At 48.1% G+C, this 57671-nt stretch carries 49 protein-coding genes (2 of these 49 only partly in view); 18 read left to right on the forward strand and 31 right to left on the reverse strand.

Features of this window, described 5'->3' with window-relative positions:
- The 15 genes from EYR25_RS00775 to EYR25_RS00845 form a co-directional block, all read right to left on the reverse strand.
- Positions 1-100, reverse strand: the 5' portion of a protein-coding gene (locus EYR25_RS00775) for a YnbE family lipoprotein (RefSeq protein ID WP_011622561.1). The gene continues 101 nt to the left of window position 1, outside the view; only the first 100 of its 201 coding nucleotides appear in the window; its start codon is at positions 98-100; the stop codon falls past the left edge of the window.
- 13 nt (positions 101-113) lie between these two features.
- Positions 114-3308 carry an intermembrane phospholipid transport YdbH family protein gene (locus EYR25_RS00780; RefSeq protein ID WP_133178191.1) on the reverse strand — a complete coding sequence of 1065 codons (3195 nt, stop codon included), beginning with the start codon at positions 3306-3308 and terminating at the stop codon, positions 114-116.
- A 256-nt stretch (positions 3309-3564) separates the two neighbouring features.
- A complete protein-coding gene (locus EYR25_RS00785) occupies positions 3565-4752 on the reverse strand; it encodes an aromatic amino acid transport family protein (RefSeq protein WP_133178192.1) in 1188 nt (395 codons plus the stop codon).
- A 716-nt stretch (positions 4753-5468) separates the two neighbouring features.
- A complete protein-coding gene (gene hisIE / locus EYR25_RS00790; protein WP_023267317.1) occupies positions 5469-6128 on the reverse strand; it encodes a bifunctional phosphoribosyl-AMP cyclohydrolase/phosphoribosyl-ATP diphosphatase HisIE in 660 nt (219 codons plus the stop codon).
- A 44-nt stretch (positions 6129-6172) separates the two neighbouring features.
- Positions 6173-6946, reverse strand: coding sequence for an imidazole glycerol phosphate synthase subunit HisF (hisF, locus tag EYR25_RS00795; RefSeq protein WP_133178193.1), 774 nt, complete (start codon positions 6944-6946; stop codon positions 6173-6175).
- The gene (gene hisA / locus EYR25_RS00800) at positions 6928-7665 is read right to left on the reverse strand and encodes a 1-(5-phosphoribosyl)-5-[(5-phosphoribosylamino)methylideneamino]imidazole-4-carboxamide isomerase (protein ID WP_133178194.1); all 738 of its coding nucleotides are present in this window, start codon (positions 7663-7665) and stop codon (positions 6928-6930) included. The genes hisF and hisA overlap by 19 nt, the downstream gene beginning before the upstream one ends.
- A 29-nt stretch (positions 7666-7694) precedes the next feature.
- Positions 7695-8345 (reverse strand): imidazole glycerol phosphate synthase subunit HisH, encoded by a 651-nt coding sequence (gene hisH, locus EYR25_RS00805; protein WP_133178195.1) that lies wholly within the window; start codon positions 8343-8345, stop codon positions 7695-7697.
- Between the two features lie 146 nt (positions 8346-8491).
- Positions 8492-9583 carry a bifunctional histidinol-phosphatase/imidazoleglycerol-phosphate dehydratase HisB gene (gene hisB, locus EYR25_RS00810; RefSeq protein WP_023267313.1) on the reverse strand — a complete coding sequence of 364 codons (1092 nt, stop codon included), beginning with the start codon at positions 9581-9583 and terminating at the stop codon, positions 8492-8494.
- 82 nt (positions 9584-9665) lie between these two features.
- Positions 9666-10871 carry a histidinol-phosphate transaminase gene (gene hisC / locus EYR25_RS00815; protein ID WP_133178196.1) on the reverse strand — a complete coding sequence of 402 codons (1206 nt, stop codon included), beginning with the start codon at positions 10869-10871 and terminating at the stop codon, positions 9666-9668.
- 66 nt (positions 10872-10937) lie between these two features.
- Positions 10938-12254: a histidinol dehydrogenase gene (gene hisD / locus EYR25_RS00820; protein WP_133178197.1), complete on the reverse strand. Its 1317-nt coding sequence runs from the start codon at positions 12252-12254 to the stop codon at positions 10938-10940.
- A 3-nt stretch (positions 12255-12257) separates the two neighbouring features.
- On the reverse strand, positions 12258-13157 hold the full coding sequence (gene hisG, locus EYR25_RS00825) for an ATP phosphoribosyltransferase (RefSeq protein WP_088211253.1): 900 nt from the start codon (positions 13155-13157) through the stop codon (positions 12258-12260).
- Positions 13158-13816: 659 nt separating this feature from the next.
- A complete protein-coding gene (locus EYR25_RS00830) occupies positions 13817-14644 on the reverse strand; it encodes a hypothetical protein (RefSeq protein WP_133178198.1) in 828 nt (275 codons plus the stop codon).
- 64 nt (positions 14645-14708) lie between these two features.
- Positions 14709-15035: a DUF7716 domain-containing protein gene (locus EYR25_RS00835; protein ID WP_023267308.1), complete on the reverse strand. Its 327-nt coding sequence runs from the start codon at positions 15033-15035 to the stop codon at positions 14709-14711.
- A gap of 68 nt (positions 15036-15103) precedes the next feature.
- Complete coding sequence (locus EYR25_RS00840; RefSeq protein ID WP_023267307.1) at positions 15104-15556, reverse strand: MBOAT family O-acyltransferase; 453 nt, start codon at positions 15554-15556, stop codon at positions 15104-15106.
- Positions 15557-15650: 94 nt separating this feature from the next.
- Entirely contained in the window at positions 15651-15992 is a 342-nt protein-coding gene (locus EYR25_RS00845) for a hypothetical protein (RefSeq protein WP_039978216.1), read from the reverse strand.
- A gap of 359 nt (positions 15993-16351) precedes the next feature.
- On the opposite strand from EYR25_RS00845, the gene yoaA reads away from it, so the two are divergent.
- Both yoaA and EYR25_RS00855 read left to right on the forward strand, forming a co-directional pair.
- Positions 16352-18274, forward strand: a complete 1923-nt coding sequence (gene yoaA, locus EYR25_RS00850; protein ID WP_165953535.1) for a DNA repair helicase YoaA — start codon at positions 16352-16354, stop codon at positions 18272-18274.
- A gap of 63 nt (positions 18275-18337) precedes the next feature.
- On the forward strand, positions 18338-18838 hold the full coding sequence (locus tag EYR25_RS00855; protein WP_133178199.1) for a rod shape-determining protein: 501 nt from the start codon (positions 18338-18340) through the stop codon (positions 18836-18838).
- A gap of 38 nt (positions 18839-18876) precedes the next feature.
- Here EYR25_RS00855 and EYR25_RS00860 read toward each other — a convergent pair whose 3' ends face one another.
- On the reverse strand, positions 18877-20394 hold the full coding sequence (locus EYR25_RS00860) for a methyl-accepting chemotaxis protein (RefSeq protein ID WP_133178200.1): 1518 nt from the start codon (positions 20392-20394) through the stop codon (positions 18877-18879).
- A gap of 470 nt (positions 20395-20864) precedes the next feature.
- Here EYR25_RS00860 and pheS point away from each other — a divergent pair, with 470 nt between their 5' ends.
- From pheS to lpxM, 4 genes are all read left to right on the forward strand, one after another.
- Complete coding sequence (gene pheS / locus EYR25_RS00865; protein WP_039978242.1) at positions 20865-21848, forward strand: phenylalanine--tRNA ligase subunit alpha; 984 nt, start codon at positions 20865-20867, stop codon at positions 21846-21848.
- A gap of 14 nt (positions 21849-21862) precedes the next feature.
- Positions 21863-24250, forward strand: coding sequence for a phenylalanine--tRNA ligase subunit beta (gene pheT / locus EYR25_RS00870; protein ID WP_133178201.1), 2388 nt, complete (start codon positions 21863-21865; stop codon positions 24248-24250).
- A gap of 3 nt (positions 24251-24253) precedes the next feature.
- Positions 24254-24550 carry an integration host factor subunit alpha gene (ihfA, locus tag EYR25_RS00875; protein ID WP_011716870.1) on the forward strand — a complete coding sequence of 99 codons (297 nt, stop codon included), beginning with the start codon at positions 24254-24256 and terminating at the stop codon, positions 24548-24550.
- Positions 24551-24646: 96 nt separating this feature from the next.
- Complete coding sequence (gene lpxM, locus EYR25_RS00880; RefSeq protein WP_133178202.1) at positions 24647-25585, forward strand: lauroyl-Kdo(2)-lipid IV(A) myristoyltransferase; 939 nt, start codon at positions 24647-24649, stop codon at positions 25583-25585.
- Between the two features lie 115 nt (positions 25586-25700).
- Here the strand turns inward: lpxM and hypA are convergent, their stop codons facing one another.
- The 7 genes from hypA to fdhD all read right to left on the reverse strand — a co-directional run bounded on the left by hypA (position 25701) and on the right by fdhD (position 32931).
- Complete coding sequence (gene hypA / locus EYR25_RS00885; protein ID WP_023267299.1) at positions 25701-26057, reverse strand: hydrogenase maturation nickel metallochaperone HypA; 357 nt, start codon at positions 26055-26057, stop codon at positions 25701-25703.
- Positions 26057-27076 (reverse strand): hydrogenase expression/formation protein HypE, encoded by a 1020-nt coding sequence (gene hypE / locus EYR25_RS00890; RefSeq protein WP_133178203.1) that lies wholly within the window; start codon positions 27074-27076, stop codon positions 26057-26059. The genes hypA and hypE overlap by 1 nt, the downstream gene beginning before the upstream one ends.
- Entirely contained in the window at positions 27069-28208 is a 1140-nt protein-coding gene (hypD, locus tag EYR25_RS00895) for a hydrogenase formation protein HypD (protein WP_133178204.1), read from the reverse strand. The genes hypE and hypD overlap by 8 nt, the downstream gene beginning before the upstream one ends.
- A 60-nt stretch (positions 28209-28268) precedes the next feature.
- Positions 28269-28514, reverse strand: a complete 246-nt coding sequence (locus EYR25_RS00900; RefSeq protein WP_023267296.1) for a HypC/HybG/HupF family hydrogenase formation chaperone — start codon at positions 28512-28514, stop codon at positions 28269-28271.
- Positions 28514-29275 (reverse strand): hydrogenase nickel incorporation protein HypB, encoded by a 762-nt coding sequence (gene hypB / locus EYR25_RS00905; protein WP_133178205.1) that lies wholly within the window; start codon positions 29273-29275, stop codon positions 28514-28516. The genes EYR25_RS00900 and hypB overlap by 1 nt, the downstream gene beginning before the upstream one ends.
- Positions 29276-29765: 490 nt before the next feature.
- The gene (locus tag EYR25_RS00915; protein WP_133178206.1) at positions 29766-32087 is read right to left on the reverse strand and encodes an FdhF/YdeP family oxidoreductase; all 2322 of its coding nucleotides are present in this window, start codon (positions 32085-32087) and stop codon (positions 29766-29768) included.
- Entirely contained in the window at positions 32071-32931 is an 861-nt protein-coding gene (fdhD, locus tag EYR25_RS00920) for a formate dehydrogenase accessory sulfurtransferase FdhD (RefSeq protein WP_133178207.1), read from the reverse strand. The genes EYR25_RS00915 and fdhD overlap by 17 nt, the downstream gene beginning before the upstream one ends.
- 161 nt (positions 32932-33092) lie before the next feature.
- Between fdhD and EYR25_RS00925 the strand changes: the two genes are divergently transcribed.
- The gene (locus EYR25_RS00925; protein WP_133178208.1) at positions 33093-33971 is read left to right on the forward strand and encodes a LysR family transcriptional regulator; all 879 of its coding nucleotides are present in this window, start codon (positions 33093-33095) and stop codon (positions 33969-33971) included.
- Positions 33972-33975: 4 nt separating this feature from the next.
- Here the strand turns inward: EYR25_RS00925 and hypF are convergent, their stop codons facing one another.
- From hypF to hyaA, 6 genes are all read right to left on the reverse strand, one after another.
- Positions 33976-36495 carry a carbamoyltransferase HypF gene (gene hypF / locus EYR25_RS00930; RefSeq protein ID WP_133178209.1) on the reverse strand — a complete coding sequence of 840 codons (2520 nt, stop codon included), beginning with the start codon at positions 36493-36495 and terminating at the stop codon, positions 33976-33978.
- A gap of 72 nt (positions 36496-36567) precedes the next feature.
- Entirely contained in the window at positions 36568-38415 is a 1848-nt protein-coding gene (locus EYR25_RS00935) for a NiFe hydrogenase (protein ID WP_133178210.1), read from the reverse strand.
- 3 nt (positions 38416-38418) lie between these two features.
- Entirely contained in the window at positions 38419-38976 is a 558-nt protein-coding gene (locus EYR25_RS00940) for a HyaD/HybD family hydrogenase maturation endopeptidase (RefSeq protein WP_023267289.1), read from the reverse strand.
- Between the two features lie 7 nt (positions 38977-38983).
- On the reverse strand, positions 38984-39658 hold the full coding sequence (cybH, locus tag EYR25_RS00945) for a Ni/Fe-hydrogenase, b-type cytochrome subunit (RefSeq protein WP_023267288.1): 675 nt from the start codon (positions 39656-39658) through the stop codon (positions 38984-38986).
- A 21-nt stretch (positions 39659-39679) separates the two neighbouring features.
- The gene (gene hyaB / locus EYR25_RS00950; RefSeq protein ID WP_023267287.1) at positions 39680-41383 is read right to left on the reverse strand and encodes a nickel-dependent hydrogenase large subunit; all 1704 of its coding nucleotides are present in this window, start codon (positions 41381-41383) and stop codon (positions 39680-39682) included.
- A gap of 3 nt (positions 41384-41386) precedes the next feature.
- Positions 41387-42523, reverse strand: coding sequence for a nickel-dependent hydrogenase small subunit (gene hyaA / locus EYR25_RS00955; RefSeq protein WP_023267286.1), 1137 nt, complete (start codon positions 42521-42523; stop codon positions 41387-41389).
- Positions 42524-42869: 346 nt separating this feature from the next.
- Between hyaA and EYR25_RS00960 the strand changes: the two genes are divergently transcribed.
- From EYR25_RS00960 to mepK, 10 genes are all read left to right on the forward strand, one after another.
- The gene (locus EYR25_RS00960; RefSeq protein WP_023267285.1) at positions 42870-43337 is read left to right on the forward strand and encodes a TlpA disulfide reductase family protein; all 468 of its coding nucleotides are present in this window, start codon (positions 42870-42872) and stop codon (positions 43335-43337) included.
- A gap of 3 nt (positions 43338-43340) precedes the next feature.
- On the forward strand, positions 43341-43562 hold the full coding sequence (locus EYR25_RS00965; RefSeq protein WP_023267284.1) for a DUF4266 domain-containing protein: 222 nt from the start codon (positions 43341-43343) through the stop codon (positions 43560-43562).
- 76 nt (positions 43563-43638) lie between these two features.
- The gene (locus tag EYR25_RS00970) at positions 43639-44985 is read left to right on the forward strand and encodes a DUF3570 domain-containing protein (protein ID WP_165953447.1); all 1347 of its coding nucleotides are present in this window, start codon (positions 43639-43641) and stop codon (positions 44983-44985) included.
- A 123-nt stretch (positions 44986-45108) separates the two neighbouring features.
- Entirely contained in the window at positions 45109-46011 is a 903-nt protein-coding gene (locus tag EYR25_RS00975; protein WP_133178211.1) for an FAD:protein FMN transferase, read from the forward strand.
- Positions 46012-46021: 10 nt separating this feature from the next.
- Positions 46022-46681: a response regulator transcription factor gene (locus EYR25_RS00980; RefSeq protein ID WP_039978206.1), complete on the forward strand. Its 660-nt coding sequence runs from the start codon at positions 46022-46024 to the stop codon at positions 46679-46681.
- A gap of 140 nt (positions 46682-46821) precedes the next feature.
- Complete coding sequence (locus tag EYR25_RS00985; RefSeq protein WP_425057194.1) at positions 46822-48252, forward strand: ATP-binding protein; 1431 nt, start codon at positions 46822-46824, stop codon at positions 48250-48252.
- Positions 48253-48650: 398 nt separating this feature from the next.
- Positions 48651-50288, forward strand: coding sequence for a glucan biosynthesis protein G (locus EYR25_RS00990; protein ID WP_133178213.1), 1638 nt, complete (start codon positions 48651-48653; stop codon positions 50286-50288).
- 23 nt (positions 50289-50311) lie between these two features.
- Positions 50312-52495, forward strand: coding sequence for a glucans biosynthesis glucosyltransferase MdoH (mdoH, locus tag EYR25_RS00995; RefSeq protein WP_133178214.1), 2184 nt, complete (start codon positions 50312-50314; stop codon positions 52493-52495).
- 187 nt (positions 52496-52682) lie between these two features.
- Positions 52683-54263: a L,D-transpeptidase family protein gene (locus EYR25_RS01000; protein WP_133178215.1), complete on the forward strand. Its 1581-nt coding sequence runs from the start codon at positions 52683-52685 to the stop codon at positions 54261-54263.
- 123 nt (positions 54264-54386) lie between these two features.
- Positions 54387-54935, forward strand: a complete 549-nt coding sequence (gene mepK / locus EYR25_RS01005; RefSeq protein WP_039978199.1) for a peptidoglycan L,D-endopeptidase MepK — start codon at positions 54387-54389, stop codon at positions 54933-54935.
- On the opposite strand, the gene EYR25_RS01010 is transcribed toward mepK, so the two are convergent.
- The gene (locus EYR25_RS01010; RefSeq protein WP_133178216.1) at positions 54886-55320 is read right to left on the reverse strand and encodes a hypothetical protein; all 435 of its coding nucleotides are present in this window, start codon (positions 55318-55320) and stop codon (positions 54886-54888) included. The two genes, mepK and EYR25_RS01010, sit on opposite strands and share 50 nt — an antisense overlap.
- 311 nt (positions 55321-55631) lie before the next feature.
- Between EYR25_RS01010 and rplY the strand changes: the two genes are divergently transcribed.
- Positions 55632-55919 carry a 50S ribosomal protein L25 gene (gene rplY, locus EYR25_RS01015; protein WP_039978195.1) on the forward strand — a complete coding sequence of 96 codons (288 nt, stop codon included), beginning with the start codon at positions 55632-55634 and terminating at the stop codon, positions 55917-55919.
- Between the two features lie 153 nt (positions 55920-56072).
- On the opposite strand, the gene EYR25_RS01020 is transcribed toward rplY, so the two are convergent.
- Positions 56073-57671 carry the end of a translocation/assembly module TamB domain-containing protein gene (locus EYR25_RS01020; RefSeq protein WP_133178217.1) on the reverse strand. 2670 nt of this gene lie beyond the right edge of the window, so only the last 1599 of its 4269 coding nucleotides appear in the window; its start codon lies beyond the right edge, outside the window — the gene reads right to left on this strand; its stop codon occupies positions 56073-56075.

Below are 57671 nucleotides of genomic sequence, written 5' to 3' on the forward strand. Positions count from 1 at the left end.
TGTCAGGCGGCTCAATCTTTACCGTTGGCGCACAGCCTTGCAATGCTGCCAGTAGCAGCAATGCACCTAAACTCACTTGCTGTAATTGAATGATCTTCACTGAGGTTTCCTTGTTACTTCACGGATTTTTCGATTCTGTCCTGCAGATCGTTACCAATCTGAAGACTCCTGAATAATTGCAGCATGTTCTCTTCATGAGAGTAATTCAAGTGGATGGGGCGTTCAATCCCTTGGCTGCGGCCTTTGACTTCCACTAAGAGCTTGGCATCACCGGTTTGATCCATATCGAAACTACTGGATAACTGGCTGTATTCTAAATGTTCTAGTGCCGAAAATACAAAGTCGAGATAAGGTTGTGATTGACGCATTTGATCGACCGCCGGATTGCCCGAAATCGCAATAAGGCCACCGGGCGCACGGGCCGCCAACTGGCCACCGCTGATCGAGACTTTGCCATCGACCAAATCCACGGGTAATACACCATCGAAAATACCATCGGCATAGATACCAATTTGCGGCTGAATGCGCAGCACTTCCTCAAGGCTCATGCCCTGCAATAATAGATAGGCGTGGGATTTGTCCTGTAATTTTAAATTAAAATCAGGCAGTAAGAACTGGCCGCTCAATACTTTGCCCTTAGCAGTCATCGACACGTCGGTATCACTCAAGCCCGTGAGTTGTTGTAGCCAATTGTCGGGAAGCTTTTCGGCATCCTTGGCGAGGACAATATCGGCCTCCACTTCGATATCGGTCAAGGGAAAGCCGGGATCGAACAAGTTAAAGGTCATCACGGTCTGCGGGCAGTTCAGTCGGCTTAAACTGCTGAAATAGCCTGGTGCTTGCGGCGCCTTATAGGATTGCCCCCAAGTGAACTCGCATTGGGCCTGTAATTTCCCGCCCTCAAAGGTCGTGTCTTGATAAAAACCTTCCAGCTCTGTCATCGACTGGGTAATTTGCATGGCAAATTGAGTCTGCTCTGGCTCATGTGTCAGCTTAAATTGTGCCTGTAATTGGTTATGGCCTGTCACATTTAACTCAGCGGGCAAGGGCTGGGTTTGATTCAGCAAAGATAGCGCTTCTGTCATGCTGGTATCGACAACCCACTGTCCCGTTAACAGCAGTGGCTTGTGAGGCGCGGCGAACTGTAATTGATGGTCGCTTTGCAGCTTAACCGTGCCGACTTGCCACTGTTCATGGCCGTGAAGACGCTGGTTTTGCCAGTTTAATGTCTGCGCAAGTGCCAAATTATCCAGTTTAAGCACAGTCTGCTTACGTGTTCGGCCTTTGGCGCTGAGCTGCTTTTCAATCAAGAGTTGCTGCGCTTGCCAGTTAACTTGATTAGTCAAATGACTCGATTGAATAGTATTTGCAATGGATTGCAATGACGAGTAATCGAGGAGCATCGGCTTTGATGTCTCAAGGGTGAACGCCTTGAGGCTAATATCGTTGCGACTGCTCTGTATTGCGGTCGCGGCGGTGCCCGCAAGATTCTCTACCGTTTGGCTCACGCGCAGCTGCGACAAGGCAAGTGAGAGCGGCGGCAGCTTGAAGGTAAACTCGGTCGATTGAGTCGTATCCTGAGTCGCCAACGGGGTTGCACTCGCGGCCATGGGAGCCTTAGCGTTGAGTTGAATACTGCCAAGGCTTAACTGTGTTTGTTTAGTTTGATGCTCGGCGGCTTGCGCCGTTTGCTGTAGCTGCACATCTTCCAGCGCAAATTGCAGAGTGTCGCTTGAGTCACTTGAGTCACTCGTCACTGGCGCAGTGCTGATTTGCCAATTCAGCCCTTGAGGTGACTGAGCCACGCTGACATGTCCCGCCGTTTGCAGCATTCCCGCGCCCCAACTGAAATCCTGCGGTGCTGCGTGCCAAAGCTCCCGCAGCGACAGCGGGGTCGTTTGCGTAAGCGCCAGTTGCCAGCGGCTCGCGACATTCCAAGCATCTGGCGTGGGCGTTAACTGGGTCTCTTGCAACTGAATGCGCGTTTCAAGCTTACTGCCTAGGGTGGTTACCTCTAATGCGGGCATCGGTATGGGTTTATGGGTGTTCGCTTGAGATGTCAGTGCATAGTGCAGCGGCGCCGTCATCGAAAAGCCAAGGCCCACGGGCGCCTCGGTGCTTTTCAGCCCCGAGAGCAGGGTAAGGAGCGCTTGATAGTCCACATTGCTCAATTGCAGAGACTGATTAAGTGCCGCTAATAGCTGGGTGTGCTGTGCCGCATTCGGCGTAAGCGCAAGGCTAAAGGGCTCAAGGGTGAGATTGAGTGAGGCAAGTGATCCACTAAGCTCAAACCCTAAAGCCGGCTGCGGCGCGAGCGTTAAGTCGGCAAAATGGCGTAAGCTGATGCTGGGTTGCTGAATGCGGTGGCGGCTTGTAATTTCGCCGCTGGCGAGTGTCATTGCACTCTCAGAACTGAGTTGTCCACTTAATCCTATCCCAAGTTGCTGCCACTGTTGATCCCACAGGGTTAATTGGTTGAGGATGCTCCCTTGGGTTTGGCGCAGGCCAATTTGATGCAGGTTTTCCAGTAGCTGCGCGATATTCAGTTTGCTCTTCAAGCGCCATTGTTCGTTGCCAAGCGTGGCGGCAAGCTCGGCTAACGGCTCACCCACGGGGCTTCTAAATGCCGTGGTTAATTCACCTTGATGATTCAGGCTGAGTTTATCCATCACCAGCTGATAGGCGGGAAGCTCTGACTGCGGCGCTAATCTGAGTGTGGTTTTACCTATATCAATTAAGGGCAACGATTTGATATTTAACGCCAACGCCGGTGTTTGTTCATCGGCGATGGTGGGGCTTCGCTCCAGCAGCGATGCACCTAGTTCAACGTCTATCTCGCCCGTGCTAATTCGCTTGATTTTTTGAGTCAAACTCTCGACTTGGACAAGTTGCTTCAGTTCTTCAAGGCTTTTGGGCCAGTTGAGTTCAAGCTGAATATCAAGATTATTGATCACTAAATGCGAGTCATGTACACGCAGGCTCGCAGAGCGAATTTGCCAATGTTCTAAACCCATGGGGCCTAAACGAATATCGCTAAGCTCACCGTCCATGCCGCTTAATGCATAATTTGCGACGCGAAGGATCAGGGCTTCGGTTTGGCTGTTGACTATCCAAATGGTTAGCGCCGCGCCAGCTAACAGGCCAGCCACAGTGGTGGCTATCAAGCTTTGTTTTAAGCGCTTTTTGAGTGTAGAACCGCGACGGTGCGTCGCCGAATATGGCGCTGCGGCCGCAGTCGCCTCTTGAGGCATCGCCTGATGCGCGTGCTCGGCAGTCTCCTGATTTGGCGATGTCGGCGTGTTAACCATGGGGTTCGAATATCATCCTTATCATCAGCGCCTGGGCACGGTTCCCCGTGGGAGCGCGAGGCGATTTGGGCTGCCGATGCTCAGCGGCAAGCGGGATTAGCGGCAGTTTAACACTCAAGCCGCTGGCTGACTAATAAAGAACTTGGCAAATTTGCGCGAAGCTAGATTGAGTGCCTGTCATTATTCATCTTGATTTTACAGGCACTTATACGGCTTAAAGTAAAATAGCGTTATCGCGATTGTGTATCCGCGCAGCTTATCCCAAAAGCTGAGCGCCAATCACGGCAACTCCACAGAGCATAGCTAACAGTAAACCGATCTTCCCCCCCGCGACGCGGTAACCCTGAGGCAGGTTTGCCTTATCGCGCGTTTGTCTTTGTACCCACACCATGGTTACGGGTAAAAAAATCGCGAGGATCACGAGGGCGATCGCCGCATATCCGAGGGCGGTAATAAATCCCTGCGGGTAAAAGAGGGCAAAACACAGAGGAGGCACGAAGGTAATAGCGGCGGTGATACTGCGACCCGCTGCATTATCCTGCTGCCTTAAGTTTGCCGCCATAAAGTCAAACAGACCTAGGCTCACCCCTAAAAAGGAGGTTGCCAGCGCCAGATCGGCAAACACACTGATGGCAGAACTTAAGTATTGGCTGTGCAGAACGCTGGCTAACTGATTGATAAAGCGTGAAAGACTCTGATTGGTCATCAGTTGGCTTTGGCTGAGCACGCCTTGGCTGCCCAATTGCCACAGCAGGTAAATCAGTAGCGGTAATGCCGAGCCGAGCAGCATGATTTTACGCAGGCTTTTTACCTCAACGCCTAAGTAGCGCACCACGGATGGAATCGAACCATGGAAACCAAAGGAGGTAAAAATCACTGGAATGGCGGACACGATAAGCCCTTGCTCTAGTGGCAACTCGAGTAAATGTGTGCCTTCGACCTGCGGCAGTAATAGGGCCAGCATTAGAATTAACGCAATGATTTTTAAACTAAAGAGCACGCGATTAATCAAATCGACACAATGGGTGCCTAAGCCGACAATGGTGCCGATTAACAGGGTAAATAACACGGCGCCCGCCTGCGGTGGCAGATCTAACCCTAACCAAGCATTGAGCTTTTGATTAACTTGCTCGCCGCCACCTGCGATATAGGCGGCGCACAGGGCGTAAAGTAAAAACATTAACGCAACACTGGCAATCACTTGGCCCTTGGCGCCCAAAAGCGTGCGGGCTAATTGGTTCAGGCTCGCATCGCTCGGGGCAAATTGATGGATTTCAACCATCAGCAGAGCGGTGTAGGCCATCAGCGCCCAGAGGAGCAACATAATCAGGCTCGATACACCAAAACCGAGTCCTGCAGAGGCGATAGGAAGTGCGAGCATACCCGCGCCAATGGTGGTGCCTGCAATTAGTAGCAAACTGCCGAAAAATTTATTCTGTGTCATAACTTTACGCTCAAACGTCTTTATTAATGGCTCAACTGTCTCAGATGAGTGCTTTATTGAGGAGCTGTGCAGAATGGCGCGTGATACTGGGATCTAAAGGGTACGAGGGCGTACCTGTATTGGGATCGTGGCGCAATCTGCGGATCGTTGGGGATATGGCCACAATGGAAGGTCAGGCGAGTATGCCTATCTATGCCATTGCGGCTACAGATAGGGATAATAAGCTGTGGTAATGCGCATAAAACTCGCCTTTGCTTGGGGTTAATTCGGCACTTAATGACATCGAGTGACTTGACCACATCTAATGGCTTGGTCACATCACATAACAAAGACAATTTGCTCTGTTTTTTAAATTTATCTTAAATGTTAATAAGTTGCGACAATGCCTCGGTGTTGGTTCGAGGACGCTGGCTACGATAGGCAGTTAAGGTGTACTTGTCAACCATTACAACAGTATTTTGCTGATTTTTTGTCAGGGGCCAGGTGTACAATTTGCGTGACGTCGTGTGGTTTTTAGGTCAGGTTAAGGGTTACAAGACGGACTGTGGAGGCGAGGCTTTGGTTAGCACTAGAAGGGGTTGGCAACAGCAGGGATTAAGTAAAACCGGGGTTAGCAACAGCAAGTTAATTGGCCGTCACTGAATGCAAAATGGAGAGTACTCTGCCGTAGACCAAAAGGAATGCGGCAGAGAGATACCGTGATGTTTGAAAGCGGACTACTTTTGCTGCGCCTTTTGATGGCGGGCGAGCAAATTGGCGTTGATATCACTTAAGCTTAGTGATTGATCTTCAAGTAAGACTAATAAGTGATACACCAGATCCGATGCCTCGTTAATCAGCTCTTCTTTATCGTGAGTCGCAGCGGCCAAGGCGGTTTCGAGCCCTTCTTCACCGACTTTTTGGGCGATGCGCTTAGTGCCACGGGCAAAAAGGGAAGCGGTGTAGCTCGACTCAGGGTTTTGCCCCTTACGCGAGGCGATAAGCTCGGCCAGATTATTTAAAAACGGGTGGGCATTGCCATCGAGCCAGCAGCTTTCGGTGCCTTTATGGCAGGTTGGGCCATTGGGTAACACCTGTACCAGCAGGCTGTCGTTATCACAGTCTTTATCGATGGCGACCAATTTTAGGGTATGGCCTGAGGTTTCGCCCTTGGTCCATAAACGTTGCTTAGAGCGGCTAAAAAACGTCACATCACCGGTCGCCAGCGTGTGCTGTAGCGCGGCTTTATCCATAAATCCGAGCATTAATACCTTACCCGATAGGTGATTTTGGATAACCGCAGGGATAAGCCCCTGCTGTTTTTCCCAGTCGAGGCTATTGACCAGTTCTGCGCTTGCTGGGCCTTGGCAACAGCTTGAAGTGGTTCCAGTTGTCATATCTGCATACCTTATTATTTGTATCAATCGCTACTGATGTTGAGTTACTGGCGAATGGCGATGCCTTCGGCCGCTAAATACTGTTTTAACTCGCCGATATTGATAATGGCCTTATGGAACACGCTGGCTGCCAGCGCCGCATCCACCTGAGCCTCGGTAAACACATCGCGAAAATGCGCCATAGTGCCAGCGCCGCCCGAGGCGATTAAGGGCACATCGCACAACTGGCGTACTAGGCTTAACTGTTTGATATCATAGCCACCGCGCACGCCATCTTGGTTCATCACGTTGAGCACGATTTCGCCGCAGCCGCGTTTTTGTACTTCTTCGACCCAATCCTGGGTATACCAAGCGGTTTCTTTGGTGGCGGCTTCATCGCCGGTAAATTGCTTCACTTTATAACTGTCGCTTGCCGCATCATAAAAAGAGTCTATGCCGATAACGATACATTGACGGCCAAATTCATCCTGCAGACGCGAGATTAAACTTGGATCGCTAAGGGCGGGTGAGTTGACCGAAATCTTATCCGCGCCAAAGGCCAGTAACTCGCGGGCTTGGCCGATGGTTTTAATGCCGCCGGCGACGCAGAAGGGGATATCGATTTGCTCCGCTACTCGGCTCACCCAAGACTTATCGACCACACGGTCGTGGGCACTGGCAGTGATATCGTAAAACACCAGCTCATCGGCGCCTTCTGCGGCGTAACGCGCTGCGAGTGGTACGATGTCGCCCACAATTTCATGGTTGCGAAACTGTACACCTTTGACCACGCAGCCATCTTTCACATCCAAACAGGGGACTATTCGTTTGGCCAGCATTGGATTGCCTCCGCCACATTAAACTGATTGATAAGTAAAGCTTTACCGATAATGATGCCCGCGGCGCCACTGTCTCTGACGGCGGCAACATCCTCAAGGGAAGCAATGCCGCCCGAGGCTTGCCACGCGATATTGGGATAGTGGCTGGATAGCTCGCGGTAGAGTGCGGTATTGGCGCCTGTGAGGGTGCCATCGCGGCTGATGTCAGTCACCAGCGCATGTTTAAGCCCAACTTGGCTAAAGTCTTCGACGATAGATTCTAGACTCTTACCGCCACCGCTTTGCCAGCCAGAAACCGCGACGATTTTCTCGCCGCTCTGATTGATATTCACATCCAGTGCGAGGCAAATTGCCTCGCTGCCAAACTTGTTAAACCAGCCTTTGACTAGCTCGGGCTCTTTGACGGCGAGCGAGCCTATCACTACGCGTTTAACCCCAAGGGATAATAACTCGGCAACTTGTTCTTCAGTGCGGATCCCGCCACCCACTTGAATATTGGCGTTAAGCCCAGCAGTCAGCTTAGCAATCAAAGCCGTTTGGCGTTTTGTAGGATCTTTCGCGCCAGTTAAATCTACAATATGCAGCCAGCTTGCCCCTTGGTCTTGGTAGGATTGCAACTGGGCCAGCGGACTTAAATCGAAGGTGGTCTGCTGCCCATAATCCCCTTGGTAGAGCCTAACTACCTGGCCATCAATTAAATCAATTGCTGGAATGATCATCTGTTGTCCTTAAATTCTTTTTGGTGCATTTACTGCATTTTTAAAAAGTTACCTAGGATTTGTGCACCCACGGCGGCGCTCTTCTCGGGGTGAAATTGCACGCCCATAAAGTTGTTTTTACCGATGGCGGCGCTAAAGTCCTCACCATAACGGCATTGTGCCAAGGTGTAGTCGCTTAATGGTGCGCGGTAGCTGTGCACAAAATACACGTAACTGCCAGCTGGAACACCAGCAAACAGCGGGTGAACCTGAGACGGATTGCTAAAGGTCAGTTGGTTCCAGCCCATGTGCGGCAGAGGTAAACCTTCGGCCTTAAGTGCTTGACGGTCTAGCTCGTCAATCTCGGTTGGAATAATGCCTAGGCATTGGCAATCTAGCGCTTGGCCGCCGCGTTCTTTAGAGAGCCGGGTGAGCATTTGCATCCCTAAACAGACGCCAAGCACGGGTTGAGTTAACGCTTGGATTAATTCGACTAAGGCTTTTTCCGTTAACGAAGCCATCGCGGCGCCAGCGCTGCCGACACCAGGCAGTACCACTCGTTTGGCGGCTTTAATGCTGGCTTTGTCATCGGTGACTAACACCTTAGCGCCGAGGCGCTCAAAGGCGAACCGGACCGAACTTAAGTTGGCGCAACCTGTGTCTATGATGACAACATCAAATTCATCTATGTTTGCTGACATTGGGTTTTCCTATTGATGGGTCAGCGGGGAAGTGGTTTATCGCCACATTCCTGAAACTGCCCCTCGTTAAAATCATCAGACTTTGTATTATTCGCTAATCAATCTGCATTAGGTCATTACACACCTAACTCAGGTTGAGTGCGGTGTTAGAGCACGCCTTTACTCGATGGCAACACATCACCTTCAACTTTGACTGCCTGACGCAGCGCACGGCCCAGCACTTTAAATAGTGCTTCGACCTTGTGGTGATCGTTGTCTCCCTCGGCGGCCACATGCAGGGTGCAACGTAGGCCATCGGCAAAGGAGCGAAAAAAGTGCGGTACCATTTCAGTCGCCATTTCACCGACTTTTTCCCGTTCAAATTGGGCGGAGAATTTAATAAAAGGCCTGCCGGAAAGATCCAGTAAGCATTCGCCCTTGGCTTCATCCATCGGCAAGCTAAAACCAAAACGGGCGATACCGCGTTTATCGCCCAGCGCTTGGCGCAGCGCATCTCCAATTGCCAATGCTGTGTCTTCAACGCTGTGGTGATCGTCTATCTCAAGATCGCCATCGACATTCACCTCCATTTTGAAATTCCCGTGGGTGGCGATTTGATCCAGCATATGGTCGAAGAAACCAATGCCAGTGTTGATGGCGCCTTTGCTGGGATTGTCGAGATCGACAGTCACGCGAATATCGGTTTCCTTGGTGGTGCGTACCACAGTTGCGGTGCGGCCCTTGTTGAGTAAGGCATCGGCAATCGCGTCCCAGCCTAGGCTGCCACGTTGATATTGGAAGCTTTTTATCCCCATGGCATTGCCCAGTTCCACATCTGTGTGTCTGTCACCAATCACGGCGGACTGGGTGAAATCGATGGTACCTTGGGTCAAAAAGTCTTTCACCAGCCCTAGTTTTGGTTTGCGGCAGCTGCAGTTTTCATCGTTAAAGTGTGGGCAGATGAGTACATCTTCAAACTTTACCCCTTGGCTGGAGAGGATTTGCATCATCATATTGTGCGGCGCATCGAAATCTTCCTGCGGGAAGGAAGGGGTACCGAGTCCGTCTTGATTGCTGACCATTACTAAACGAAAACCGGCTTTTTGGAGGCGCAGTAAGGCGGGGATCACTTGGGGCTCGAATACCAATTTGGCGAGGCTATCGACCTGTTTGTCGGTGATGGGCTCTTCAATCAAGGTGCCATCGCGGTCGATAAAGAGTATTTTCTGGGCGACATTTGGGGTAAATACTGGGTTCATACTGCTACCTTTCAATTCAGTTTGTTATCTTTATAAAATCAGTTTATTAGGCCAATGCTGCGACAAGACTTGCGCTAAACGCTCACAGCTTTTGCGATTCAAATAGCGACACTAAGCGGTCAGTGTCAGCCTGAGAGCTGAAGCTAAAACGAATGGCTTTAGCCAATCTAGGGTCCTTATAGGCCCGCGCGACAATGCCATTGTCGATAAGTAGCTTCGCCACTTTGGCTACATCGTCAAATTCGGCGAGCACATAGTTGCCATTGGGTGTTAGTACGGCACCGCCCCATTGCTCGCAGTACAAATTCAGCGCCGCCGCGAGTCGCTCGCCCTGCGCATTGAGCTCATTCACTTGGGTCTTCATCCGCGCAATCCCAGCAGGTGATAGCGCTTGCACGGCCACTTCACTCACGGGCAGTGGCACTGGATAGGGCGCAATGACCCGCATGATGATTTTGATAATTTCTTCATTGGCGAGCAAAAAGCCGCAGCGTGCGCCCGCTAAGGCAAAGGCCTTTGAAAGGGTGCGCAGCACCACAAGGTTTGGGTAAGACTCGAGTAAATCGGCGACGCTATATTCTGGGCAAAACTCGATATAAGCCTCATCGACGACAACAATGGCATCGGGCAGGGCTTGGATGGCTTGCTCTATGCGCGCCTTGTCAATCACAGTGCCGGTTGGGTTATTGGGATTGCAGATAAACACTAACTTAGCGCCGCGTGCGGCCGTTGCAAAGTCGGCAGGGAGACCGTACTCAGCCGTTAAGCCTAACGCATTAACGCCTACATTAAAGGTTTGTGCGCTAATGGCATACATGCCGTAAGTGGGCCCAAAGGTCGCAATTGAATCGATGCCTGGGATACAAAAGGCACGAATAAGCAGCTCGATGGCCTCATCTGCGCCGCGACTGGCGACAATTTTGTTCTTCGCTACAGCACTATATTGGCTGTAGGCACTGATTAATGCGGGTGGTTGGCACTCGGGGTAACGATTTAACTTAGTTAAATCGAGCTCGCCGACTGCCACATTATTGAAGGGCGATTCGTTAGCGTTGATCCAAATATCCCCACGACCACCCAGCCTGCGAGCACTTTGGTAAGGCGTTAACTCGAGCAGTTCGGGCCGCGCAAGACGTGCTGCAAGGTTTGTTGGCTCGATGTTTGTGGTATCCAGAGTATTGTTATCGAGAGTATTGCTGGCGCAATTGGCGCTCGGAATCTTTGTCACAGGCACATTGCTCGTTGTTGCTGTGCTCGTTGGTGCTTGGCTAGTTGGCACTTGGCTCATCCTATTCATCCTAAGTCTTGCTATGGCGTTAATTAAGCGTACTGTTGATTGCGTTACTAATTTCCATCAGTCCTTAAGACTGGCTAAGCGTATCGCGACCGCATTTTTATGGGCATCGAGTAACTCATTGCTGGCAAGGGTCATCACCGCTTGCCCGAGTCCGAGCAGGCCCTTAGCACTGCTCTCTTGCACCGTAAAGCGGCGGCTAAAGTCTGCCAAGGAGAGGCTCGATACCGCGCGGCTGTAACCGTAAGTCGGCAACACATGGTTAGTCCCGCTGGCATAATCACCAACCGATTCAGGTGTATAGGCGCCTAAAAACACTGAGCCTGCGGCGCGAATATGCTTTAGCACGTCCCGTGGGAAGCGGGTTTGAATAATTAAGTGTTCGGGCCCATAGCGATTCGACACGAGCGCCGCTTCTTGCATATCTTTGACCAAAATGGTGCGGCTGCCTTTTAGGGCGGTCGCGGCAATCTCTTGGCGCGGCAGGGCGGCCAGTTGCGATTCGAGTGCTTGATTGACAGCTTGTGCTAATGGCTCCGAGTCCGTGACTAAAATGACCTGCGAATCTGGACCGTGCTCCGCTTGCGAGAGTAAATCCGCGGCAATAAACTGCGCATTGGCATCGCTATCGGCAATCACCAATACCTCGGAGGGTCCCGCTGGCATATCGATAGACACAGTGCAGCGGCTATCTTGGGAGACTAAGCGTTTGGCTTCGGTGACATAACGATTACCTGGGCCAAAAATCTTATCGACGCTGGGAATGGATTCAGTGCCAAAGGCCAGAGCGGCAATAGCTTGCGCGCCGCCCACTTGGTAAATTTCGGTGATCCCACAGGCGTTTGCCGCATACACAATCGCATCGTTAATCGGTGGTGGACTCACCAATACGCGTTTTTCGCAACCGGCAATTTTGGCGGGCAGGGCCAGCATCATAACGGTCGAAATGAGGGGCGCGCTGCCGCCGGGAATATATAAACCAACTTTTTCAATCGGTTCGCTACGAAGCTCGCAGCGAACACCCGCTTGGGTTTCAATGTCTATGGGGCGAAATTGCTGCGCGCTGTGGAACACATCAATATTGGCCATCGCTTGGGCAATGGCGGCTTTAAGTTCTGCCGAGACTCGTGCGCTGGCGGCGCTAATCTCGCTTTCACTTAAGCGCAGGCTGTCGATATTGGCGCTACTGATATTTACAAGCTTGGCGCCATCAAACTTTTGATTAAACTCTTTTAGCGCCGCATCGCCACGGCTAGCCACGGCATCAACAATCGCCCGAACACTTTGTTCTAAGCCGCTGTCACCGATTAAAGGTGAGCGTTGGAGCGCGGCTTGTTGTTCATCGGCGGATAAGGCTGCCCAAGTCAAAATATCCATAGATCACCCCATCATTTTTTCAATTGGCATGACTAGGATAGAGCTGGCGCCGAGCGCGGTGAGCTCTTCCATGGTGTCCCAGAATAAATCTTCGGTACTGACGGCGTGGATGGCCACTCGATTAGTATCGTCGTTTAATGGCAGCACCGTGGGGTTTTCGGCGCCGGGCAGCAGGGCAACAATTTGATCTAAGGTTTCTGTGGGGGCGTGCAGCAAAATATATTTACTTTCACGGGCGCGGATCACGCCGTTTACGCGGGATAAAATTCTGTCAATTAGCGCTTGTTTGCTCGGCGTTTGGGTTTGGGTCGATTGAATAATACAGGCCATGGAGCGGTAGATGACTTCGGTCTCGTATAAACCGTTGGCCTCAAGGGTGGCGCCGGTGGAGACTAAGTCACAAATGCCATCGGCAAGCCCTGCACGCGGCGCGACTTCAACCGAGCCTTTTAACATACAGTCGCGATAACTTATGCCTTTTTGTTGCATAAAACGGCGCAGCAGATTGGGGTAGGAGGTGGCAATTCTCAAGCCTTCCAAAGATGAGGCATCGGCATAGCTAAATTCGCTTGGTACGGCTAACGACAGGCGGCAGGCCCCAAAATCCAGTTGGCGTAACTTCACAAACTCGGCGGGTTTATTTAAGGTTTGGCGCTCAATTTGCTCTTCTTCAAGCACATTCTCACCAATAATGCCTAAATCGACCACGCCATCCATCACCAGCCCTGGAATATCATCGTCACGCACTCTGAGTAAATCGATAGGCATGTTGTCTGCGTGTGCGATAAGACGTTGTTCATTAATGGAAAATTTAACGCCGCAGCTCTTGAGTAATTGCTGAGAATCGGTCGATAGGCGACCCGATTTTTGAATGGCGATACGTAAACGGTTTGATTCAGTCATAATTTTATCTCGCTCAAAGTTAACAAATTCAAAATGATATTCTTTCGTTTCACGCTTTAACTGGTTTATCGGCACCGCCAGTAAATGTGGCGGTTAACATATTGAAATTAATTACTAATTAGCTGTTAAATCGTTAGTTAAAAAGCCTAAAAGCAAAAACCCCCGGAATTCCTTCCAGGGGTTAGTGATCATCTTTGAATCAGTCCGCCAGAAGGATACAGTCCTCCGGCAGTGAGCGTCCGAAGGCTACCGCATATGGTGGTGATGATGGTGGATAGCGTTCAGTAACGGGCTCATATGACTCTCTATACTCTGTATTCTGTTAAATTCGGTGTTGATGGATACTTATCCATAGAACGTTTTTTTAAGCTAACCGCTTTCTGTGCCGTTTGCAACAGCTAATTTTAACTAAATAAGAATATTTATGCGCTTTGTGAAAATGTTTCATCTTGATGGTCACAGGACGATAATATGCTTATCGCAAGAAGGACGAATACTTGAGGTTTCCTAGGGGATGGGTCAAAGCCGACGCTGCGTTTAGACAAATTCGGCTGGCGGTAAGTATGGTAAATCTTGTCTAACAGCGTTCAATCTAGACTGTTGATTGAGACTAAGTGTCAGTCAAAGCGCTAATGCTGGATTAGCGCGTGACATCCTTTTTATTGTGCTAAATATTTTCCAAACAGGCGATCAACTGTTTGTTGGCAATATTTGTCTTCACCACGCCAATATTCGGCAAATACCCAGTCATTTTTGCCTTGGCGTTGTCTATCGAAACAACGAGGTTTTAATATTCCCAGACTGGCTAATATTTCGATTAAAATTTGTCGCTCAGCTTTACTCGATTTAATTACACTCGCTAATCTTTTCTCTAGTGTGCTGGGATAATCGCTCGGGTCAGACGTTTCGATAGTCGTTAATATCGCTCTAAAACAGGCAATATCATCCGACGTTGGCTCTGGAATATCGGCATTAATAAATTGGCTTAAATCAAAATAGGTATACAAAATATCCCCATGGCGCACGCCGCCCCATTTTATACGCTCGAAATTGAATACGTTAATATCCATCTCGATATAGGATTCGCTTCCTCGGATGCCATATTGACTATCTCGGCAAATGCCACAGGTATAGGAGTGTGCCGTTGGTTTGTCATTCGTGTAGGACGTGCCTGAAATAACAGGTGTATATTGATGTGATGGGATTTTTTTGGCGATCGCATAGGATGCAAGGGATGAGCGCCAATCCAATCGCCTAGAGGTTAGACTACTTAAAAATCCTTTTGTTACTTGTGCTGGCGATAAGCCTTTAACTAGCGATGCGATGGCAAGGATGCATTCATCATGGGAGATAGTTAAAGGATCAAACATTAATCCTTTCGATTTGGCGTAGCTAAAATCGGATTCGGAGAGACTTCTATTTTTTACGTCAATCCAACCATTCTTCCAATAGGTGGAGAATAAAATCCTTTTTGCTTTTTTATCCATAGCTGATTCTATTTTAACCTTTAACAATTGTTTTAATTTATCTTATAAAACTTAATTAAAGCGGTTAGCTCTCTAAATTCATATAAGCATCGTTTTGATAGTAATAACTGACTGCATGAATTATGTCATGTAAGCTGGCATTAGGCAGCTGTTGCACTAAATTAGCCTTGATGCTTTGCAAATCCGCAATACTTAAAAAGTATTGATAACCTTGAGTTTGCGGGTAGAGAGGCTCATCGTGTAGGTCGCGCTCCTCTTCAAGTTCATCGTCAATGATTAACATCGTCATTGTGGGGTTCAATGCTTGCTCTAAGGTTTTATACACATCCAAGTGCCACGAAAAAGAATCGAGTTGGGATAATAGGGTTTCCAAGGTTAATGTTAATCGCATGACATATCCTTTTGTGCGAGCATCATTTACATCATTATGGCGAGTTAATTAAACCGACAGAATTAGGCTTAAGGCCTCAACAGACTCAGCATTAATTCGGTTAACGCAAACGATGAGAAAATAAACAGTAAATTAATCAAGGCCCGCATAATCCAAGACAATGCACCGTAGGACAGATCATATTTATTTGAGGCAATTACGATAACTCCCATGATGCCAAACCAAGGTGTAAAAAAGAACATGGCTTGCCATTTAACCAGAGCAACGGCGAGATCATGCAGCGCACCACTGACTAAAAAGGTGAGCAAGACGGCGAGCCACATGGGTAGAAACTGACTGAGAGGGCGCATGACATTACGAGATAAATAATAACCCCAAATCGGATTCCAGTAATGCCAAAAAATAGCGAATGACTTAGCGCCAAGGGCGCGTGATAGCATATTCCTCATCGAGTGACTGGCACCCAGTGGTACACCATTTCGCTTTTTCGCATATTGTGACAGTGATAATGTCGTTTGCATGGTTAATCTCTGCTTCACGCTGACCTATATGAGAAGTGGCTCGCAATCATTCCTGCTGTCTGTTATTTCAGACGTCGCTGGTTATCAATATTCATTACAGCACTGCATCTGGCAAGCAGTAAGTTAGGTTTTTATCTGCCATAGCATAACAGGTTTGACCGGTTTTCTCGGGGGACGGCCTAATGAAGATACCTGGGTTGCCATTAACACGAATCAGCTGCGATTGGTTATCCTGTCTCATAAAAATCGTACCACCATTTTCTAGCGCAACATCCACTATATACTCGTTCATATTGGCGCAAATCGCGATTTCACAGGATTCAGAATGCTCTTTACCCCCATTTATGACGAGGCATTGCGACGTTACTTCATCGCAACCTGCCCAAGTAACGTGGCTAAAAGCCAACAATAGTAAAAAACCAGAAGGGTATTTCATCGAATCATCCTGTCGCGTTATAAACCGTGCTCTGTGGCTGATGAGCGCCAACCTTTTAAAGTGCATTAACGACTGGCCACCAACTCCGCAATATTCTCGCATAAAATTATGCTCATGTTGAATTCGGCGCAGGACTGAAACTATTGGTATTATTAGGCGGGCTTAATTACACTGCGGCCTGACGGAATCAGGCTCTTTAACGCTTGCTGACTAATTTACCCAGATTTAGCCATCTCTGAACCGTATTTTTTAACCCTATGAAAGGACCTTGCTCGCCCTTGAATCACACCCGACGCCCAGCTATGCGGCAAGCCAAACTTCAGCAATCCAATCAGCAGTCGAGCGACGCTCAACGTCCGATGAGCCGATTGGCGAGTGAAGTGCTGCGCGCTTTTGCCAGAGATGGGGTACTCGCCAAGCATATTCAAGGGTTTAGTGCGCGTCAGAGTCAGGTTGAAATGGCGCAAATCATCAGTGAAGCGATTGCCAGCAAGGGCAATGCACTGATCGAAGCGGGCACAGGGGTCGGTAAAACCTTCGCATATTTAATTCCTGCCATCTTAAGTGGCAAGCAAGTGATCGTGAGCACGGGCAGTAAAAACCTGCAAGAGCAATTGTTTCTAAAGGATTTACCCGCATTGACCTCTATGCTTGGGATAGCACCCAAGCTTGCGCTATTGAAAGGTCGCAATAATTATTTATGTCAGCATCGACTCGATAGGCAGATGCAGGTGGCCAGCCATATTGAGGCGCGCTTATTGGATGATTTACTGAAAATCAACCAATGGGCTGGCATGAGTAAGGATGGTGATATTGGTGGTTTAACCTCAGTTGCCGAAAACTCTCCCGCGCTTCCCTTAGTGGTCAGTACCAAAGAGACCTGTCTTGGGCAGCGCTGCGAATTTTATGATGCTTGTTTTACCCGTAAGGCCCGCGGCCGCGCCATGGACGCCAAAATCATCGTGGTGAATCATCACTTATTCTTTGCCGACAGCGTGTTAAAGGATACGGGCTTTGCCGAGCTATTACCCGATCCCGATGTCGTGATCTTTGATGAGGCGCATTTGCTGCCTGATATCTGCGTCAGTTACTTTGGCCAGCAATCCTCGAGTCGCACTATTGATGACTATTTGCAAAAGTTATTGCAGATTTATCAAACTGAGCTCAGCGATACAGGGCAGATTGCTCAATTCTGCCAGCGCTGTTTAAGCAAGTTAAGTGAGTGGCATAATGCATTATTTTCGAGCGGCGAGTCGGATTGGCGGCTGCAACTTGGCAATAAATTCATCGCCTTAGCCTCTTGGGATTTATTGGCAGAATTAACCGCATTGCAAAAGCTGTTACTTGTGCACGTGGGGCGCAGTGAATTATTGGATGATATTGCGGTAAAGCTGACTGAGCTTAACCATAAACTCAATCAATTTTTTAATTGTGATAACCCGCAGGCGGCGTACAGCGTTGAGTTTGGTAGCCGCTTTGTCATGCTACGTATGTCGCCCATCAATATTGCCCGCGAGTGTCAGCAGCTATTTGTGGCCAATACTAGCTGGATATTTACTTCGGCGACCCTGCAAGTGAACCGTAGCCTAGACCATTTTGCGCAGGAGCTTGGGATCAGTGATGCCAAAGCACATATTTTAGACAGTCCCTTCGATTATCCGCGTCAGGCGCTATTTTGTGTGCCGAGGCAACTGGGGAATGTGGCGAATCAGCAGCAGGCACTTAAACAGTTAGTCGATGTGTGTGTCAAAGCGATTGAGGCGGCGCAGGGGCGAACCTTTATTCTGTTTACCAGCCATAAAATGCTCGAGCAAACCGCGCTGGCTTTGCGAAGTCGCACTCAATATCCACTATTGGTGCAAGGGCAGGCGGGCAAGCAGAGTCTGCTGACCAAGTTTCGCCAACTGGGGAATGCGGTATTACTCGGCACCAGCAGTTTTTGGGAAGGTGTGGACGTACGCGGTAAGTTATTAAGCTGCGTGATTATCGATAAGTTGCCTTTCGTGTCACCCGATGAGCCACTTTACCGTGCCCGCGCCGACAATATCAGCCGTCAGGGGGGCGATCCTTTTACTCAAGTGTCATTACCTCAAGCGATTATTGCGCTCAAACAAGGGGTTGGACGTTTGATTCGTGACGAAAAGGACTGTGGTGTACTCATTCTCTGTGATAATCGAATTGTGAATCGCGCCTACGGACAGGCCTTTTTAAACTCCCTGCCGCCGATGTCCCGTACCCGAGATTTAGATCAAGCGTTAGCCTTTTTAAGGCAAATACCTTGATAGAAAAATAATCGTTGGGGCAGGCAAGCTTTATCTGGAAATATCCTTTTCGGGAGAATAGATGTGTTTACTTGGCTAAAAGGGTTAATTTCTAAAGACTTATTAATTGAGTTAAGTGAAGCTAAAATTACGATAAACGCTTTTGGCGATAAGGCCAGTATCGAGTATGAACCTATACTCGCACTTGTTACTGACCACAACAAGACAATGATCAAAGCTATCGGCCATGGGGCTAAAACATTGGACGGTGAGGGAATTCGCATTGTTAATCCGTTTTCACACCCTCGAATGTTTGTAGCAAGCTTTGAACTCGCTGAAAAACTGCTCCAATATGGCATTTCGCATCTTCATAAATCTGGATTTCGCGCGGCGCCGCGGGTGATTGTACACCAGTTAGAAAAGACCGAAGGTGGCCTCACCGATATTGAGGATAGGGTACTGCGTGAACTTGCTTTGGGCGCTGGGGCAAGAGAGGTCGTGATTTATCTTGGTCCAAGGATTAATACTCAATTTGAGCATTATGACGACATTAAACGCGCGCAATGTAAAGCTAAGAAGGAATAAAACTATCCCTTCCTAGCTAAACTCAGACTTTTTAAGAATTAGACTTTTAATCCAACCATCAGTTGATCAAGTTGGCCTGCGGTGGCTTGTAATTCATCACAACCCGACACAGATTGGTTCGCCGATTGCTCGACATCGTGGGATTGATTGCGAATTTCCATCAGATTGGTGGCGATTTCGTTAGCCACGGCCGATTGTTCTTCCGCAGATGTGGCAATCAACACACTCATTTCGAACACGCGGCTGCTGTGGTGAGCAATGGATTCGAGATCTTTACCCGTTTGCAGCACATGTTGTTTGCCCTCACTCGCTTGGTTAACGGTGCGCGACATGACTTGCGTCAGGTTGCGGCTACCTTGTTGCAATGACTCGATCATCGACTTGATTTCAACCGTTGCCGCCTGTGTGCGACCGGCAAGGGTTCTCACCTCATCGGCGACCACCGCAAAACCTCGGCCCTGTTCGCCAGCACGCGCCGCTTCAATCGCGGCGTTGAGGGCGAGTAGGTTAGTTTGTTGCGAAATGGCATTAATGGTCGACACCACTTCATCGATTTTACTGGCGTTTTCGTTGAGGATATTGACCGCATCTGAGGCGGCAGAAATCTCATCCGACAGTACATCAATTGCGCTTACTGTGGTTTCAATATCCTTAGAGCCCGCATTCACCTGCTGATTCGCCTCTTGGGTTTCGGCGGAGGATTGCTCGGCGTTGCGTGCCACTTCTTTAACCGCAGCGGTCATTTCTTCCATCGCCGTGGCTAAGGAATCGAGGTGCTGACGTTGATTGACCGCAAGGGCTTGTCCTTGCTGTGCCGTGCTTCTAAAAGATGAAACCACTTCGCGGATTTTACTGGTGGATTCAGCAATTTGCTTCACCAAGTTGTGTTGACGCTCGACTAGAGTGTCGATGCTAATGGCTAAGATGCTGAATTCATCTTTCACTTCGAAGAAGTTTAATCGGCCAGTCAAATCTCCCGAGGCTGCGCGTTTAAGTGCCATCACTGTGGTGTAGAGCGCACCGCCCACAAAGGTGGAGATGTAGTAGCTAAACAGGAAGAGCACGAATAACAGCACCGCCATTAGGCTGTAGACTAAGATATTGTCATCGGCTAAAAGGGCGTTCAGTTGACGATCGTCGACGGGAATGATGGTCAGCATATTTTGATCATTAACCGAGCTAACCGCCCGATTAGGTGAACTGCTGGTATCAATACCGCCCCCACTGCGTGCAAGGGTTTGTGCGCGGCTATCAGCCTCAGAAACTGTAACAATCTGAACATTCTGTAAGCCTTGGCTTAGCAGATGAGGTAAATTTTGTCTTTCTTGCTCGGGTAGCTTGCTAGAAACCTGGGCGGCGAGTTGATTGATTTTCTGGGAAGTGTCTAGCAGCCCATACAAATGGCTTTCGAGCAGGGTATCCCTAAACTGAGTATTTAAAAATACCGCTAATCCCACAATCATAAACATGGGAACTAGGGCGAGAATTGCAAATTTGGTTTTTAAGGTCATATGGATAAGATATTGATCTATCCAGCGAAATTTTACTTCTTTCATTAGCGCCTCGATAAATTGGGCTGTGACCAAATGGATATCGGTCGGTTTGCCATAGACTTTATGATTTTCTGTCTTGTAAGCAGTTGCTTGTATTATTGTTGTCCAATTGCAGCCATTTTGGGTTTATTTGCTGCAATTTTGGCAAGGTACAAACATAAGTTTACAGTTTAGCTACATGTGTAGCTAGTGGTAGCAGGTAAGGAATCGTTTGCTGTAAAAATCAGCAATCGTGATTTGTTGTTCTCAAACTCGCGGCATTTGTTGGGGTAACACATGAATTTGCATGATAAAAACCCCGAATAAACCCTAGTAATATGCCGCTCGCTCGCGTAAAATTTCTCTCCTTTTATTTCGTTATAGCTAGCAAAGCGTCTGGCATTAACGCCCGATAACCTGAGCACCCAAATAGCCTGAAAGTTTGGCGCCCATAGCACTTGTTTATCAAGCGCGACTATGCAGTGGAAGAGAAAATGCAGCAGTTAACTGAGATCGTAGAACAAGCCTTAGTCATTATTGACCAGGCCAGTGATCTAAAAGCACTGGATGATATCCGTGTCGATTACCTGGGTAAGAAGGGTAAGATCACCGACATGATGAAAATGATGGGCAGCTTAAGTCCTGAAGAAAAACCCGCTTTTGGTCAGGCGGTCAATGATGCGAAGCAGGCCATTCAACAGAAATTAACTGAGCGCATCGACGGCCTGAAAAGTGCCGAACTGGAAGCCAAGTTAATTGCCGAAAAGATTGATGTGACACTACCTGGCCGCACTATCGAAATCGGTGGTTTACACCCAGTGACGCGCACCATTGAACGTATCGAAACCTTTTTTGGGGAATTAGGGTTTTCGGTAAAACAAGGCCCTGAAATCGAAGATGATTTCCATAACTTCGACGCCTTGAATATCTCTGAGCACCACCCAGCGCGTGCCGACCACGATACGTTCTATTTTAATCCTAAGCTGATGCTGCGTACCCAAACATCGGGCGTGCAAATTCGTACTATGGAAACGGAAAAGCCGCCGCTTCGGATTATTTCACCGGGTCGTGTATATCGTAACGACTACGACCAAACTCACACGCCAATGTTCCACCAAGTGGAAGGTTTGCTGGTGGATGAAAACGTTAACTTCGCCGAATTAAAAGGCGTGTTGCATGACTTCCTGCGTAACTTCTTTGAGGAAGATTTGCAGGTGCGTTTCCGTCCTTCTTACTTCCCGTTCACTGAGCCTTCAGCCGAAGTGGACGTAATGGGTAAAAACGGCAAATGGTTAGAAGTGTTAGGCTGCGGTATGGTGCACCCAAATGTGCTGCGTAGCGTGGGCATCGATCCAGAAAAATACTCTGGTTTTGCTTTTGGTATGGGCGTTGAGCGTTTAACTATGCTGCGTTACGGCGTAAACGATCTACGTGCGTTTTTCGAAAACGACCTGCGTTTCCTGAAGCAATTTAAATAACGGAGCTGTATAGCATGAAATTTAGCGAATCTTGGCTTCGTGAGTGGGTCAATCCTGCCGTTAGCCGTGAAGCATTATCCCACCAGATCACTATGGCTGGTCTTGAAGTCGATGGCGTAGATGCCGTGGCTGCCGAGTTCAGCGGCGTTGTGATTGGTGAAGTAGTCGAATGTGGCCAACACCCAGATGCAGACAAACTGCGTGTGACTAAAGTCAGTGTCGGCAGTGGTGAACTTATCGATATCGTCTGTGGCGCACCTAACTGCCGCCAAGGCCTGCGTGTTGCCGTTGCCATGGTCGGGGCTGTATTGCCAGGCGATTTTAAAATTAAAAAGGCTAAGCTGCGTGGTATGCCTTCAGAAGGCATGCTGTGTTCATACAGCGAGCTGGGCATCGACATCGACAGCGATGGCATTATCGAACTGCCATTAGATGCGCCATTAGGCACGGATTTACGTGAGTATCTGCAGCTTGATGATGCTGTGATTGAAGTGGATTTAACCGCTAACCGTGCCGACTGTTTAGGCATGGTGGGTCTGGCCCGTGAAGTCGGCGTGTTAAACCGTGCGGCTGTGACTGAGCCACAATGGCAAGCCGTCACGCCAACGATTGATGCCAAAGTGGCAATCAATGTGAAGGAAAGCGCAGCGTGCCCTCGCTACTTAGGCCGTGTGGTGAAGAATGTGAACGTGAAAGCGGCTACGCCATTATGGATGCAGGAAAAACTGCGCCGCAGCGGTATCCGTTCTATCGATCCTATCGTCGATATCACTAACTTCGTGTTAGTTGAATTCGGCCAACCTATGCACGCCTTCGACCTTGCCAAGCTGACTGGCGACATCCAAGTGCGTTTAGGCAATGGCGAAGAGAAAATCACTCTGCTCGATGGCAGCGAAGTGACCATTCCAAGCGACACCCTAGTGATTGCCGACGATGCCCGCCCATTAGCACTTGCTGGCGTATTTGGTGGCGAATATTCAGGTGTGAGTGACATCACGCAGGACATTCTGCTGGAATGTGCCTTCTTCGCACCGTTAGCGATTATGGGTAAGTCACGCCGTTTAGGTCTGCATACCGATTCTTCACACCGTTTTGAACGTGGTGTTGACCCTGAGATGCAGCACAAGGTTATGGACCGTGCGACTCGCTTAGTGCTGGATATTTGCGGCGGTGAAGCGGGCCCTGTGGTTGAAGCCAAATCTAAAGCTGACTTACCAAAGCCTGCGCAAATTCTATTGCGTCGCAGCAAGTTAGATAAAATTCTGGGTCACCATGTTCCCGATAGCGACGTGGTTGAAATCCTCGAACGTTTAGGTTTCGGCGTGGTAGCCGGCGAGGGTAGCTGGCAGGTCACGACCGCCACTTACCGCTTCGATATGGCGATTGAAGAAGACTTAATCGAAGAAGTGGCCCGTATTTACGGTTACAACAACATTCCAAACGTTGCGCCCGTGGCGTCACTGCGGATGTCTGATCATAAAGAAACCGATTTAAGCCTCAAGCGCGTACGTTCGCTGTTAGTGGCCCGTGGTTTCCAAGAAGCCGTGACTTACAGTTTCGTCGATCCTAAGCTGCAAAATCTGGTTCATCCTGGTGAGCAAGCCATGGTGTTACCGAACCCCATTTCCAGCGAAATGTCGGCCATGCGTTTGTCGATGTTCACAGGATTATTGACTGCGGTTGGCTACAACCAAAGCCGTCAACAGGGTCGTGTGAGACTTTTTGAAACTGGCCTGCGCTTTGTTCCTGATATTAATGCAGAATCAGGTGTAAGACAGCAAGCAATGCTCGGTTGCGTCATTACAGGGCTTCAAAATGACGAACATTGGGCTATGGAATCGAAAACTGTTGATTTTTTCGACCTTAAAGGTGATTTAGAAGCAATTATCGGCTTGACAGTTTCCGCATCAGAATTTAGCTTTAGAGTAGCGACGCATTCTGCTCTTCATCCAGGGCAATGTGCTGAAATATTGAGAAATGATCGAGTGATCGGTCATATAGGTGCTATCCATCCTAGTTTGGAGAAGCCTTTTGGACTCAATGGTAAAACCATCGTTTTTGAGTTGGAATTGGATGCTTTATTGCATACCAGTTTACCGCTAGCCCAAGCTGTATCTAAGTTCCCGGCTAATCGTCGTGACATCGCAGTAGTCGTAGATGAGAGTGTATCTGCAGGCGATGTAATGAAATTGATAAGAAAAGTTGGCGAAAATCAGTTGGTTGGCATAAACTTGTTCGATGTATACTTAGGTAAAGGTGTTGAGCCCGGCAAGAAGAGCTTGGCGATAGCACTTACATTACAAGACACTACTCGTACACTTGAGGAAAAAGAGATCGCTGAGACAGTAGAATCAGTTGTTTCTGCCCTGAAGACCGAGTTCAACGCATCGTTGAGGGATTAAAGTATGGCACTTACCAAAGCCGAAATGGCAGAACATCTTTTTGAAACACTAGGCATTAACAAACGTGTCGCCAAAGAGATGGTTGAGTCGTTCTTTGAAGAAATTCGAGGCGCACTTGAAAGTGGTGAGCAGGTCAAGTTATCTGGCTTTGGCAACTTTGACCTTAGGGATAAGAATCAAAGACCGGGAAGGAACCCAAAAACTGGCGAGGATATCCCGATTTCCGCTCGCCGTGTCGTGACCTTCCGTCCCGGCCAGAAACTGAAAACTCGCGTAGAAGCAGCTAACGCGGGCAAGTAATTTCTTAAAGTTTGATAGGAAAGCCACTCCTTCGTGAGTGGCTTTCCTATTTTCTTCCTTTAGTAATTCAGTCTGTTACTGTCTGAGGTGATTTCTTTGTCAAGACAGCCAAAATATTTCGACCGTCGCTTCCAAATGGCCCTATTACACCCTAAATATTGGCTCACTTGGTTGGCGATCGGCCTATTAGTCATTTTTGGGATTATGCCCGCGTGGCTGCGTGATCCTATCGCCAGAACTTTGGCCAAACTGGTGGCACCGATTGCGAAAAAGCCTATAGGCATCGCCAGAGCGAACTTAAAGGCTTGCTTCCCTGAAAAATCTGCCGCCGAAATTGAAGCTCTAATTCACGATAACGTAGAAAACTTTGTGTTAGTGCTGTTATCTCAAGGTGAGCTGTTAGTTCGCTCCAAGGCGCATTTACGCCGCCGTGTGAATCTTATGGGCTTTGAGCACGTACAAGCGGCGCAGGCAGAAGGGAAGCCTGTAATATTTATCATGCCTCATGTGTGGCCCATAGATTATGCGGGACTGAGATTAAACCTCGACTTGCCGATGGTGACTATGGCTAAGGCCCATAAAAACGCATTATTTAACTGGTTTAACAATCGGGTACGTAGCAGCTGCGGTGGCCATGTTTATATGCGAGAAGCGGGCATTCGCGCTTTATTGGCCGAGCTTAAGCAGAACAATAGCTTTTTCTACCTGCCAGATGAGGATTTAGGTCCAGATCAAAGCGTGTTTACCCCGTTTTTAGGCACAGTTAAAGCGACATTACCCGTGGTTGGTCGATTAGCCCAAGCAGGTAATGCGCAGGTGCTACCGGTCAAAATTGGTTATAACCAAGTAACACGTCAGTTTGATTTAACCGTAATGCCCGCCATTGCCGCCGAAGATATGGTCGGTAAAGAAAGCGAAGCACTGGCACTGAATAAAGCAGTGGAGCAAGTGATCCTCGCTTACCCTGAGCAGTATATGTGGTTCTTAAGACTGCTTAAGACCCGTCCCGAAGGGCAAGCTTCGATTTATCAATAGCGACTTATCGAGAATGATGAATCGCTGCTAGCAGACCAATAAAATGGGCTTTAAGTAGAATACTTAAAGCCCATTTTATGACGAGCGATGGCTTGAGTTAGAAACTCACAAACACTCAGCGCTCATCCTCTTGCTCCATTTCAAGCTGCATCAGCAACATATCTTCGCCGTCCAATACCTGAGTTCGGTAACTATTGCATGCCGGACAAACGATAGAACGCTCTGCAAGCACAGATTCTTGGTGGCAGTCTAAGCATTTGATCACTAAGGGCTGTAATGTCATGCAAAGGGTTGCTTCACGGCAGATACCATCGAGCTTAAAGGTTTCAAAGGCGGTCTCGAGCAAGGTGGGTTCGACACCACTCATCACCCCGAGTTTAATATCGACGCGAGTAATTTTTGTCGCTTGATTTGCTCTCGCATGTTGCTCACATTGCTCGATTAAGGCGCTGACAATGGAATATTCGTGCATTAACAAATCCTTGGTAGCAGTTCGCCTTGAGGTAAGTCTAAGTAGCGTTTGGTATTCCAAGGCGTTCTTAAGACCACTTTTCCTGGCAATTCGTCGCTGACTGTGCCAATTATTGCCGCTCGTTCACAGTGACCAAAGCGTTGCATAATTTCTAGTGCACCAAGGGCAATATCATTTGGTACGGCGAGGATAAAAGTACCTTCATTAGCTAAATCCATGGGTTCAAACCCGTAGAGCTCGCACAAGCCCTTGACCTCATCGCAGACTGGGATACTGGCTTCGTTTACTGTGATCCCCACATTGGCTGCCGCCGCCCATTCATTTAGTACGGCCGAGAGTCCACCTCGAGTTGCATCGCGCATAGCATGAATCGGAATATTCGCCGCAATAAGCTGCTCAACCACGGGCCAAAGGGTGGCACAATCGCTTTGTAAAGCCGATTCGAGGGTCAGGCCTTCACGCGCCATCAGAATTGCGGCGCCATGGCAGCCGACATCACGGGAGACGATAATCGCATCACCGGGTGCAACATTTGCTGCCGAGATATTCGGGCGTAAAATGCGCCCAACGCCTGAGGTATTGATAAACAAGCCATCGGCGCAGCCCTTAGGCACGACTTTAGTATCGCCACAAACGATTCTTGCGCCGCTTTGTTTAAGTTCCTTCGCCATGCTGCGCACGATAGTGGTCAAGTGATTGAGCGAGAATCCTTCTTCGATGATTACGCTGCAACTTAAATACTGTGGCTCGGCACCCATCATAGCTAAGTCATTGACAGTGCCAGCAATTGCTAGCTTACCTATGTCACCACCAGCAAAAAACAGCGGCGAAACAGTAAAGGAATCTGTGGTAAAAGCGGTGGCGCCCTGTAGGTCAAGTTTTGCTGCGTCTTCTTCGCTACGAAGAATGGGGTTATCGAACTCAGCAAAAAAAAGATCGCGGATGAGTTTGTTCATCTCTTTGCCGCCACCACCGTGGCTGAGTTGAATTGCTTTATCTTTGGTCGGGAAATCAGCCATGTTGTGGCTCCTTGCTATCTATGCCTTGATAGCGGTAATAAGCATTACAAGCACCTTCTGAGCTGACCATGCAGCTGCCTAAAGGGGTTTCGGGATTGCAGCCGCGGCCAAAGACTTTACAGTCTTTTGGTTTGGCGAGTCCACGGAGAATATCGCCGCACTGGCACGCCTTGTGATCGTCAATTTCTTTGACGGGTAATCTGTCTTTAAAGCGCAATTCTGCATCTCTGTGGGCATATTCATCCTTTAATTGGAGTGCAGAGTTAGGAATCGGACCCAGACCACGCCAACGAAATTGTGGCCGAATTTGGAAGAACTGATTCACCTTGGCTTGAGCGGCGAGATTGCCTTCCTCGGATACGGCGCGACTATATTGGATATCGAGTTCAGCCTTCCCTGCGGCCTTTTGGCGTACGATGCGCAGGATAGACTCCATAACATCCACCGGCTCAAAACCGGAAACGACTACTGGTGTACCATATTGCTCAACCGCGGCGCGATAGATTTTGGCGCCACTGATCACGCTGACGTGTGCAGGGCCAATAAAAGCATTCACTCTAGCATTAGGATCGTGCATCACAGCATCAATTGCGGGCGGGACTAGGACATGGTTGATATGAAAAAACAAATTCGCCAGCTTTTCCTGTTCGGCCAGTTGCAGCAATACCGCAGTCATTGGGGTGGAGGTTTCAAAGCCGATCGCGAAAAATACCACGGTTTTATGCGGATTATCACGGGCAATTTTGAGTGTGTCTAAAGGGTCATAGATAGGGCGGATATCACAGCCCTTGGCCCTAAAACTGGCTAATGAGCCTTGGGAGCCTGGAACGCGGATCATATCCCCGAGGGTTACTAAAATCACATCTTCCTGCTGGGCAAGCACTGCGGCTTGGTCGATCCGCTCCTTAGGCATGATACACACAGGGCAACCGGGACCGTGGATAAACTCGATATTGTCTGGCAGTAAATCCAATAAGCCATATTTCATGATAGTGTGGGTATGGCCACCACAGACTTCCATAATATTAATTTGTTGCTTGAGCGAGCGGGCGATTTTAGCAATATCATCCGCAAGTGAGGCTATCGTTTGAGAATCGCGAAAGCCTTGGTAAAGTTGTTTTAATTCAAGCATGTTCAGTCCTTGTCGCAGCGATACTATATCGTTGTTATTGCGTTAAACTGCGGCTATTGCTTACTGCATGGTTTCGTTTTCAAGCTTTGAGACTATCTCTTTATAGAGTTCAAGGCTTTGCATGGCATCTTCGGGATCAATCTTGTTCATAACAAAACCGATATGGATGAGTACATAATCGCCAATCGCTAAGGGTTCCGTCATTAAATGGCTGCTGACATCGCGCCTGACCCCTAAGGTGTCAACGGTGACCGATTGGCCTTCGTGGTCAACGGCAACGACTTGTGAGGGGATAGAAAGGCACATTATTGCTGCTCTCCCACTGTGGTTTGACGAAGATTCGTCTTTAACCAGGCAGCGACAGCTTGCATGGATTCGCCCTGTTTTATTGAGACTTCCAAAATCTGCGTGTCAGGATTGAGCTTTTTCAGCTGTGCTTTGGCTTCTTCAACATCGAAATCAAAATAAGGTAATAGATCGCATTTGGTGATCAGTACTAGATCGGCGCGGCGGAACATGACGGGATATTTCTCAATCTTATCATCGCCTTCGGGAACGGAGAGCAATACGATATTTTTATGTGTACCCACATCATAGCTGGCGGGGCAGACTAAGTTGCCGACGTTTTCGACAAAGCAAATATCTAAGCCTTCAAGCGGTAAATGATGTAAAGCGCCATGCACCATAAAGGCATCAAGGTGACAGGCACTACCCGTTTGAATTTGGTGAGCCTGAATGCCCTTAGCAATCAAACGATCGGCATCGCGGGAGGTTTCTAAGTCCCCTTCAATCACGGCATAGTTGAGAGCGGTATATTCTTTTAAGTGCTCCAGTAGTGTGGTTTTACCGCTGCCAGGACTACTCATTAAATTGAAGGCGGTGATATTGTGCGCCTCAAAATGGGCGCGGTTATGGGCGGCTTCAACATCATTTTTATCGAGAATTTTATGGATCACCGACAAGGTTTTTTTATCATTGAGTTGAGGATTAGTGTGCAATTCCTGGTGATGCAGATGGCTGTGATCGTGGGAATGGCGGGGTAGAGAGCAACCGCAGTCTTTACACATCTTGTATTTCTCCTTGTCCAAGGTACGGTTTTTTATCGTTTACCTGACAATTTGGTCATGCTATCGAATAGGGTTAATTTGATTACGCTAATGTTAAGTGTGATACAAATCCTTAAAGGAATCTTTGATGTTCGTCAGGTTTATTAGGGCGAGTTGACGTTTCAGGGGTATTTTTGCGGCAGTTTGGCAGGCTTTTATGCAAGGCAAAGTCCGTGCAGTGTAGTTATTCTACATAAACGGACGATAACGCGGCAGAAACGCCAGCCAAATGCTGCCCGAAGGGTTCGTCTGGCAAGCCCTTGCTCTTACTTTCTGTCATAAGAGCCGCTCGTCATTTGAGTAGAATAACGACACATCATTCCTCGTTTCGCGAGCACGTGCTTGTCAGAACGAACAAAATCTAATCTCGAAACGGTCAACACGCCCTAGAATAAACAAAAGGCCAAAGAAATATTCTTTGGCCTTATCGTGGTGGGTAAGCTCACAATAGTTAAAGCATTGCGATAGCTATTTTTGCTTGGCTTGCTGGTGTTATAACTACAGGGATTGATTTTGAGGTCGGGGTGTAGGAACCCACGCCCACACTGTCGATGGCGACTAAGGGATTGGTCTCGGGGTAATAGGCGGCGATATTGCCCTTAGGGATTTCATAATAAATCACCATGAAGTCATACACTTTGCGCAATTTGCCATCGTTAGTGAGCGATTGGATATCGACTAACTGGCCGTCGCTAAAGCCCTGCGCCTTGGCATCTTCACTGTTCATAAATAGCACATTGCGCTTGCCCTTAATGCCACGGTATCTGTCATCCATGCCATAGATGGTGGTGTTGTATTGATCGTGTGAGCGAAGACTCTGCAGCAGCAACACTGGCAGCGTACTGGTGAGGGCCTGACTCGAACAATCGGCGAGGATGGAGTCGGGTAAAACACAGGCGCTAAATTCTGCCTTGTGGCTTTGGGTATGCCAGTCGAGCCGCGCTGCATTATTGGTTAAATGGAATCCCGCAGGGACGTTAATTTTTTGATTGTAGTCTTCAAACCCTGCAATGGTTTGCTCAATCAAATCGCGGATCAGGTTGTAGTCATCCCTTAGGGCTAACCAGTCAATTGACCTAGCATTAGGTGTACTCATTGATGGTGGTTTCACCGCCAAGGTGGCATGCGCCATGCGCGCCACAATATCGATTTCTGACAGGCACAATGGCGAGACGGGCTCGTTCATCCCGGTAGAGGCGTGCACCATGCTAAAGGTATCTTCGACGGTGATTTTTTGAATGCCGTGTTTTTGCTTATCGAGTTCTGTGCGGCCAAGACAAGGTAAAATCAGTGCATCTTTGCCGACCTGCAAGTGGCTGCGGTTGAGCTTAGTGCTGATTTGCACATTCAACTGCGTTTTTCCCATGGCGTTATAGGTAAAGGCGCTGTCGGGCGCCGCTGCGGCCAGGTTTCCGCCAAGGCAAATTAGCACTTTGCTTTGCTCACTATCTAAGGCCTTTAAGGCTTCAACCACGTTATGACCCGCACAGCGGGGTAATTGGCAGCCCAAATACTGCTCTAAACGGTCAATAAACTCGGCTTTGGGTTTTTCGTTAATTCCCATAGTGCGGTTCCCCTGCACATTGCTGTGACCGCGCACTGGGCAGAGCCCTGCGCCAGCTTTACCTATTTGGCCGCAGAGTAGATGCAGGTTGATGATTTCGCGAATGGTATCAACCGAATGTTTATGCTGAGTGATGCCCATGGCCCAGCAGCTGATCACCGTTTTGCTTTGGCTAAAGACTGTTGCGGCTTGAATAATATCGGCCTTAGACAAGCCCGATTGGGCTTCTATCTGTTGCCAGTCGGTGTGACGAACACTCTGCTCATAGTCTGCGAAAAAGGCGGTATGGGTGGCGATAAACTCCCGGTCGATACACTTTGAGTTCGACTCAAGAATATGCTTTGCCATGCCGCGAATGGCTGCCATATCGCCGCCCAGCAGCGGCGTGAGGTATTGATGACTAATGGTAGTCGCGGCAGGGGTTAATAACTCCGTTGGGCTTTGCGGGCTGGCGAATCGCTCCAGCGCCACTTCCTTTAAGTTATTGAAGGTGACAATTTTACAACCCTGTTTGGCCGCTTTACGTAGGGCATTCATCATCCGTGGATGGTTGGTGCCGGGGTTTTGCCCGAAGACAAAAATCGCCTCGGCTGCATCGAAATCGCTTAAAACGACAGTACCTTTACCGACACCAATGGCTTGCTTCAGTGCAACGCCGCTGGCCTCGTGGCACATATTCGAACAATCGGGAAAGTTATTGGTGCCGTATAGTCGGCCAAACAACTGATAGAGATAGGAAGCCTCGTTACTGGCGCGGCCCGAGGTGTAAAACTCCACTTGATTGGGATCGCTAAGGCCATTGAGCGTATCAGCAATCAGCTGAAAGGCATCATCCCAGCTGATGGGCTCATAGTGATCGGTCTTGGTGTTATAACGCATGGGTTCGGCCAAGCGGCCCTGATATTCGAGCCAATAGTCGGTCTGCTTGGCTAACTGACGCACCGAATACTGGGCGAAAAAGTCACGGTCGACAATCTTACCCGTCGACTCCCATGCCACGGCTTTGGCGCCATTTTCGCAAAACTGAAAGGTGCCTGCTTTGTTATCGCCCCAGGCACAACCTGGGCAGTCAAAGCCATCGGTTTGGTTTACTCGCAGTAGGTTTTTGATATTTTGCTGGGTCTTTTGGCTGCGCAGCACATGCTTTAAGGTCGATTGCAGTGAGGGGAAGCCGCCAGCTTTGGTCGGTTTTTCAATATGAACAGGCATAAAATTCTCCGCTATTGCATTGGCATGCAAGGCTTTCATTAAATATGGAGTAGTGGATTGGCGGATCAAACTTAGGAATATGGACAAGGTTAAGCTGATATTTCAGCGCAAGTTTCACCGCGAGCTGGCTGGGTGACGCGAGACTTATCAAATGATTGGCACCATAACGCACCGCCTTTTGGATCAACTCGCTGCTGCAGCGACTGGTCATCAGCAAAGCCTTGGCGCTGCACTTTTGCCGCAGTAGCGCGCCAATCAGCTTATCTAACGCATTGTGCCGACCGATATCTTCACGGCACTCAAGGATATTGCCAGCCTCATCCAAAGCAAAAGCCGCATGGATAGCGCCGCTGCGCTGCGCCTTAAGTTGACGTTCATGTATTTGTTGTTTGAGGCGGTCGACATGCTCAAGCACTAAGGGGGCGCAGGCAAGTAATGGCGGTAAATCTGGAAGGGCATGACCTAGGGCTTCCACACCGCAGATCCCGCAGCCCGTCGCGCCGACGAGCCGTCTTTTACGTTGTTTAAGGGCGATTAAACAGCGATTGGCCAAGGTGACATCGAGCATTACGCCGTCTTGGACGGGAGTGATATCAATCTCATGCACATCTTTGTCATGGCTGATAATGCCTTCGGCGAATAAGAACCCAATCACAAAGTCCTCAAAGTGATCGGGCGTTATCATCATGACCGCATAGCTGATGCCATTGAGGTTGATGGCGGCAGCGACCTCTTCAACCAGATGCGAGTAGCGGGCACTAGCATGTTGTGCCGTGTTTGGGTTGTATTGAGATTCAGGGCAGAGTCTTGGGTCATTCGCCGAATCGAGTGGGTGAGTTAGCACGCATTTCAACCTGAAATTGGATGTTGATCACATTCTAGGGAGGGTTTACGCGCTAGGCCAATCAAACTATTTTATGGATTGATAGAGGATTTCTATTAAACTATGGATACCGATAGAGTTTGGTTTTTCAGATTTGTCTAAAGCACTATTTCTAAATCACTATGAATATTCGCCACCTGCATTACTTCCAACAACTCGCGCAATTACAGCATTTTGCCAAAGCGGCGAACGCCTGCCATGTGACGCAACCGACACTCTCGGCGGGGATCTGCGCCCTTGAAAAAAGCGTAGGCACAGAGCTTGTGGTACGGGGTAGCCAGTTTGTGGCGCTCACCGATGCGGGACAGATCATGCTGCAATACGCCGAGAGAATGTTGCAGGAGCAGGCAGCGTTAAAGCAGGAGTTGAGCCTGTTTCGCGGCCAGCTCAGTGGCTCGTTACGGATTGGCATAGTGCCGCAATCGAGCATCGATATCATGCCGTTGATTAAATTGTTTAATCAGGCTTATCCCAATATCAGCATCAAGTTATCTGTGATGACCAATGGGCAATTGATTGAAAACCTGAGCCTGCACAAAACCGATATCGGCCTTGGATTTGATGAGCAGCTCACCGAGGCTAATCGGCGCAGCTTTGTGTTTTATCCGCAGCGGGCCAATCAAATGGCACTGTTGTCCTGTGATTCGGTTGATGACAGTGCAAGCCAGTCCTTGTCTTTAGATGACATTGGCACGCGTCCCTTAGTGCTGCTGAGTCAAAATATGCAGTTTAGAAAATACATAGATAATGCAATGGCGCAGGCGGGGATCGATTTTAATCTGGTGCTGGAAACCGACTCCTTGTTTCACTTAATCGGCGCGGTAAAACATGGTTTAGGCAGTGCTATCGTTAGCCGTGGTATTGCCGAATCGGTGGCGCAACTCTTTGGGATCCCATATCAGCTTTTGGACGGTGTCAGTTCAGGGCAAACGGTCTTTATGACCCGTAAGCACAGCATAACACCCGCAATGAAAGCCTTTATGTGTCAGCTTGAGTCTTAAACCATCACTGGTTATTGTTCACGTTTTGATGAATACCATACCAAAGCTGCCCGAGGGCGATACCGCCATCGTTGACGGGAATATGTTTGTTGGGCAGCACGGTATTGCCTTGTTCGTGCAGTTTACAGAGGCAATATTCGAGCAAATATTGATTTTGAAACACTCCGCCGCACAGCACCACGGGCAGGGCTGGAAAGCGCGCGGCATAGCCACAAATGGCATCCCCCACACTATGCAAAAAGGCGCGGGCGATCTGCTCTTGCCGATGATTCGTGAGCCGGGCTTCGGTAATCAGCGTGATTATCTGTTTAAAGAGTTGGCTACTGCGCCAGATATGCGGTTCGCGTGCCGAGCTGTCACTGGATTGATGCGTCGTGTCCAAGGGCAAATCGAGCATCAGCGTGGGCAATTGCTGCGTATCGGCCCGTCTTGCCGCCGCCTCAATTAACATGCCCGCTTGACCTTCAAATTGGGTGGTGTCGATAAAGCCTAAGGCGCAGGCGAGGGCATCGAACAAGCGCCCCACCGAGGAACTGTTAATCCCATGGCCGTTTTGCCAGATCCGATGCAGATTGCTTAAGGTTAGTGGCGTCAGGCTTTTTAGGATGGGCAAATCTAAGGCTTGTACCGCCGCTAAACTCATTTGTTCAAATAGCAAAGCGAGCAGCAATCGCACTGGCTGCTTAATTGCCTGTTCTCCGCCGAGCAAGGGAATGGCCTCGAAATGGGCAAGCCGCTCGGCACCGCTAAGGGTGGTGAGTAAGACTTCGCCGCCCCAGAGGCTACCATCATCACCTAGCCCTGTGCCATCGAAACTAAAGCCTAACACTGCATCCTGATATTGATTGATGGCCATTACGCTCAGCACATGGGCGTGGTGATGCTGCACACTAAAGGTTTGGATTGAACGAGAGTCTTCACGCAGCGTATCAAGGCGTTGCTGTTGCTGCGCCTCTGCCCAGCGCGATGGGGCATAGTCTGGGTGCTTATCGTGGACAATCAGCTCGGGGCTGAAATGATACAGGCGGGCAAAGGTCGCCAAAGTGCGCTCGAAGTACTGCTCGGCGCTGACACTAAAGAGATCGCCAATATGTGGGCTTAAAAACACATTCGAGCCAAAACCTAAGGCAATGGCATTTTTTTGTTGGGCGCCCACGGCAAGTATGGGGTGACTCAGCGGCTTGGGTAACGGAAAGCTTAAAGGCGCATATCCCCGTGCTAAACGCAGCACTTGCACCTGTGGCGCACAGCCGTTTGGCGGTTGGATAAGTTGCACTACGCTGTCATCACAGCCATTGAGGATGGGCCGATTGTGATCGACGATGGCATCGACCACATGGCCTAGTTGACTGATAAGCTCATCGCAATGGGTGATAATCGGCTCGCCCGACAGATTCGCACTGGTCGCAACTAAGGGCGCATTAAATAGCCCGAGCAGCAAATGATGCAGGGGAGTGTAGGGTAAAAAGATACCAAGTTTGGGGATGTTAGGCGCAATCTCAGGGCTTAGATCGTGCTTATGCTGTGCTTGCATCAGTACGATGGGCCGCTCCTGCGAGCTTAAGGTTTGCCACTCCGCCTGTGTGCCCGTTACATAGTGCTTTGCCATTTCGATAGTTGGCATCATCACCGCTAGGGGCTTAGCCTTGCGTTGTTTACGTTGCCTTAATTGACTGACCGCCTGAGTGTTTCTTGCATCACAGACTAAATGGAAGCCGCCAAGGCCCTTAATCGCCAGAATTTGCCCTTGGGCAAGCTTTTCGGCCGCAGCCGACAATACCGCAAGGCTGTTATCTTGCGAAGCAGACAAGGAGTGAGGTGCGAGTAACTCGCCCTGCGGCGATTTTAAACTTAATTGAGGGCCACACTTAGGGCAACTCACAGGCTGGGCGTGGTATCTGCGATTTAGTGGTTCTTGATAGGCTTTAGCGCAGTCGGGACACATGGCGAAATCTGCCATGGCCGTATGATGGCGATCGTAGGGTAAGGCATTGATAATAGTGTATCTTGGGCCGCAGTTGGTGCAATTGGTAAAGGCATAGCCATAGTGGCGATCCAGCGGATTGTGCATATCGCCTAAGCAGTCCTGACAAGTACTCTTGTCGGCCGATACGGCAACCAGCGCTGCTAAGTTATGCTCACCAGAGTCATTACTTTGGTCATCACGTTGGCTATCACTTTGAATAATACCGAAGCTAGTCTCTTCAAGCTTTACCGCTAACAGACTATGGCTAATCTGATCGATACGCGCCAGTGGCGGCGGATTGGTGGTTAGCTCGCGCACAAAGCAATCCAACTGTGCGGCGGGGCCTTGCAGCTCAATCATCACGCCATTGGCATTATTCAGCACAGTGCCGGTTAACTTAAGCTCAGTTGCCCAGCGGTATACAAAAGGGCGAAAGCCCACGCCTTGCACTATGCCCGTGATATGCAGTTGGCGGCGTTCTAGTGAAGCGCTTTGGTTAGCGGATGAGGCGGCTTTTATCAATCTCGGTCTTCTTCGCTTATCTGGTTGCATCTGCATGGAAGATAAAACACTTTATCCTCCATGCGTTAGTGCTATTTGACTATAACACTCTGATGCTTGCAGGTTTTACTAAAGGCTATTCAATTGTCGTTGTTTCACATAAAGCGCACCAACTGCAAGATTATCGCCCTCTAGTTCGAGGCTGCGATTGATCAATAGCGGGAAGTTTTTACCTAAACGCAAACTGATACGTTTACAGAGGGTTTCATTCGCTAACTCATTACCCGCTAAGGCAATGTTATGCACGCCGATATTTAAATCAATGTGTTCTAACCAATTCGCGAGGTAGTCGGCAAGAGAGTCTTGCATTGCAAAAGCCAATTGCGCCGGATCGCTGTGTCCCGCAACGCGAAAACTGAGCAGTGTACCAAGGGTTTTACACCAATTTAGGCTTCGATGTGCCTCACCTCTAGTTAGGGGATAATCGATACGTGGCGCATTTGCGCCTTGGTAACGCATGGCTGCGGCCATGAGTGCATCACTCAAATAGTCTTGTGTTTGGGTTTCTTCCTGCGGATTCAAACCAATCAAAATTGCTGCAATTGCCCATAGGCTTTGGAGATTATCGCGTCTGCCGTGAAGTTTTAGACTGAGCAGTTTTAAGTAGTCATCAGGAAACAGGCTCTTAAACTTCTGCGCGACGGCCTTTTGCGGGCTACTATCGAGTCGATGGAAAATCTCATAACCATTATCGGGCAGCTCGGGCAGGGCGAAAAACAGCGAGGTTTCCCCCTTATTATCACAGGTGACAATTTGGCTTGGATGAGCATGGCTTAAGTAAATTACCGCCGCATTTTTGGCCTGCTTATGAGTGGTCAATTTGCCATTGAGAAGCGCAGCGAACAAGGCTGAATCGGCAATAACGTGGTCATCTTCATTGCCTTGATATTCAGAGGTATTTTCCACCCTAGATAGGGATTGAACGCTCAGTAACCCTTGGTGTGAACGGGTTTTCTTATTAGCTTGCCATTGAGCCTTGAACCCTAAAAAACGTACTTCTTCCCTTAATGGCTCTGGCGCATTGAATTGCTTAATAATAGGTAATTCTGCGTGACGAGTGTCTTGACTAAAAAGTTGAGCCCAAGCACCATCGACCCAAGCTAATTGGGGTCTGTGGTGTTGTCCTTGTAGGTAAATCCAATCGATACCTTTTTGCCGCAATACTTCGGCAAGTACCAGTACCACACGACTGTAACCAAAGCAGATATCGTATAGCGGAGCGGTCAGCTTATCGTGCTCTTGGGTAGGTCTTGCGCAAATCAGTGGTTTTTCGATACTTGATAATGCCAGGACTTGATGATCTTTCAGGCAAAAATGGGCATTGAGTGTGTTGGGGTTACAAATGAGCAACTGTGGTCTTGTTGATGAATCGGTAAAGGGGGTGAGACTGAATTGCACGCCTTCGCAGGTTAACTCCAGTGAGCCTTGGCTGATAAGCTGCGTTGCCATGGCCTTGATATCCGATAGCGTAAGCGCTTTTTGCGCGCTGGTTAAGCGCTGCTCACCGTGGCAACAAGGGCAAGTTAAATCGATCTCGCCAAACTGCGCCGCCTGATTATCACCAAAGAGGGGATAGCACTGCTGGCAAAAAGCTGCGACGGATTTATCCGCTGGCTTCGCTTCTGCAGGCAAAATCTCCAATAATGTTCGTTGGCCTTGCGGCTCATCGATCACTTTAATGCCTGAATCGACGAGCCAAACAGAGATCAAAAAGTCTGCAGCAATCGCATCGGCCAATTTCTCAAGCTGTGTTTGTTCGCCTTGCGCTTCAATAAAGTAGGTTTGTGGGCCAAAGTCATTTTGGCTTTCGCAACCGATACTGATATTCAGTTCATCATAATTTAGGTATTGATTACATAAGTGCGCATACAAAGGCACCTGACGTGAGCAGGTAAAATCAAATCTGATGTTTTTCATCTTCTATATACTTTCACCAATTGTGACGCCACGTTTATAGGAATTTGGGATCAGCGAGTCGATACTATGCTCGGCAATGCGTGTCGCGGTGAACCCAAGGGAGGCTAAGTGGGATAACAAGGTTTGTTCCATCAAAGGTACTGCATCAGCAACCTTAGGTGTTAGCCCTAGTGTCATAGGTTCTAGCACGGTTGGCGTCACGCCTAATACAAAGGTTTTGGGTCTGTCGCCCACCATTTCCATCATATTGAGGGTTTGCAGCATTTCGACTTCATGGGCGCTGCCTTGCCAGTCGATTTCCTGCGGGGCTTTATCAAAATCAAAGAAATACACTTCGCCAGCTTCAACCCCGTTTGCATTCACGGTATCGACGACGATCAAATAATCGTATTGGCAAATAATCGGAATGAGTCCCTGAGCCAAGGTGCCGCCATCGAGCATCTCTAGCTGGTGGGACTCGTGTGTAAACTGATAATTTTCAGTGATGTAATTGACAAAATGTACGCCGATGCCTTCATCGGCGTACAGGACATTGCCAATACCTAGTAGCAATATCTTCATTGGACTCCTAGTGGTGTGAGTCTGGTTTTGGATAGTCATAACCAGAGACGATTGAGTCAACTGAGTTATGTTTGAAACGTATTCCTGACCAAACCGCCATATAGACGTGGATTACCACAAAGATAACGAATGCCCAAGTGAGGTAGTGGTGCCAAATTCTCACCTGTGCCAGTCCACCCATTTGTGCTGTGATCCAAGCTGCACTGCTCCAAAGCATACCACCCAAACCTTCGTGGTAGACGTTGGCATACAATACGAGACCCGTTATACATATCACAAGCGCAACAAAGGAGATTGCTACATAAGTCACAAATTGCAGTGGTCCGTAAACACCTGCTTTATGCAGATGTCCCATCCAAATGTAAGATTTCAGTTGGGTAATCCAGCTTTTTACGCTCATCACATCGCGAAATGAGCGTCGCTCGATATCACTACGACTGAAAAAATACAGGTAGAAGCGAGCCAAGGTGACTGCGGTAAGAACAAAACCGCAGATCAAGTGGGCAAAACGGATCCAACCTTGTACCAATACATCCGTGCTTTCGGGTGCCACAAGAAACGGCCAAGCAATATAGAATCCGGTGATTACTAGCACTAAAATGGTCAGCGCCCGTAACCAGTGGAAAATCCGTATCGCGGGACTAAAAACCAGTGTCCGAATGCGGGTTTCAGAATGGTTCATACTGTGTTCCCTCCCTCGTTGTTATTGACCATTGGGGCTGACACGGAACTCGCTCAATGCTTGACCTTTGAAATCCATTACGTGTACTGAACACGCCATGCAAGGGTCAAATGAGTGAATAATACGTATCACCTCAAGGGGTTTAGTGGGATCTTCCAGTTTTAAGCCAATCAAAGAGGCCTCATAGGGGCCAATCTTACCGTTCGCATCGACTGGACCTGCGTTCCAAGTCGTTGGCACTACGGCTTGATAGTTTTCAACGACGCCATTTTTAATCCGGATCCAGTGGCTCAACATACCGCGTGGCGCTTCAATCATCGCGTGGCCCACATATTCCTTATTCGGATCAATATGGGGTTTCACGTAGGTGGTTTCATCTGATTGAATATTCGTTAACAGCGCATCGAAAGTTCTGAGACCTTCCTGTGCCACAATGACTGTTTGTAACATACGCGCAGCGGTACGACCTAGGGTGGTGAACAGTGCTTCAACTGGCAGACCTGTGCGGGCCAATAACGCATTCACTGCATCCACAACCACTTTATTACCGCGGGCATAACTGACTAACAGGCTGGATAATGGGCCCACTTCCACGGGTTCGCCTTGGTAACGTGGCGATTTTACCCATGAATATTTACCATCACCGTCTAAGGTTGGCAGTTTGCCGTAAACCGTATCCCGCTCTACAAAACCAGTGTAGTTAGGAATGGTTGTACCATCGTAGGGATGCTGCGGTGCATCTGCACTGTACCAGGCATGGCTGACGTCTTCGGCAATTAAATCTGGGTTAATGTCGCTTACGCCTGCCAAGTCGCCTTTCATGATCACGCCTTGGTCGAACAGGTACTCACCATTAGCCAGAACAAAATCGTTGGTTGCCATGAAGTTTTTAACATTCACGCCGCCAAGAACGCTGGCCTCAGTGCCGAAGGCTTCTGCTGCCATCACGATATCCGCTTGGTAGGCTCGCAGGATAAAGTCGGTCACTATCGCGTGTTTTTGTTTCCATTCTTGCAGACGTGCAGGACTTAACATATCGCGAACAGAAGTCACACCACCGACAACTAATGATTGCGGATGGGGTTGTTTACCGCCAAAAATGGCGAGCATTTCAGCAGCAACCCTTTGTACTTCAAGCGCTTTCAGATAATGCGATACGGCAATCAGGTTTTGCTCTGGGGTAAATTTATAGGTGCCATTGCCCCAGTAAGCATTGGCGAATGGGCCAAGTTTGCCGGTTTCAACAAAGCCTTTAACACGCTCTTGCACGGCTCTTAATTCACCTTCACCCGCAGCAATGGGTTTATCGGTATATTTCAGGGCAACTTGCGCCGCTTTAGCGGGATCAGCACTTAAGGCGGAGACTACGTCAACCCAGTCTAAACCGTGTAGATGGTAGAAATGTACTATATGGTCATGCATATAGAGCGAGGTTTGCATTAAAGAGCGTAGATACTTAGCGTTTAATGGAATTTGTATGCCTAAGGCATTTTCCACCGCTTCAGTACCGCAGCGATAGTGCGAATAAGTACATACACCACAGATACGTTGCACAATTAGGCCCACGTCCATTGGCGTACGGCCTTTCAAAATCACTTCAATACCGCGCCACAGGGTAGAGGATGACCATGCCTTATTGATGACATTATTCTCATCAACTTCAACTTCGATACGTAAGTGACCCTCGATACGAGTGATAGGGTCGATAACAACGCGCTTGCTCATGGGTTATTCCTCCAGCGGCTTGGCAAAAATACTGGCAACGGCGTGGGCTCCAATGCCAACGACTGTCGCGCCTAAAATCACCGCACCGACGGTGTCTGCGGTCGCATCCAATCCATGGAGAAGTTGACGACCAAGCGGTTTTTCAAAATCGGCCATATCATCCCAGAAGTTAGGTTCTGAGCAGCCCATACAACCGTGGCCTGCTAACACGGGCCAGCTGGTATGATGGTTAAAGCGTTCGGTTGGGCAGTTGTTATAGGTATAGGGTCCTTTACAGCCCACTTTATAGAGGCAGTAGCCTTCTTTTGCACCGTGATCGCCAAACTCTTCAACGAACTCACCGGCATCAAAGCGACCACGACGTTCACAGTTATCGTGTACCCGTGCGCCGTAGGCCCATTTAGGACGGTTGAACATGTCCAGCGCAGGTAATTTGCCGAACATAATGAAGTACATCAGAGTGCCAACAATGTTTTTCTCACTTGGTGGACAGCCACCTAAGTTGATTACAGGTTTGCTGACCACTTCGTGTACGCCTTTCGCTCCAGTAGGATTGGGATAGGCAGCTTGCACACCACCGAAGGAGGCACAAGTCCCTACAGAAATAATCGCCGCTGCGCCATCGGCAGCATGCTTGATGATTTCTAAACCCGTATGACCCTTACAGCCCACGGTTAAGAAACTGCCGTTATTGGCGGTGGGTACTGCACCTTCAACGGCCAGTAGATAACGGCCTTTGTATGCTTCAAGAGCATGCTCGAGGTTTTCCTCTGCTTGCCAACCCGCTGCGGCCATCAGAGTTTCATGATATTCCAACGAGATATGATCGAAGATCAATGAATCTAAATTGGGAGTATCAGCACGAACTAAGGATTCAGAACAGCCTGTACATTCGGCCATGTGCAACCAAATTAAGGGGACACGATCGGCGAGTTCGGCGGCTTCAGCTACTAAGTTACTAAAGGGGAGCGGTAGGGCGAGCATACCTGTCACCATGGCACTCCATTTCATAAAGTCACGGCGGGTAATACCGTGTTGTTGTAATTTTTCTATCAGAGTCTGCTGTTGACGGGGAGCGAGTTGGCGCAGTTCATCTAAACGCGCCTTTCCCTGTTCATAGAGGGCTGCATGTGTGTCCATGGGTCAACCTTTTGTTGTTGGAATGTAAATTGTTAAGGGTTTACATAATTGACAGTTGAAGTTTAGGCGGTAAGCGGCTGAAAATTATTGATGTGTATCAAGAATTTCTAAGAGATGTGATGAAACTGATTTTGACATTTAATTAACATGATTCAGATCTAATTTCGGTTTTGCTAATGGGACAAAATGTCCCATTTTTGGTTTTTTTATCGCTTTGGTTCACTTTGTAATCAATGGATATGGGGGAGGATAAACATAGCGCGAGCTTAATTTATTCTTTGAAAGTTTAAGAAAACCTTAAGATTGAATTAATAAATTCAAGCCAACTGTGGCAGATGGATAGCATATGAGAAAACTATTTTTGTTCCTTAGCTTATTGAGTACAGGCGTGTTTGCCGCACCTTCGCTTGATCATCAAGTTTTTGATTCACAAAACCAAAGCGTTTCCCTCAGTGAATTTAAAGGCAAAGTCGTCTACGTGGATTTTTGGGCTTCTTGGTGTGGTCCCTGTCGCAAGTCATTTCCTTGGATGAATGCGATGCAACAAAAGTATCGCGATCAAGGCTTAGCGGTGGTGGCGATCAATCTTGATACCGACAAAGCCCTTGCCGAGGAGTTTTTAAAACAAATGCCAGCCCAATTTAGTGTGCGATTTAATCCTGAGGGGGATGTGGCACGTAGCTTCGATTTATTAGGCATGCCCAGCAGCTTTGTGTTTAATCGCCAAGGTCAGCTCGTCAAAAACCATGTGGGTTTTTATCAAGACAATGCTGCCGATTATGAACAAGAACTTGTGAGTCTTTTGAAGGAATAATGTATGCGCAAAATCACCTTGATTGCGGTTTCGTTGATAGTGGTGGGATTAACCGGTTGTACTAATTTAGGCGTTCAGCCTTGGGAAAAAGGCCAGCTAGCCCGTAGCGATATGGCGCTGGACAGTGAAAAGCTCGATCAAGCATTAGATGATCATATTTACTTTAGTAAAGAAGGCAGTAGCGGTGGACGAGCCTTTGCTGGTGGTGGATGTGGTTGTAACTAAACCTTAATTTAATAATCGCTAATACCATCGGTTTTTCGTCTAAATAAGCTTCAGTGACATAAAGGTGTCGTCAGTCATGATAAATAATAACAATAAGTTAGACTCAATACCCTCCCAAAGAACCGCTTCTAATCCACAGACAAAGAAAATCGCAAGTGCTTTAGCCTTTGCAAGCTGCGGTTTGTTCGCATCAAATGGTCATGCAACCGAGCTAGCTAAAAACGTCGATGACTGGAAAGTCGATGCAGCGCTCATGTATTACGGTGAACAGGACAGAGTGCAAGCGATAGAAGCCATTGGTACGGCGCAGAAAAACTTTGGCGATGATAGTGTACTTGACCTTAAGCTGGTGGTTGACAGCTTAACGGGCGCGTCGGCATCCGGTGCGGTAGCGCAAAGTGATAGCCAAACCTTTACCCGTCCTTCAGGTAATGGACAATATAAAGTGGCTTCAGGTGATACGCCGCTCGATGATACCTTCCACGATACCCGAGTGCAGGGGAGTGCCAATTGGTCGCAGAAACTTAATCCCGATTGGAAAGTGAGTGGTGGTGTGTATGGCTCGAAGGAATTTGACTACATGTCTATGGGCATTAATGCGGGAGTAGAGCGGGGCTTTAACAAAGACAATACCACACTGTTTTTAGGCACAGCTTACAGCTTTGATGTAGTGGATCCCGTTGGTGGCCGGCCCGTAGCCTTATCTTCAATGGCTATTCGCGATAATTTTACCAGCGATGAAGCTTACCGCACTGCATTTGATGCCACGCGTCAAAATGGTAGTGATGATAAACAAACTGTCGATTTGATGTTAGGTATTACCCAAATATTGAACCAACGTTGGTTACTCCAGGCGAATTATGGTTTATCGAGTGTTAGTGGTTATTTGACCGATCCTTACAAGGTGTTGAGCGTTGTAGACAATAATGGTACAAGCCAAGATATTGTTTATGAAAATCGTCCAGATTCTCGCTTAAAACACAGTTTTTATGTGATGACCAAAGGGGCGTTAGATTCCGGCGTTGTTGATTTTTCCTATCGCTACAATACCGATGATTGGGATTTAACTTCGCATACGTTAGAAACACACTATCGCTATTACTTCAGTGGCAGTTTCTACGGGCAATTGCACTTACGTTATTACCAGCAGTCGGCGGTGAATTTCTATCAGCCATTCCTGCTTGCTGATACGCCGCTACCCGAGTTTGCTAGTGCCGATTACCGCATTGGTGATATGAGTGCCTATACCATTGGCGTTAAGTTTGGCCACCGTCTGTCTGGCGGCCATGAGATGACATACCGCTTGGAATACTATCAACAAGATCCGAAAAATAATGGCACCGAGCTCCCTGGTCAGTTGCAAAACTATGATCTTTTCCCAACTCAAAAGGCGATAACTGCACAGTTTAGTTATTCATTTTAAAGATAAACTATGCTACTAAGAGATTGAATAAACCTATAGTTATGGGGAGCTTAGCTCCCCATATTTGCACTCTACAGAGCCATTAGGTTGAACATGTTAGTCGCCTTCAATAAGGATATAAAAATGCCAGCAGTTTCCCCTAATCAGCAATATCGACTCCTGCGTCGTGATTGGGGCTATTTAGGCGAGTTTAGGGCCATGGCGAGTCCGTGCGAGCTATTAATTGCCAGCCATGATGAAGATATCGCCTATGATATGCTCGATATGGCGGCCCGTGAGGCGCTTAGAATTGAGCAAAAGTACAGCCGTTTTATTGAAGGCAATTATTTATGGCGTTTGAATCATGCCGCGGGTAAACGCCAATCAATCGATGAAGAAACCTGGCAACTGTTAGCTTTTGCGAAACAATGCTTTGAGCTAAGTGATGGGCTATTTGATATTTCGGCTTGCCCTTTAATGCAAGTATGGCGTTTTACGCAGGACGCCAAGATGCCCGCCAAAGCGGATATTGAGGCTGCGCGAGCCTTAGTCGGCTTTGCGCGAATTGAATTTAATTCCCAAGAATTGCAGATGCCTCAAGGTATGCAACTCGATTTTGGTGGTATCGCCAAAGAATATGCGGTTGATAGGGTCGCCTATGAACTTGCTGAGTCCTATGCTGGTATTTCGGTATTGGTTAATTTTGGCGGTGATATTGCTTGTCCGGTGGCCAATGCTGTGCCTTGGCAGGTTGGGATTGAAGATCCAAATCAGCTCGACCATGCCGCCAAAGTGCTCGCAATCACTCAGGGGGCCTTAGCGACCAGTGGTGATACAAGGCGGTTTATTGAGGTCGAGGGTCAACGTTATGGGCATATTGTCGATCCGCGTACAGGCTATCCAGTGAGCGGAGCGCCGCGGTCGGTGACCATACTTGGGCCAAACTGCGTTACCGCAGGCATGTTAGCGACTATGGCCATGTTACAGGGCGAGCAGGCTGAAGCTTTTTTAGCCGAGCAGTCGGTGCAATTTAGTATTTTCCGATAGGGCATTATCAATGCGTATTATGTTAGTGGAAGACAACGAGTTACTGGCCCAAGGGATCTGCTTGAGCCTTGCCAAAATGGGGATGCAGGTTGATCACTTGAGCAGCTATCAACAGGCGTTAGTTGGGATTAAAAATGAAACCTTTAGTGCGATAGTTTTAGACCTAGGGTTGCCCGACGGCAATGGTAAAGATCTACTCAAAGCTTGGCGAGCTCAAGGCGTCTCGATCCCGACGATTGTGCTCACGGCCAATACTGACTTTGACACTAAACTTGAATGTCTCGATATCGGCGCAGATGATTATTTAGGTAAACCCTTCGATGTGCGCGAGTTAGCCGCACGGATCCGAGCAATTGTCCGCCGTCAATATGGTCTTGATAATAACAGCTTGAATATCGGAGCATTAAGTATTGATCTTAATACTCGCGAAGTGACTTTCCGTGACCAAAATGTGCCACTTTCTCGCCGAGAATTTCAGTTACTGCTTGAATTAGCACAATCAGCAGGCCGTGTATTAACCCGCAATCAGTTAGAGCAGTTAACCTACGGCTGGGATGAGGTTGGCAGTAACTCGATTGAGGTTCATATCCATCATTTACGCAAGAAACTCGCCAACGATTTAATTAAAACAGTACGTGGGATTGGCTATACCCTTACTGAAGTTAACTAGGGCGTGTTAAGGCTCTACGATTAATTTACTGCAAAAAATCACCCAAAAGCGTCCATATGGCTTAATCCCTCTTGTGACGAGTACAAGGAATTAAGTGACAAACTCGGCGTTTATCGGTATTTAGTAACAGCCTTTTAGGCATGTTTACTTCCACCATAAATGACGGGGACTATGGGGTGAATCGACTCAAGGTGCTGGATGTGTACTCATTACGATTGTTATTAACCTTGCTGATGCTCTCGGGGATCTCGGTTTCTGTGGGCATTTCAAGCTGGTTTAGCACCCGAGATTCTAAGCATCAAATCGAAGAGTTGTTCGATGCGCAAATGTTGCAAACCGCAAAAATGTTAGAGCTGCTCTACCACGATGAGGCTGATTTTAAGCGCCCGCAGTTGTTGCCGCAGATCCTCCATGTACCCGATAGCCAAGTTAGTAGCTTTGCAGAAAAAGCGGATGCGCTAAAGTTGGCCTATGAGCATAAACTTGCTTTCCAGCTCTGGAGCGAGGCAGGGCAAGCGTTAGTGTTTTCGGACAATATTGGTCGTCAACCCATTACCAAATTTGTCCAGGGTTACAGTAAAAAAGTATTCGAAGGCGAATTGTGGCATGTGTTTAGCTTTTTTTCGGTCAAACACAAAGTGTGGATAGTCACCGCCCAGCAGGATGAAGTGCGCCAAGAGTTGGTTTCGCAAATTATGCATAATGCAGTCGTGGTGCCACTGATTGTGGTGCCATTAACACTGCTTATTGTCAGTTTGTTATTTTACATACTGTTTAGACCATTGAAGTCTTTTGAACGCGAGTTAATGACGCGCTCGCCTAACGATCTCACGCCACTGACCATGTCACTTCCTAAGGAACTTGTGCCTGTGCGTCGCGCGTTAAATCAGTACATTAGCAGCATTGCGCGTTTTATTGCGAGGGAACGACGCTTTAGTGCCGATGCGGCCCACGAGTTAAAAACGCCTTTATCTGTAATTAAGTTACATCAACAGGGGTTAGAGGGATTAGTGGGGGAAGGGGATGCGGAGCGCATCCACCTTGCCGCCATCGATGCCGGAGTGAAGCATATGAGTCACACAGTTGAGCAGCTTTTGCTGCTCGCGCGGGTCGACTCGATTGCCGAATTGAATGTACAGTCTTATCCGCTACTACCTATGGTGGAGGATGCGCTGAACCAATTAATGCCACTGATCACTGACTATGAATGGAATATCGATGTTGATGTCGCATTAACCCTCAACTGTGATCGCTTTTACTTACTGATAGTGCTAAAAAATATCATTGAAAATGCCTGTAAATACAGTCCGGCAGAAACTGAAATTTGCATCAGTGCCCAGCAAATCATTGCAGGAATTCAAATCACGATTGCTGACCGTGGTCAAGGCATGACCATGGCGCAAATTGCTAGCGCCACTGAACGTTTTTACCGTGTAAATGAAAACGAGGGCATTGGCGCTGGATTAGGTCTATCCATCTGCCACCACATTATCGATTTACATCAAGGGCAATTAACGCTAACTCCCCGTGAAAACGGTGGTTTAGTTGTTACTCTATTTTTACCCCAATAGCGCGATTGACTGTGAGCTTGGTGCAATAAATTTTGTTGCAACATGCTCGCGTATTGGCACGTATCACCTAAGATTATTGTCAGTATTAAGTTTGCAAAAACGCTGATTTTGTTTCTGTAATGCGAACTAGATAGCACTTTACTTACAAGCGTTACTTTTAAAGATCAAATTGGTATGTTAATTCGAATTTGATATTCTTTATTGATATAAGTATATTGCTAAATAGTATCGTGCAAAAGGAGTTAACTGCATCTTTATTTATGAGTTTTTTACTCCTTCTGATATCTTTCGCGATATGTAACAGCATGTGTTTTTTTACCATCAAACAGCGGTAAAAAAATTTCACTGTGCAAACAAAAAACGTTGATTTCTTAGTTTATTTTTAGGTTACCTATCCTATGGTTAGCTTGTTGCGTTGCCAATCGTTTAAACCTTCTTCTTCAATTATTTGCTCACTGGCACTTAGCGTAGCATTTGCGCTATCAAGCCCTGCATTTGCTGAAGAAACAAAGCCTGCTGAAAACAAACCCGCCACACCCGTGGTGAGTCCACCTAAGGCGACGGCTCAGCCGGCGAACAAAAATCAAGTGAGATTTACTAAAACGGGCACCTTTGATGGCGATTCGGTAATGAAACTAGCGCGTAAGCTGGCTTCAAAGCCCTATGTGGCGCTCAAAGATCCGCTGCCTGCAGGTCTTGCCAAGTTAACCTACGATGAATACCGTGACATTCGTTTTAACCCGATTTCGTCTATTTGGCGCGATCAAGGTTTACCATTCCAAATGCAAATGTTTCACCGTGGCTTTTATTTTCAAGATTTAATTGAAATTGCCATCGTTGAAGCTAACCAAGCAACTCACTTAGCCTACGAGCCGAGATATTTCACTGCAGGCGAGGTTATTTCGCAGGCGTTGCCAAATGATGACATTGGCTACTCAGGATTTCGTATCCACAATCAGCTAAACACTAATGGTGTATATGATGAGCTGATGGTGTTTCAAGGGGCGAGTTATTTCCGCGCGCTTGGTAAGGGTAACTCCTATGGTTTATCTGCCCGTGGTTTAGCCTTGAAAACCGCAGACCCAGAAGGGGAAGAGTTTCCAGTTTTCCGCGCGTTTTGGGTTGAGCGTCCCTCCTACGATAGCAATCTGATTGTGGTACACGCACTGCTGGATAGCCCAAGTGTGGCGGGGGCGTATCGTTTCTCTGTGCGTCCTGGTGACAATACCCAAATCGACGTTGAAGCGACCTTATTCCCTCGCGTTGAGTTAAATAAAGTTGGACTGGCCCCAAGCACGAGCATGTTCTTGCATTCACTCAATGGTCGCCACGATACCGACGACTTTAGACCCGAAGTCCACGATTCAGACGGTTTGTTAATGTTCAACGGCCGCGGTGAGCACCTCTGGCGTCCGTTGGCAAATCCACGCCAATTACAGGTAAGTGCGTTTTCTGACAACTCGCCTCAGGGCTTTGGGTTAATTCAACGTGAACGCAATTATGCCTCTTATCAAGATCTCGAAGCCCACTATGAGCGTCGTCCTAGTTTGTGGATTGAGCCTGTAGGCAATTGGGGACAAGGCGCGGTGGTTCTGACAGAAATTCCAACAGAATCAGAAATTCATGATAATATCGTGAGCTTCTGGAAGCCGCGTCAGCCGATCCCTGCGGGCAGCGAATATCATTTTGCATACCGTATGAGCTGGGGCGAGGAGCCAGTAGCGAAAACCAATTCCGTCGTGGTGAGTCGTACAGCGAGTGGTCGTGCTGACATCGCTAAAGCGACCCCAAGACGTTTGTTTGTTGTGGATTATCAACTTAACGGTGCCATGCCCGATGAATTACCGCTTGCGAAGGTTGAATCTTCAGGGGGCGTGATTTCAAATGTGGTTATTGCCCGTAATGCGGCAAACAATGGTTATCGCCTCGCGTTTGAGTTAGAGCCAGAAGATAAGGAACTTATCGAATTACGTGCTGAACTCAAGTTTTCTACACCGCGTCAGGTTGAAACCTGGCTCTATCGCTGGACGCTTTAAGGTCCATGACGGAGCAACTTAATATGACTTTATCCGAGAATTCGGTTCTTGAGACTGAAGTGCTCGTGGGTGGAAGCGCCATGCCTAATGAAAGGCCTGGCGCGATGGAACCCCAAAATTTAAGCCAAATGCCTGAAGGATTCCCACGCCGTAGCACAGTTGCTAACGGCGTGCGCTCAAAAGTATCCCGTCGATTTTTGGTTGTGGGCGGCGCCTTGGCGCTGTCCGCTTTTGCTATCTATGAAATGGCTGCAGTATTCAGTATCGGAGGGATCACTCCACTCGAATATCTGATGTTGGTGCTGTTTGCGATTAACTTCTGCTGGATTGCCTTGGCGTTTTGTAGTGGTATCGCGGGCTTCTTCATGCTGCTGAAAAAGCCCAAGCCAAACGAGCTTGAGCAGACTGAGCTACATACCCGCACCGCGATTTTGATGCCCACCTATAATGAGTCGCCTGATAGGGTGTTCTCTGCGGTATCTGTGATGGCAGAAGCCTTGTCGCAAACTGGGCATGGCCATGCGTTCGATTGGTTTATCTTAAGTGATACAACAGATCCTGAAATCGCCCTGTTAGAAGAACAGGCGTTTTTAGTGTTACGCCAAGAAACCCATAAACATTCTCGCGTGTATTACCGCCGCCGTCGTAAGAACGTGGCGCGTAAAGCGGGTAACGTGGCGGATTTCTGTCGCCGTTGGGGTTCTCGTTACGATCACTTACTGGTGCTCGACGCCGACAGTTTGATGGAATCATCGACCATCACAGGCTTAGCACAACGTATGCAGGCCGATCCTGATGCCGGACTTATCCAAACCATTCCTTCGCTCATCAATGGCACCACCTTAATGGCGCGTTTGCAGCAGTTTGCTGCGCGTATTTATGGTCCTGTGATTGGTACGGGACTTGGTTGGTGGGTACAAAAAGAAGGTAACTTCTGGGGCCATAACGCCATTATTCGTACCGAAGCCTTTATGGGCGCGGCGGGTCTGCCAAACCTTAAGGGTAAACCGCCATTTGGTGGCCATATTCTAAGCCATGACTTTGTCGAAGCGGCGCTTATTCGCCGTGCGGGTTGGAGTGTTGTGATTGCTTACGACTTACCGGGCTCTTATGAAGAATGTCCGCCATCGATTGTCGATTTAGCCGTGCGCGATCGCCGTTGGTGTCAAGGTAACTTGCAGCATTCCCGCATCCTGCCAACTAAAGGGTTGCACTGGGTTAGCCGTTTACACTTAATGACGGGCATTATGGCGTATTTGTCATCGCCATTCTGGTTGTTATTGATTTTAACTGGTTTGATGCTTGCCTTGCAGGCACACTTTATTCGTCCTGAGTATTTTACCGACCAATTCTCCCTGTTCCCGACATGGCCTATCATGGACTCGGACAGAGCATTGAGATTGTTCTATATCACCATGGGCGTGTTGTTTGGACCTAAAATTTTCGGCGTATTATTGCTGCTAAAAGATGGCAACTTTGCCCGCAGTGTCGGTGGTCGCATCAAGGCGATTTTGAGCGTGATATTTGAGGTGATCCTCTCGGCACTAATCGCTCCTATCATGATGTTCATCCACTGCGGTGCGGTGATGTCGATTCTGATGGGACGTGACAGTGGTTGGTCTCCACAGCGCCGTGACGATGGTAGCATGCCTTGGTTAACCCTGATCTATCGCCATCGCTGGCATATGCTGGCGGGCGTGATGTTAGGTTATGCGGCCATTTTGGACTCCTTAACATTGCTCGCGTGGATGAGCCCAGCCTTGATTGGTCTGTGGTTAGCCGTGCCGATTTCGGCGTGGACGGGTTCAATTAAGATTGGTGAGTTCTTCAAACGCATTGGTATTTTGGCCACGCCTGAGGAGCGTAATCCTGCGCCTATCTGCATCCGTGCTCAAGAGGCGCGTGCCGCCTATCAGGCGCATATTGAGCAACCTTGGACATTAGCCCAAGTGTTAAAAGATCCAGCGTTAATGGAACTGCACTTGGCTATGGTTGATAAGCAGCCACTGCGTGCGGCGGGTACACCCATAGAACCGGTTGAAGCCATTGTGCACGTAAAAGTGCATGAAGCGCAGTGCCAGCAGAGTGCTTTGGCGTTATTTAACCGTCAGGAAATGGCGCTGGTACTGGCTAATCCGCTGATGCTACGAAGTTTACAAAAGCTGCCCGAGCAGTTTGTACCGGAAGACTTAGTGTCTTTCTGCTAGTACGAACTTCAATCTAGCGTTATTTAGCTAACTTGATGAAATGCCACTGATGTCTGTCAGTGGCATTTTTGTTTTATCCCTCTGCGCATCTGCATTTCGTTAACGGCTTCAGCTATATTGAAATGAGTACTGGTGTCAGTATTCGCGGTATATTATTGCTAAGTCGATGCTGTAAAAGGGGATGTTTATGGTGATTGTCAGTCGATTAACGTCTAATCCTAATATCCAAAATTACTGCTTGATTTCTATTCGGCGAGGGTTCCTACAGATGTTGCTCATGGGTCTTGTGCTAGCGAGTACAAACGCTCCAGCACTTGAGCCTTCCGCACCGAGTGTCTACCAATTATCCGAGCAAGACTCTGCCCTTGAGCAAATATTAGGGCAAACGTTATTGCTGAGCCTTGCCAATGTTAGCCCTATTTTTAGTGCTAATTATCACCAACTGGTTGAGTGGCGGCATAAAACACTCAACAGTGAGGAGCGAGATAAACTGAGTCAAATGCAGCAGCAACTCGATCATTATTGGCTGTATCTCGATACTCAAGCTGAATGCAATACGCCTTGTGTGTCCGCAGCAAGTATTCCAAAAGATCAATATTACCTGGCTGTGATACTCAAGCTTAAACAGTTGATGCAACAAGCGGAAACCACTTCTTGGGACACGCTCATCCTCGAAGATAAGCTAAGTCCGGGACAGGAGAGTCCGCTTATCGAGCCGATTAAGCGGCGCCTTTTCGATTTAGGCTTTTTGGCTGATAAACTGAAAACGAGTTCTGAGTTAACCACTGAGTCGGAAACGATTTCGCCACAGGCAACAACTCATGCAGAATCAATTGCCCGACCAGAGCTTGCTGAAAGTGATAACAATCTTAACCGTTATGATGATGAACTGGTTAGCGCAATTAAAGCGTTTCAACGTCAACATGGTTTACTGGATGATGGTGTAATTGGTAAGCAGACCCTGTATTGGCTTAATCAATCTCCCTTTGTTCGAGCCCAGCTACTGGCCAAAAATACCCTTAGACAGCAGATTTTTACGCGAACTTTACCCTCAAACTATCTGTTGATAAACATTCCGGCATTTGAGTTGCAATTGGTCGAAGAAGGGAAGGTGACACTCGATTCTAGAGTGATAGTGGGCAAAGCATCGCGACCAACACCCCTGTTAAACAGTCAAATTGCAAGTGTCGTGTTAAACCCACAGTGGCGAGTACCTCGTTCTATCATCAATCGCGATATTTTGCCTCATATTCGTCACGATGGTCATTACCTGCAGGACCGCGGGTTTGATGTGTACGATTATGACGGTACGCGAGTAGAGCATTCGCCGCAGGAATGGCAAGCCTTAGCTGCTGCAAATTTTCCCTATCGTTTAGTGCAACGTCCAGGGGAGAAAAATGCTTTAGGCCGATATAAATTTCATTTCGACAATAGTTTTAGTGTGTATTTACACGGAACTTCTGAGCCAAGTCTCTTTAAAAAGACCAATAGGGCCTTATCATCGGGTTGCATTCGGGTTGAAAAGGTCGAGGAGTTGGCACGCTGGTTTCAGACTCATTTAGTGAAAGATACGCGCCTTTGGGACAAATTAATGTCCAATACGACTCAATCTCAATGGTTCGCTTTGTCTGAGACCTTGCCTGTGTACACTGTTTACTGGACGTCATGGCTTGATGAGCATGGCAAAGTACAGTATCGGAATGACATTTATCAATTAGAAGCAGACTTTAATCTCGCTGTAACGGCATCAATTTTCCACATACTCTAACGGGCTGAACTTTTTAGGGATTTAGATATCTGAAACAGAGTGTGTTTGCCAACGCTTGATCTGAGCGGCAATTCAGTATAATTTGCGTTTTTAGTGTTCAAAAAGAGTACAAAAGGTGTTCATGTGACGTTACTTTGTCCTGCCCGTAGGCAGTTGTTGTTAGGCCTCAGTGGTGTGGCATTGTGTTCTTTGATTCCGTCTAAAGCTTTAGCCAGTCGCTCTACTAAAGGGGTTCGCGAGCTGAGTCTCTATAATCGTCATACGGGTGAACATAATAATGGAAGTTATTGGATTGACGGCCATTATCAGAGTGAAGTATTGAATGATTTTAGCCAGTTACTGCGTGACCATCGCCAAAATGTTGCAGCGCCTATGGATAAACGTTTATTCGATCTACTATTTTCACTCAAGAGTACGTTAAATACTGATAATGAGATCCATGTGATTTCAGGCTATCGCTCGCCCAAAACCAATGCGATGTTGGCTAGCAAGAGCGGTGGTGTTGCTAAGAAAAGTTACCATATGCAAGGGATGGCAATGGATATTGCTATTCCAGGCGTGAACTTAAAGACCCTTCGCGATGCGGCGTTATCGCTTAAATTAGGTGGAGTGGGTTACTATCCTAAGTCGGGTTTTGTGCACGTTGACTGTGGCCCAGTCCGCCACTGGTAGTCTGCTCGTTTTGCAGTGAGAGCTGCTGATAAAACTGCAGCTCGAGTGCTTGAGTCTCCTGCAAATAATGTCTTAACAGCGGTAAAAATTGCTGCCCTAGCTTGTTCATTTCCCTGCGCTGTTGCCAGTCGTTAACATGTTGATTGAGGCAATGAGAAAACTTAAATTGTCTGATCCGTTGCTCTTCAACGGCCGAGGACTCACAAAGCTGCATTAACATCAGCAAACTTCGATTTTTTTGTTGGGTACAAGCAAGCAGTTCCAACAATTTCAACTCGATGGTGGTTTGTTGATAGGGGACCGTTTCGATCAGTGAGACGAGTTCACGGGCTAATTGGCAGGAGAGTCGATTGTCTTGTTGCAATAAATACAGCTCGTGACGCATGTTTTACAAGGCTGAGATGACAAAATTTGGCAGAGCTTAACAGGCATCGAATGGCTTAAGTGTGATCAAGATCGCGTGTTATTTGATTCAGATCAAAGGCGTTTCGCCTATGTAACAGGCCGCAAACAAGTTTTCCAATTCAATAAATACTCTTTGTGATTTATAACGATAGCCGTTCAGTACCGTTTATGGTTAAGAGTGGTGCTGTCCTTGTACCTGCCGAGTAACTGTGTTAGTATGCGCGCGCTTTATATGAGTCACCATTGGTCGAAAATGGTGGCATTTTTACTCTAAATTTAAGTGAGAAACACATGTCTTACACTATCCCAGCACAAACCCGCACTGAAATAGGGAAAGGTTCGAGCCGCCGCCTACGTCATGCAGGTCAAGTTCCTGCTGTTATTTACGGCGCAGGCAAAGAGCCAGTTTCAATTGTTTTTGATCACAAAGACATCATTAACATTCAAACTAACGATGATTTCTACACTTCTGTACTGACTATCGTTTTAGATGGCAAAGAAGTGAATGTTCGTGCACAAGCGATGCAACGCCATGTGTTCAAACCAATCATCGAACACGTTGATTTCGTTTACGCTTAATTGTCGTGATTGAAGCAAAAAGCGCCTTAATGGCGCTTTTTTTGTCTCTATTAACTCGCCTCAAATACGTTAACATGCACTAGTTAGGTGCTGAGTCCGAACTTTGAAACAGCCGCGAAGCATAACAACGCGGCTATGTCGTTTTTAATTTAATTATTTGATATTAAAGTTGTAATAAATATCTAGGGATTGGCCTAAGGTGCCTGATACCGTCTCCAAATAGAGCTGGGATAACAGATAATATCTCACTGTCATCTCATAACCAGGGTTGAATACGCTAACGCCGTATTTCACCATTAAGTTATCACCAATAAAGCCGCTGATCGCCACGCGACCTTCATCGTTAGTGTCGAGCTGTACGTTGGAGAAACCGAATTCTTCAATAATCCCAGCAGCGGTGTTGCCAATATTATTGATAGCGCCACCGCCGCCTACCTGTGAACTTAATCCGAGTGCTGCGCCCATCATTAATGAGTTATTCTGCTCGTTATTACTGCTGTTAAAACCGCTGCCTTTGATAATGTAAGACAGGATCTCCGCTTGCTCCTTCGCAGGGTTTGAGAACAGCGTCACAACGGGGCGAGCAGGTGTGCCAGTGACACGGACACCGGCAACTAGATCCTCACTCTTAATTTCACGAATAGCTTCAATATTTAAGTTAGGGACTGAGGTTGGGCCGACAAACTGGACTTCACCGGTGCGGATCTTCAGGGTTTGTCCCATAAACTTATAGCTGCCTTGTTTGACTTTAATATCGCCAAACAGCAAGGGGGGACGGAATGCCTGTTGTTGAAGTTTTAAGGTCCCTTGCAGCTTACCTTTAAGGCCCATACCATCCACTTTTAAGTCGTTACCGACATTAATATTCAGATCCGCCACAATCGCATAGGGACTGGCTTTAGGTTGCGCCGCGGCAATCGAGTCATCGAAGACCACATCTTCCGACAGGGCAACACCACCTTCGGCGAGTTGGACTATCTTGATATTACCCGAAGGCACATCGACAACCCCTTTGACTTCGAGCTGTTGACTACTAAAGGCGATGGTGAGATCGGGTGAGACATCGAGCAGTGCCAAGGGCGGTTGGATCACGGCTAATTTGTCGCCCTTTATCGCAAGCTCGCCACTAAATTGGCCTTGAGGCCAGCGCATATCACCCGTCACTCGACCTAATCCCGTACCCATCATCCAACGGCCTTTGAGGGACGCCTGTTGACCACCAAGATCCATCGACATATCGATTTTATTGACCAAGGTTGGGTTTGCGGTTAAGGCGAGGGCACCTTGGGTGAGGGACACATTACCCGATACTTCTGGCGCATCTAAGGTGCCTGCAAAGTTTAATTTGCTGGTCAGTAAACCTTCGAGGGTATTGAGCTGTGGGAAAAACTCGCCTAAGGGTTGTAGGTTAATTTGTTTGATATTGGCATAACCCGACAAAGCCCTGTCTGGGGTCACGTTAACGGTAAATTCACTCTGCCAACTAGCAACTGCTTCTGATTCAAAGTTAATCGTTGATGTAAGGCGTTTAGCATCCAAATTTGCCTTTAACGCGAGCTGTTGATACTTGATGGTGACTTCACGGTTTTTAGCGCGTTTAAGCTTGATGCTACCGGGCGTAAAATTAAAGTCGACATTAGCGGTGGGTTTACGTCCCGCCGCCCAAGCAAAGTTTGCTAAGAGTGAAGAACTGCCGTCCCATTGCATATTGTCTGGTAATACAGGCACTAACAACTTACCTAAATTACCTGC

This window comes from Shewanella decolorationis (assembly GCF_004354305.1).
GTDB classification, from domain to species: domain Bacteria; phylum Pseudomonadota; class Gammaproteobacteria; order Enterobacterales; family Shewanellaceae; genus Shewanella; species Shewanella decolorationis.

Coding starts and splice junctions, on each gene's coding strand:
- EYR25_RS00780 (WP_133178191.1), bottom strand. CDS start 3,308: ATGGTTAACACGCCGACATCGCCAAATCAGGAGACTGCCGAGCACGCG.
- EYR25_RS00785 (WP_133178192.1), bottom strand. CDS start 4,752: ATGACACAGAATAAATTTTTCGGCAGTTTGCTACTAATTGCAGGCACC.
- hisIE (WP_023267317.1), bottom strand. CDS start 6,128: ATGACAACTGGAACCACTTCAAGCTGTTGCCAAGGCCCAGCAAGCGCA.
- hisF (WP_133178193.1), bottom strand. CDS start 6,946: ATGCTGGCCAAACGAATAGTCCCCTGTTTGGATGTGAAAGATGGCTGC.
- hisA (WP_133178194.1), bottom strand. CDS start 7,665: ATGATCATTCCAGCAATTGATTTAATTGATGGCCAGGTAGTTAGGCTC.
- hisH (WP_133178195.1), bottom strand. CDS start 8,345: ATGTCAGCAAACATAGATGAATTTGATGTTGTCATCATAGACACAGGT.
- hisB (WP_023267313.1), bottom strand. CDS start 9,583: ATGAACCCAGTATTTACCCCAAATGTCGCCCAGAAAATACTCTTTATC.
- hisC (WP_133178196.1), bottom strand. CDS start 10,871: ATGAGCCAAGTGCCAACTAGCCAAGCACCAACGAGCACAGCAACAACG.
- hisD (WP_133178197.1), bottom strand. CDS start 12,254: ATGGATATTTTGACTTGGGCAGCCTTATCCGCCGATGAACAACAAGCC.
- hisG (WP_088211253.1), bottom strand. CDS start 13,157: ATGACTGAATCAAACCGTTTACGTATCGCCATTCAAAAATCGGGTCGC.
- EYR25_RS00830 (WP_133178198.1), bottom strand. CDS start 14,644: ATGGATAAAAAAGCAAAAAGGATTTTATTCTCCACCTATTGGAAGAAT.
- EYR25_RS00835 (WP_023267308.1), bottom strand. CDS start 15,035: ATGCGATTAACATTAACCTTGGAAACCCTATTATCCCAACTCGATTCT.
- EYR25_RS00840 (WP_023267307.1), bottom strand. CDS start 15,556: ATGCAAACGACATTATCACTGTCACAATATGCGAAAAAGCGAAATGGT.
- EYR25_RS00845 (WP_039978216.1), bottom strand. CDS start 15,992: ATGAAATACCCTTCTGGTTTTTTACTATTGTTGGCTTTTAGCCACGTT.
- yoaA (WP_165953535.1), top strand. CDS start 16,352: ATGAGCCGATTGGCGAGTGAAGTGCTGCGCGCTTTTGCCAGAGATGGG.
- EYR25_RS00860 (WP_133178200.1), bottom strand. CDS start 20,394: ATGAAAGAAGTAAAATTTCGCTGGATAGATCAATATCTTATCCATATG.
- pheS (WP_039978242.1), top strand. CDS start 20,865: ATGCAGCAGTTAACTGAGATCGTAGAACAAGCCTTAGTCATTATTGAC.
- pheT (WP_133178201.1), top strand. CDS start 21,863: ATGAAATTTAGCGAATCTTGGCTTCGTGAGTGGGTCAATCCTGCCGTT.
- ihfA (WP_011716870.1), top strand. CDS start 24,254: ATGGCACTTACCAAAGCCGAAATGGCAGAACATCTTTTTGAAACACTA.
- hypA (WP_023267299.1), bottom strand. CDS start 26,057: ATGCACGAATATTCCATTGTCAGCGCCTTAATCGAGCAATGTGAGCAA.
- hypE (WP_133178203.1), bottom strand. CDS start 27,076: ATGGCTGATTTCCCGACCAAAGATAAAGCAATTCAACTCAGCCACGGT.
- hypD (WP_133178204.1), bottom strand. CDS start 28,208: ATGCTTGAATTAAAACAACTTTACCAAGGCTTTCGCGATTCTCAAACG.
- EYR25_RS00900 (WP_023267296.1), bottom strand. CDS start 28,514: ATGTGCCTTTCTATCCCCTCACAAGTCGTTGCCGTTGACCACGAAGGC.
- hypB (WP_133178205.1), bottom strand. CDS start 29,275: ATGTGTAAAGACTGCGGTTGCTCTCTACCCCGCCATTCCCACGATCAC.
- EYR25_RS00915 (WP_133178206.1), bottom strand. CDS start 32,087: ATGCCTGTTCATATTGAAAAACCGACCAAAGCTGGCGGCTTCCCCTCA.
- EYR25_RS00925 (WP_133178208.1), top strand. CDS start 33,093: ATGAATATTCGCCACCTGCATTACTTCCAACAACTCGCGCAATTACAG.
- hypF (WP_133178209.1), bottom strand. CDS start 36,495: ATGCAGATGCAACCAGATAAGCGAAGAAGACCGAGATTGATAAAAGCC.
- EYR25_RS00935 (WP_133178210.1), bottom strand. CDS start 38,415: ATGAAAAACATCAGATTTGATTTTACCTGCTCACGTCAGGTGCCTTTG.
- EYR25_RS00940 (WP_023267289.1), bottom strand. CDS start 38,976: ATGAAGATATTGCTACTAGGTATTGGCAATGTCCTGTACGCCGATGAA.
- cybH (WP_023267288.1), bottom strand. CDS start 39,658: ATGAACCATTCTGAAACCCGCATTCGGACACTGGTTTTTAGTCCCGCG.
- hyaB (WP_023267287.1), bottom strand. CDS start 41,383: ATGAGCAAGCGCGTTGTTATCGACCCTATCACTCGTATCGAGGGTCAC.
- hyaA (WP_023267286.1), bottom strand. CDS start 42,523: ATGGACACACATGCAGCCCTCTATGAACAGGGAAAGGCGCGTTTAGAT.
- EYR25_RS00960 (WP_023267285.1), top strand. CDS start 42,870: ATGAGAAAACTATTTTTGTTCCTTAGCTTATTGAGTACAGGCGTGTTT.
- EYR25_RS00965 (WP_023267284.1), top strand. CDS start 43,341: ATGCGCAAAATCACCTTGATTGCGGTTTCGTTGATAGTGGTGGGATTA.
- EYR25_RS00970 (WP_165953447.1), top strand. CDS start 43,639: ATGATAAATAATAACAATAAGTTAGACTCAATACCCTCCCAAAGAACC.
- EYR25_RS00975 (WP_133178211.1), top strand. CDS start 45,109: ATGCCAGCAGTTTCCCCTAATCAGCAATATCGACTCCTGCGTCGTGAT.
- EYR25_RS00980 (WP_039978206.1), top strand. CDS start 46,022: ATGCGTATTATGTTAGTGGAAGACAACGAGTTACTGGCCCAAGGGATC.
- EYR25_RS00985 (WP_425057194.1), top strand. CDS start 46,822: ATGTTTACTTCCACCATAAATGACGGGGACTATGGGGTGAATCGACTC.
- EYR25_RS00990 (WP_133178213.1), top strand. CDS start 48,651: ATGGTTAGCTTGTTGCGTTGCCAATCGTTTAAACCTTCTTCTTCAATT.
- mdoH (WP_133178214.1), top strand. CDS start 50,312: ATGACTTTATCCGAGAATTCGGTTCTTGAGACTGAAGTGCTCGTGGGT.
- EYR25_RS01000 (WP_133178215.1), top strand. CDS start 52,683: ATGGTGATTGTCAGTCGATTAACGTCTAATCCTAATATCCAAAATTAC.
- EYR25_RS01010 (WP_133178216.1), bottom strand. CDS start 55,320: ATGCGTCACGAGCTGTATTTATTGCAACAAGACAATCGACTCTCCTGC.
- rplY (WP_039978195.1), top strand. CDS start 55,632: ATGTCTTACACTATCCCAGCACAAACCCGCACTGAAATAGGGAAAGGT.